Raw genomic sequence first — 57671 nt, 5'->3', positions numbered from 1 at the left:
CGGGACGCCCTGGCCCTGGCGAGCCGCCGGTTCATGGGGCTCTACCTGCCGCGTGGCCGCGACCTCGGCCCGATCCTGACGATCTGGGCGGTCAGCCTCCTCATCCTGGTCTTCGAGAACGACCTCGGTACCTCGCTGCTGTTCTTCGGCATGTTCGTGATCATGCTGTACGTGGCGACCGAGCGGACCAGCTGGATCGTCATGGGTCTGCTGATGTCCGTCGCGGGCGCGGTGGGCGTGGCCTCCTTCGCGAGCCACGTACAGGCCCGTGTGGACGCCTGGGCGGACCCCTTCGCCTGCGCGGACAAGGTCGCCGCCTGCGACCAGATGACCCAGGTGCTGATGTCCTTCGGCTCCGGCGGCATCCTCGGCACCGGCCTCGGCCAGGGCAACTCCGACCTCATCGGCTTCGCCGCCAACTCCGACTTCATCTTCGCCACCGTCGGCGAGGAGCTCGGCCTCACCGGTGTGATGGTCTTCCTGCTCCTCTACGGTCTGATCATCGAGCGCGGTGTCCGCACCTCCCTCGCCGCCCGTGACCCCTTCGGCAAGCTGCTCGCGATGGGCCTCTCCGGTGCCTTCGCGCTCCAGATCTTCGTCGTCGCCGGCGGTGTGATGGGGCTCATCCCGCTCACCGGTATGACCATGCCGTTCCTGGCGTACGGCGGTTCCTCCGTGATCGCCAACTGGGCCCTGATCGGCATCCTGATCCGGATCAGCGACACCGCGCGCCGTCCCGCGCCCGCGCCCGCTCCGTCCCCCGACGCCGAGATGACCCAGGTGGTCCGTCCGTGAACAAGCCGCTGCGGCGGGTCGCGATCTTCTGCGGCCTGCTCGTCCTCGCCCTGCTCCTCCGCGACAACTGGCTCCAGTTCGTCCGCGCCGACGAGCTGAACGCCCACTCGCGCAACAAGCGGGTACAGATCGAGCGGTACGCCAACGTCCGGGGCAACATCATCGTGGACGGCAAGCCCGTCACCGGCTCCGTCGACTCCCAGGACACGTTCTACAAGTACAAGCGCACCTACACCGACGGCCCCATGTGGGCCCCGGTCACCGGCTACGCCTCGCAGGCCTACGACGCCAACCAGATCGAGAAGATCGAGGACGGCATCCTCACCGGCAACGACGACCGGCTCTTCTTCGACCGCACCCTCGCCATGTTCACCGGCACGAAGAAGAAGGGCGGCGACGTCGTCACCACCCTCAGCGGGGCCGCGCAGAAGGCCGCCTTCGAGGGCCTCGGCAGCAAGACCGGCGCCGTCGTCGCGATCGAGCCGAAGACCGGCAAGATCCTCGCGATGGCCTCCACCCCCTCGTACGACCCCTCCACCTTCGCCGGCTACTCCGGCAAGGACGAGAAGGCCTGGGTGGCCCTGGAGAACGACAAGAGCAAGCCGAAGCTGAACCGCGCGATCCGCGAGATCTACCCGCCCGGTTCCGTCTTCAAGGTCGTCACGGCCGCCGCGGCCCTGGAGAGCGGCAAGGTCACCGACATCAACGCGGCGACGGAGACCCCCGAGGGCTGGAAGATCCCGCTCTCCAACAGGCCGATGGTCAACCACGCCAGCGGCTGCGCCGACGCCAGCCTCAACAAGGCGCTGGAAGTCTCCTGCAACTCGGTGTTCGCGAAGCTCGGCGACGACGTCGGCCGCGACAAGATGGTCGAGATGGCCGAGAAGTTCGGTTTCAACGCCGAGCAGTTCACCCCGGTCCGCTCCGCCGCCTCGGTCTACGACAAGAAGGCCGACCGCGGTGGCAACGCGCTCTCCTCGATCGGCCAGTTCAACACCGCGACCACCCCGCTCCAGATGGCGATGGTCACGGCGGCCATCGCCAACGACGGCAAGCTCATGAAGCCGTACATGATCGACGAGCTGCGCGCGCCCAACGTCGACCTGCTCAAGAAGACCGAGCCGGAGGAGATGAGCCGCCCGGTCTCCGAGAAGAACGCCCAGCTCCTCCAGCAGATGATGGAGAACGTCGTCTCCAACGGCACCGGCCGCAACGCCGACGTGAACATGGACGGCGTGAAGGTCGGCGGCAAGACGGGTACCGCCCAGCACGGCGAGAAGAACGCGAAGCGCCCGTACGCCTGGTTCATCTCGTACGCGAAGACCGCCGAGGGCTCCCCGGTCGCGGTCGCCGTCGTCGTGGAGGACTCGGCGGGCACGGACCGTGAGGACATCACCGGTGGCGGTCTCGCCGCCCCGATCGCCAAGGCCGTCATGAAGGCGGTACTGAAGACCCGGGGCTGACCTCGCCCATGTACCGGTCAGGTATCAGGTACCGGTCCCTGGCGGAACGTCTGCCCGGGGCCGGTACCGTATGCGCGAACAGCACACACCGCCGGACCACCCATGGGTGCGGTCGGGACAGACGGAGAGGGCTGGATTAGCTATGGAAGAGCCGCGTCGCCTCGGCGGCCGGTACGAGCTGGGCTCGGTGCTCGGCCGTGGTGGCATGGCCGAGGTGTACCTCGGGCAGGACACCCGGCTCGGCCGCACCGTCGCCGTGAAGACGCTGCGGGTCGACCTGGCCCGCGATCCGTCCTTCCAGGCCCGGTTCCGCCGTGAGGCACAGTCCGCCGCCTCGCTGAACCACCCGGCGATCGTCGCGGTCTACGACACCGGTGAGGACTACGTCGACGGGGTCTCCATCCCGTACATCGTGATGGAGTACGTCGACGGGTCGACCCTGCGCGAGCTGCTGCACTCCGGGCGCAAGCTGCTGCCCGAGCGCACGCTCGAGATGACGGTCGGCATCCTCCAGGCGCTGGAGTACTCGCACCGCGCCGGCATCGTGCACCGTGACATCAAGCCGGCGAACGTCATGCTGACGCGTACCGGCCAGGTCAAGGTCATGGACTTCGGCATCGCCCGCGCCATGGGCGACTCCGGCATGACCATGACGCAGACCGCCGCGGTCATCGGCACGGCCCAGTACCTCTCCCCCGAGCAGGCCAAGGGCGAGCAGGTCGACGCCCGCTCCGACCTGTACTCCACGGGCTGCCTGCTGTACGAGCTGCTGACCGTCCGTCCCCCGTTCGTGGGTGACTCCCCGGTCGCGGTCGCGTACCAGCACGTGCGCGAGGAGCCGCAGCCGCCGAGCAACTTCGACCCCGAGATCACGCCCGAGATGGACGCCATCGTCCTCAAGGCACTGGTCAAGGACCCCGACTACCGCTACCAGTCCGCCGACGAGATGCGCGCGGACATCGAGGCCTGCCTCGACGGCCAGCCGGTCGCGGCCGCCGCCGCGATGGGCATGGGGATGGGCATGGCGGGCGCGCCCGCGTACGGCGGGGGCTACGGCGGTTACCCGCCGGAGGACCAGCCGACGACGGCGCTGCGCCAGGCCGACCCGGCCGGCCAGACCTCGATGCTGCCCCCGATCAACGCGGACGACGGCGGCTACGGCTACGACGACCGCCCGGACCGCCGTCGTGGCGGGGGCCAGAAGAAGTCGAACACCTCGACGATCCTGCTGGTCCTCGCGGGCATCCTGGTGCTCGTCGGCGCGATCTTCATCGGCGTCTCGCTGTTCCAGGACAAGGACGGCCCCCGCAAGGTGCCCGTCCCGAACCTGGTCGGCCAGACCATGCAGGGGGCGACGGGCCTCGCGACCAACGCCGAGGTGAAGGTCCAGGAGTCCGGCACCGAGCGCTGCGACCAGCCCAAGGGCGCCATCTGCCGCCAGATCCCGGTCGCGGACGGCACCGCGACCATGGACCTCAACGGCACCGTCCAGGTCTTCCTCTCCGAGGGCGCGCCCCTCTTCGAGGTCCCGGACGTCGTCGAGCAGTCCCAGGAGCGCGCCGAGGAGTCCCTGAAGAGCAAGGGCTTCAAGGTCAAGGTGGAGCAGGAGGAGTCGAACGAGGACCCGGGTTCGGTCCTGCGCCAGAACCCCGACGGCGGCACCAAGGCGGAGAAGAACTCCGAGGTGACGATCACCGTCGCGAAGCAGAAGCAGAAGACCGTTCCCCCGGTGGTCGGCAACCAGCTGGCGCAGGCCGAGCAGCAGCTCAAGGAACTGGGCTTCGTCGTGGTCACCGAGTACGTCGACAACGACCAGCCCAAGGACCAGGTCCTGGCGCAGACCCCGGACGGCAACGCGACGGCGGCCGAGGGTGCCGAGGTGAAGCTCCGGGTCTCCAAGGGCCCGCAGCAGCCCCAGACGCAGCCGGTCCCGCCGATCACGGGCATGACCCTGGACGTGGCGCGCGCCACGCTCGCGGCGATGGGCTACCAGCTCGGCAACGTGGACGGCCCCGACCGGGGTGACGCGAAGGTGACCGAGCAGGACGTGCCGCCGGGCACGCAGGGCCAGCCGAACCAGGCGATCAACGTGAAGACCGAGAAGCCGGAGGGCGGCGGCTTCTTCGGCTAGCCGAAGGCCGCGGTCCGCCGGGGGTGTGCGCTCGCGGTCGACCCGCTCGGTGCGCTCCAGCTCGCCCCACACGATGTACCGGTAGTCGGAGGTGTACATGGGGGTGCAGGTCGTCAGCGTGATGTACCGGCCCGGCTTGTTCTTGCCGGACTCCTTCGGGACCGGCTGGAGGACGTCCACGTTGTACTTCGTGGTCTCCGGCAGGGTCTTGTAGACCTTGTAGACGTACCAGGTGTCCTTGGTCTCGAAGACGATCGCGTCGCCGTTCTTCAACTTGTGGATGTTGTGGAACTTGGCGCCGTGGCCGTCCCGGTGGGCGGCGAGCGTGAAGTTGCCCTGCTTGTCCTGCGGGAGCGCGGACTTGACCGGGTCGGTGTAGTAGCCGGCGACGCCGTGGTTGAGGACGTCGGTACCGGTGCCCTGCTTCACCAGGACCTCGCCGTTCTTCATGGCCGGCACGTGGAGGAAGCCGATGCCGTCCCTCGTGTCGAGCGCGCCGGGGCTGTCGGCCCAGTTGTCGCGGACCTGGGCGCCGTCCTGGTCGGCGGCGCGGTCGGCGAGCACATTGGTCCACCACAGCGAGTAGACGACGAAGAGACCGAGCACCAGGCCCGCTGTGATGAGGAGTTCGCCGAAGACACTGATGATCCCGGCGATCCGATTGCGCACGCGTGCCACTAGGTCGTCCCGTCGTCCCGTCCGGAGGTGTGGGGTCTCAGCCTACGAGCGCTTTCGGCTTTCCCTTGCTGCGCGGGCGTTCCTCGACGAGCCTGCCCCACACGATCATGCGGTAGGTGCTGGTGAACTCGGGTGTGCAGGTGGTCAGCGTGATGTACCGGCCGGGCCCGTCGAAGCCGGACTGCTTCGGTACGGGGTCGATCACGGAGACGTTCGAGGGCGAGGTCTGCGGCAGGATGCTCGCCATCTCGTAGGTGTAGTACGCGCTCCGCGTCTCGACGACGATCGGGTCGCCGGGCTTCAACTGGTTGATGTACCGGAACGGTTCGCCGTGGGTGTTGCGGTGGCCGGCGACCGCGAAGTTGCCCTGCTCGTCGGCGGGCATGGCGGTCTTGAGCTTGCCCTCGCCGTAGTGGCCGACCATGCCCTTGTCGAGGACCTTGCTCTTGCTGATGCCCTCGGCGACGGGGACGACGACGTCCAGCTTGGGGATGTACATGATGGCGAAGCCCTGGCCGGGTTCGAAGGCGTCCGGTGCCGTGCTGTCGCCCTGGTCGCCCTTGGCCCAGGTGTCCTCGATCTGTTCCTTGGCGCGGTCGGTCTCCTGCCCGGCGAGGACGTTGGTCCACCACAGCTGGTAGGTGACGAAGAGCAGCATGACGACGCCGAAGGTGATGAAGAGTTCACCGACGGCCCGGCTGGCGACGACGCCGACGCTGTCCTTGGCGGCGCGGGCGGCGCGGCGGGCCTCGACGCGGGAGAGCGGGGCGGCGGGCCGGTCGTCGGGGGAGTCGGTGGCGGGGCCTCTACGGCCTTTGGCGCGGCCTCCCTTGGCGGCGCGGCGGCGTTCGGCACGGCCGGGCCCGGGAAGCGGTTCGGGAGTCGGCTCGGGGGTGGGCCCGGGAAGGGGCTCCACGGCCTCCAGGACCATCGTCTCGTCAGGGGAGGGCCGCGGGGACTCCTCCGCCTCGTACGGCGCGTACGGGGCCGCGTAGGGGCTTTCCTGGGCGGCGGTCCCGTAGGAGGGCGCGGGCGTCTCGTACGCGTACGGCTCGGCCGGCGGGTAGGGCTCCGCGGGGGCGTACGACGGTCCTGGCGCGTACGGCCCGGTGGGCGCGTACCGCTGCTCCGCGGGCGCGTACGGCTCACCGGAGGCGTACGCATCCCCCTGCGCGTAGGGCTCCGCGGGTACGTGGGGTTCTACGGGTACGTACGGCTCCGCGGGTATCGGCTCGGGCCCCGGTTCGTTCGCCGGCCGGAACCACGGAGAGCCCGTCGTCACGCGACGGCCTTGCCCACCACCGGCGCGAGCCCCGCCGACCGTCCGACCGCCCCCTTGTCGCCGCACTGCTCCAGCCAGTTGGCGAGCATCAGGTGGCCGTGCTCGGTGAGGACGGACTCGGGGTGGAACTGCACGCCCTCGACGAGGAGTTCGCGGTGACGCAGGCCCATGATGATGCCGTCCTCGGTCCGCGCGGTGACCTCCAGCTCGGCCGGCAGGGCGGCGGGCTCGGCGGCCAGCGAGTGGTAGCGGGTCGCGGTGAACGGCGACGGCAGCCCGGCGAAGACGCCCCGGCCCTCGTGCGTGACGAGGGAGGTCTTGCCGTGCAGCAGCTCGGGCGCGCGGTCGACGACGCCGCCGTACGCGACGGCCATGGACTGCATGCCGAGGCAGACGCCGAAGACGGGCACCCCGGTGTCCGCGCAGTGCCGGACCATGTCGATGCAGACCCCGGCCTGTTCGGGCGCGCCGGGTCCGGGCGAGAGCAGGACGCCGTCGAAGCCGTCCTGGGCGTGGCTCAGCTCGACCTCGTCGTTGCGGAGGACCTCGCACTCGGCACCGAGCTGGTAGAGGTACTGGACGAGGTTGAAGACGAAGCTGTCGTAGTTGTCGACGACGAGAATCCGCGCGCTCACTGGCCGTCCACCGTCACATCGTTGAACGGAAGCAGTGGCTCCGCCCAGGGGAACACGTACTGGAAGAGGACGTAGACGATCGCGAGGACCAGCACGATCGAGAGCAGCGCCCGCACCCACGCGTTGCCCGGCAGATGCCGCCAGATCCAGCCGTACATGACGTCGACCGCCCCTTCCGTTCGTTACGGGGACCAGAGTACGGGGCGAGGGCGCCGTGGGGGGTCAGCTGTCCAAAGCCCGTGGACGGCCGTCGGCGACCGGCCGGGTGGCGTCGAGGTGCGCCCAGACGACGAGCCGGTGGCTGCTGCCCCACTCGGGGTCGCAGGTGGTGAGGGTCAGATAGCGGCCGGGTCCGTCGAAGCCCGACTTCCGGGGCAGCGGGTCGACGACCCCGACGTCGGTGGGGACGGTCCGGTAGGGGCCGCGGTCGATCCGGTACGTGAACCAGGTCGTCCCGTCGGTCAGGACCACCGCGTCGCCGGGGCGCAGCCGGGGGAAGTCCTTGAAGGGGTCCCCGTACGTGCGGCGGTGTCCCGCGACGGAGAAGTTGCCGGTCCCGCCGAGCCGGGCGGTGGCCGCGTAGTGCCCGAGGCCCTTCTTGAGGACGCCCGGTCCGGTGCCTTCGAGGACCGGCCACTTCCAGTCCTTGCCGAGCCGGGGGACGTACATGACGGCGATGCCCTTGCCGGGGGCGTACGGACGCGCGCGCGTGGGGGCGGGTCCGGCGGCCACGGGGACGCTCGTCCACTCCCGCTGGAGGGTGTCGATCTGGCCGGCGCTCGCGCTCTGCGCCTGGACGCCGGTCCAGTAGAGGACGTACACGACGAAGAGGACGATCAGGGCGCCGACGGTGAGGCAGAGTTCGCTGAAGGTCCGTACGACGAGCCTCAAGCGCCCCTCCCGGTGCCCGTTCGCCGGTGGTCAGCTCACCGGCTTCGCCTGGTGGAGGTCCACTGTGCCCGAGTAGCCGGGAAGAGTCACCGTCCTGTGCTCGTCGACTTTCCAGCCGAGCCCGTAGGCCTTCACGTACAGCTGGTAGTTCTGGAGGGCCGGGGAGCCCGCGAGCGCCTTGTTCAGCTTCCCCCGGTCACCGACGGCGGTGATCTTGTAGGGGGGCGAGTAGACGCGGCCCTGGAGGATCAGGGTGTTGCCGACGCAGCGGACGGCGCTGGTGGAGATGAGCCGCTGGTCCATGACGCGGATGCCCTCGGCGCCGCCCTGCCACAGGGCGTTGACGACGGCCTGGAGGTCCTGCTGGTGGATGACCAGGTCGTTGGCCTGCGGTTCGGGGTATCCGGGGGCGGCCTGGGCGTTCGGCGGGGCGTCGTTCAGGGTGACGGTGAGGCCGGATCCGGAGACCTCGCTGGTCCCCGCGGCCGCTTCGAGCGCGTCGAGCCTCGCGTCCTCCGCGCGGGTGGAGCCGTCGTCGCGGGCGGCGAGGGAGTCGACCTGGGAGCGGAGGGCGGCGGTGGTCTCGTCGAGGCCGGCGTTCTTGTGGCTGCGCTCCTCGATCAGGTCGGAGAGGCGCAGGAGCGAGGCGTCCGTGCGGATGTTGGTGCCCTTGGCGGTGTTGAAGCTCGTGACGAAGATCAGTCCGGCGAGGGCGAAAACGGCAAGGGTGAGGACGCGGACGGGGCGCCACCTGGTGGTGCGGCCCGGCCCTTCGGGAGTGCCGGCGGAATTGCTCAACGTACCCTGATCCCCTTCGGTGCCGCGGAACCACTACGCTAACGGACGCCTGGGGGACGCAGACGTCCTCCTTCGTCACATCCCGGCGCCAGCCACAGTTCCCTGCGCGGTCACGCAGCGCATCGACAGGAGAGTCCCTCGTGCCGAAGTCACGGATCCGCAAGAAGGCCGACTTCACGCCCCCGCCCGCGAAGCAGGCGACCAACATCAAGCTGACCAACCGCAGCTGGGTGGCGCCTGTGATGCTGGCGCTGTTCGCCATCGGTCTGGTGTGGATCGTGGTCTTCTACGTCACCGACGGTTCGATGCCGGTCGAGTCGATCCGGAACTGGAACATCGTGGTGGGCTTCGGCTTCATCGCGGCCGGGTTCGGCGTCTCCACGCAGTGGAAGTAGCGGCGGTCTAGCCTCCCCGGAGGCCGCTCGTCAAGTTCTCCCCTGAACTTATCCACAGCGTTGTTCACAGCACTGGATAACTTACGAAGATCTGTGGATAACTCGCACCGAGTTGACACCGGTATGACCGGAATCACCTCCGTACGAACGCCTCGCGCCCCTCGCCTCCCTGGAGAAACACCAGGTCAGAGGCGAGGGGCGCAGTGTTTCCCCACCCAGCGGGGACAACCCGCCACGCACTGTGGATAACTCTGGGGAAAGCTCACAGAAAAGCTCGTCCAGAGCCCTCCGTGCTCAGGTGAGCGCCGCCGTACGGGCGAGCACGATCCCCACGTCCACGAGCAGCAGCAGCCCCACGGCCCCGTACTGCACGAGGTCCCGGCGGGCCCGCGGCGCGTGCACGAGCGCGTACGTCACCACGAGACCCGCGACGAGACCGCCGACGTGGGCCTCCCAGGAGATCCCCGGACGGGTGAATGTCATGAGGAGCGACAGGGCCACGAAGAGGATCACCGGCCGCATGTCGTGACGGCGGCGGCGGGCCAGCACCACCCAGGCCCCGATCAGTCCGTAGACGATGCCGGAGGCACCGAGCGAGGGCTGGTTGGGCGCGGCGACCAGATAGGCGAGCACGGATCCGGAGAGCCCGGAGAGCAGGCAGAGGGCCGCGAACCTGATCCGCCCCAGCTCGGGTTCGACGATCCCGCCGATCACCCACAGGCCCAGCACGTTGAAGAGGATGTGCCAGACCTCCTGGTGGAGGACGGTCGAGGTGAACAGCCGGTACCACTCCCCGTCCGCGACCCCGACGACCTCGCCGAGCGGCGGGCTGAAGGCGTGCCCGATGAGCACCAGCTCGTCGACGAGCCGGTCGCCGACGACCAGGACCGCGAGGTAGACGGCGAGGTTGATCCCGATGAGGATCTTGGTGACGAAGCGGCCGTCCGTCCTCACCCGGCCGCCGGCGAGCGTCCTGGGCGTGTTGGCGTCGGGGGCGTGCCCGGTGCCGGAGCCGTTGCGGACGCAGTCGGGGCACTGGAACCCGACGGAGGCGGAGACCATGCACCGGGTGCAGATCGGCTTGTCGCAGCGGGTGCAGCGGATGCCGGTCTCGGCCTCCGGGTGGCGGTAGCAGCGGGGCGGACCGGCCTGTGGGTCCGTGGAAGGTCGCGGGTCCATGGGAGGTTCCGGTTCCTTCCGCCTCAGCGCTTCTCGATCACCACGGTGTGGACGACCACGGGCTCGACCGGCCGCTCGGTGTGCGGGTCGGTCGCGACGGCCGCGATGGTGTCGACGACCTCGCGGCTCCGCTTGTCCACGACCTCGCCGAAGATGGTGTGCTTGCGGTTCAGCCAGGTCGCGGGGGCGACGGTGACGAAGAACTGCGAGCCGTTGGTGCCGGGCCCCGCGTTGGCCATGGCGAGCAGGTAGGGGCGGTCGAAGAAGAGCTCCGGGTGGAACTCGTCGGCGAACGCGTACCCGGGGTCGCCTGTGCCGTCCCCGAGCGGGTCGCCGCCCTGGATCATGAAGCCCTTGATGACCCGGTGAAAGACCGTGCCGTCGTACAGCGGGTCCGAGGAGACCTTGCCGGTCGCGGGGTGGGTCCACTCGCGCTCGCCGCCGGCGAGTTCCACGAAGTTCCGCACCGTCTTCGGGGCGTGGAACGGCATCAGCCGCACCTCGATGTCACCCAGGCTGGTCTTGAGGATCGCGTACAGCTGCTCGGCCACGGTCGCCTTCCGTCCACGTCATGTCGCGTCATGCCACGTCTGTCCCTGGCGTGTCCGATCCTCGCATGCCCCGGATGCCCGCCCCGCATGCCGGACTTCGCTGCGGCAGGCATGATTCCGAAAAGGATGGAAAGGTGAAAAACCGACATCGCCACCGAGGAGGAGGAATCCCGTGACCCGCTTGGACAGCGTGCGCGCCGCGACAGGTTCGGCGAAGGAGAGCGTCCTGCACGCCGCGGACGTGGTGGCGCCGTACGCCGGCACGGCCAAGGACCAGGCCTCGCACTACGCGCACGAGGCGCGCGTGCTGATCGCGCCGAAGGTCTCGAAGGCCGCGCTGCTGGCCCGGGAGCAGGCTCGTGCGCAGTACGACTCGTATGTCGCACCGCATGTTCCGCCGCGGGTCGACGCGGCCGCACACCGTGCGGCGGTCAAGACCCGCCGGGCCGCCCGTCAGGCGGCCGACTACACCGTTCCCCGGGTCGAGCAGGCGGTCGCCGCGACCGGGCCGGTCATCGAGGAGGCCGGGGCGCGATCCACCGCCGCCTGGGCCGCGCTGCGCGGTCAGGTGACACCGGAGGAGATCCGGAAGATCGTGAAGAAGCACGAGCGTCGGGCCAGGGCCGGACGCCTCGCCAAGGGCCTGCTGGTCCTGGGCGTTCTCGCCGGCGGCGCGTTCGCCGCCTGGAAGTGGTGGGACAGGCAGGCCAATCCCGACTGGCTCGTCGAACCGCCCGCTCCCACCGAGGTGGACGAGGAGACCGTCCCGCCGTCCGTCGACGGCAGTGGGGCTTCGCTCGACCCGGAGGTGGAGGCCAAGGAGACCGAGGCCGAAGCCACGGCCGCAGCCGAAGAGGCCGCCGAACGCGACAAGCGCCGCTGACCGGTCCTACCGGGGTGTTGCCGGGGTTCCACGAGGTTCACGCGGGGTACTGCCCGAGCCTCATCGAGGCTCTGTGAGGTTCTGGTGGGTCCTGCTGGGGTCCTGCTGGGGTCCTGCTGAGGTCCTGCTGGGGTCCTGCTGAGGTCCTACGGGTTCCCTGCCGCAGGGGCGTCCGGTGCGGGGAGGCGCGTGTACGCGTCCGCTCCCCGCACCTACGCCGCCGCGGCGAGCGCCGGCTCGGTCAGCGCGGCCGGCTCGTCGTGGTCGGCCGCGACGGGCACGCCGGCCGTCGAGCGGTTGCGGGAGGCGGGAGAGGAACCGTGGGCCTCGGCGGCGATGCGCTGCTTGATGGTGGGCGGCAGGGAACGGTCCCCGGCCGGCGGCAGGCGGTGCGCCCGCTGTGCGGGTACGGAGGCGGTCGCGCGCTCCCCCGCGGCGGCGGGAGTCGCGGCGGGTCCGGCGGCCGGCTCCTCCGGCTGCTGGACGGCGGGCTGCTGGGCCGCGGCGGCGGTGCCCGCCAGGCCGACGGAGGCGAGCAGGGCGAAGAGGACGGAGATGAAGGCGGTCCAGAACTGCTTGACCTTGGCGGTGGCCATGGCCCCTCACTTTCGTGGCGTTCTCGGATGGTTCATTTCGGTTTGCGCGCTTTACGTACTTTCCTCATGATGAGGATGCGCGCCCGATTTGCCCGGAGCGTCGCCGCTGCCGCGCAGTTCTTCCGATGAACACCACCCGTCCGGCCCCATGAGGACCGGACGGATACCGCGAACGCCTGGGAAAGGCGTGGTGGGGCTTCTCCTGTACGCCTAGGAAAGGCGCTGCTTCAGATACCGGCTCAGCGGCTTCTCGACCACCTTGTGGACCAGGTAGGAGAGGACCAGCATTCCGCCGACGAGCGAGCCGAGAAGCACCCACGGGTCGACGCCGCGGGGCGCGAAGTAGCTGATGAACTCCCAGCCGATGATCTGGTGCAGCAGATACAGCGGGTACGTCAGCGCGCCCGCGATCGGCAGCCAGCGCCACTTGATGCCCGAGAGCTTGCCGGTCGCGATCAGCCCCATGACGCCGAAGAACGCGGCGAGCAGCACGATGACCGGCCAGGCCGCGCGGTCACCGAGGAAGGTGAGGCGCCGGAACTCCTCCATGGTGGGGGCGAGGGAGGCGCAGAAGGAGACGCCGACGATGCCCCACAGCAGCAGGTTCGGGCGGAAGCGGTACATCAGGTAGAACGCCATGCCGGCGATGAAGAACCAGCTGTACTCGGGGATCAGCAGCAGCCGCAGCGGGCCGGGCGGGGCCTTCGCGACGAGGATCGTGGCCGCGCCCCAGACGCAGCAGAACGCGATCACGCGCTGGTAGGTGAGGCCGAACCAGGCCATCGCCGCGAAGAGCAGGTAGAAGCGGAGCTCCGTGAAGAGCGTCCAGTAGACGGGGTCGACGTGGTCGACCCGGAGGGGCTGCTGGAGCATCGTCAGGTTGGTGAGGATGTCGTTCCAGGCGAGGTGGCGACGGCCTCCGGGGATCACCATGACGGTGACGCTGGTCGCGATGACCGCGAACCAGTAGGCCGGATAGAGCCGCACGACACGGGAGACGAAGAACGCCTTCACCGGTCGGCCCCAGGCACTCATGCAGATGACGAAACCGCTGATCACGAAGAACAGCTGGACGCCGAGATAGCCGTACGCCGATATTCGGAATGTCTCGGGGAATATCTCCTTGACCGGCGTCGGCCAGCCGCCGCCGCGGGCCGTGAAGTGGTACATGACCACCATCAGCGCGGCGCCGAGACGCAGTCCGTCGAGCGCGTAGAGGCGCCCGGGCCGCCTGGTGCCGAGGGACGGCGCGAGCGGAGTCCCGGTCCGTATTCGGGTCGAGGGCATCACGGACTGCATCTGGTTCAACACTCGAAGATCCCCACCTAGGTCTGCGGCCGGAGAGCGTCCCCCGGGTCGCACGGGGCGTCAGCTCGGCGCAGTGAGCATAAGTGGCGCACAGATTCCTTACAACTTTCGATTTGCAAGACGTGCCGACCGTCGAGTACGGAACGCGGCGCGGAACAGTCGGTGTGGGGCCGGTCAATCCCTCCCGGCCGTCAGGACCTCCACTCCGCGCGCCGAGAGCTGTTCGACGACCGGGTGGGCGGGGTCCGCGTCGGTGATCAGTCCGCTGGTCTCCTCCCAGGGCAGCACACGGAACCGGGAGGCCGTGCCGATCTTCTCGGACGAGGCGAGGACGTACGTCTCCGCCGCCCGCCCCGCCAGGGCGCGCTTCATCGCGGCCTCCTCGGCGTCGCCGGTGGTCAGCCCCGCCTCGGGGTGGACGCCGGTGACACCGAGGAGGCACAGGTCGGCCGAGACGTTCTGCGCGGCCTCCACCGCGGCGGCGCCGCAGGCGACCGCCGAGTGCTTGAAGAGGCGCCCGCCGAGCAGGAAGACCTCGGCCCGCGGATGGTCGAGCAGCGCGACCGCGACGGTCGGGCTGTGGGTGATCACGGTGCAGTCCAGGTCCGGCGCGAGGGCGCGGGCCACCGCGAGCGCGGTGGTGCCGCCGTCCAGGATCACCGCGCCGCCCGGCCGGACGAGCCCGGCGGCCACCGCGGCGACCCGCTGCTTCCCGTCCGGGGTGACGGCCTTCCGGGCTGCGTAGCCCACGAGCGCGGGGGAGACGGGCAGCGCCCCGCCGTACACCCGCTGACAGAGCCCCTCGGCCGCCAGGTCGCGCAGATCGCGCCGCACGCTGTCCTCGGAGATGCCCAGGTCGGCGGCGACGTCCTTGGCGACGATCTTGCCCTCGCGGGCGAGAAGGTTCAGCAGGTGGTCGCGTCGTTCGGCAGCCAGCATCCGCACTCTCTCCTGTTCTTGCACGTTTCTGCATGTATCGTAGCGCGCCATGACCGACAAGCCGATGCTCATCCTCATCGCCGGGCCCTACCGTTCCGGCACCGAAGGCGACCCGCGGGCCATGGCCGCGAACCTCGCCCGCCTCGAAGAGGCGGCCTGGCCGGTGTTCGCCGCCGGACACCTCCCCGTGATCGGGGAGTGGATCGCCCTGCCCGTCCTGCGCTCGGCCGGTGCCGGCCCCACCGACCCCCTCGCCGACGAGGTCCTCTACCCGACCGCCCACCGCCTGCTCACCCACTGCGACGCCGTGCTCCGGCTCCCCGGCGAATCCGCCGGCGCCGACCAGGACGTCGCCACCGCCCGCCGCCGCGGCCTGCCGGTCTTCCACCACGCGGACGAGATCCCCCGCCGCACCCCGCGGGAGGACGCGTGAGTCCGCGCGGTGACACCGGTACCGGTAACGGCCCCCTCGCCCCCGGCAGCCCCGGAACCCCCGGCGTCGACACCCCCGACCACCGCGGCCGCACCGGCCTCGACCGCGCCGGCCGCGACCTGGACCGCAACCCCGGCGTCGTGGTGCGTGACGTCGAGCTCACCTCGCGGGGCTGGCACGTGCTGCGGCGCACCACCTTCGACTACCGGCGCCGCGACAGGCGCTGGGAGACCCGGCAACGCGAGACCTACGACCGGGGCAACGGCGCCGTCGTCCTGCCGTACGACATCGCGCGCGGCCGCGTCCTGCTGACCCGCCAGTTCCGCTACCCGGCCTACGTCAACGGCCACCCGGACGGCGTCCTCGTCGAGGCCGCCGCAGGACTCCTCGACGGCGAGGACCCGGTCGCCGCCGTCCGCCGCGAGGCCGCCGAGGAACTGGGCGTCACGCTCGGCCCGCTCACCCACGTCCTCGACGCCTATATGAGCCCGGGATCGGTCACCGAACGCCTGCACTTCTACGCGGCCCCCTACACGGCGGCCGACCGCACCGGGGACGGCGGCGGCCTCGAAGAGGAGGGCGAGGACATCGAGGTGCTGGAGCTGCCCTTCGCCGACGCGCTCGCGATGGTCCGCGACGGCCGCGTCACCGACGGCAAGACCGTGCTCCTCCTGCAGTGGGCGGCCCTGGACGGCCCCTTCGCCACCCATGCGAAAACACCCCCTCCGACCGCGTTTACGCAGGTCGAAGGGGGTGTACGGGGTGGAGCCTAGGGGAGTCGAACCCCTGACATCTGCCATGCAAAGACAGCGCTCTACCAACTGAGCTAAGGCCCCGGAACGAGGACAGCGTACCGGGTCACCCCCCATGTCCGGCAAAAGGATTGGGACTCCCGGTCCGCGACCACTCTCCGTAAGATGCTGACCGAGGTTCGCAGTGGCGAACCTAAGGGATGGGGAGAAGTGATGGACGCAGCGCAGCAGGAAGCCACGGCCAGAGCCAGAGAGCTTCAGCGCAGTTGGTACGGGGAGCCGTTGGGGGCGCTCTTCCGTCGGCTGATCGACGATCTCGGGCTCAATCAGGCCAGGCTCGCGGCCGTGCTCGGCCTCTCTGCGCCCATGCTGTCCCAGCTGATGAGCGGCCAGCGGGCCAAGATCGGAAACCCCGCGGTCGTCCAGCGCGTCCAGGCCCTCCAGGAGCTCGCCGTCCAGGTCGCCGACGGCAGCGTCAGCGCCGCCGAGGCCGCCGACCGGATGGACGAGGTCAAGAAGTCGCAGGGCGGCTCCGTCCTCACCGCCACCGGTCAGACGACCACCGGCTCGGGCGCGCCGACCGTCCGCCGGGTGGTCCGCGAGATCCAGTCGCTGCTGCGCTCCGTAGCGGCGGCCGGCGACATCATCGACGCCGCCGACTCCCTCGCCCCGGCCCACCCGGAGCTGGCAGAGTTCCTCCGGGTGTACGGCGCGGGGCGCACGGCGGACGCGGTCGCCCACTACGAGTCGCACCAGAACTGACGCGGGCGGGCAGCCGGCCGGCACCGCCGAGAGACGAAGCAACGGGGAGCGGGCGCAGCACGATGGGTGAGGTCTTCGCCGGGCGGTACGAGCTGGTCGACCCGATCGGACGGGGCGGGGCGGGCGCGGTGTGGCGCGCCTGGGACCACCGCCGCCGGCGCTACGTGGCGGCCAAGGTGCTCCTGCAGAGCGACGCCCACACGCTGCTCCGCTTCGTCCGCGAGCAGGCGCTGCGGATCGACCATCCGCACGTCCTCGCCCCGGCCAGCTGGGCCGCCGACGACGACAAGGTCCTCTTCACCATGGACCTCGTCGCCGGCGGCTCCCTGGCGCACGTCATCGGCGACTACGGCCCGCTGCCGCCCCGCTTCGTCTGCGTCCTGCTCGACCAGCTGCTCTCGGGCCTGGCCACGGTGCACGCCGAGGGGGTCGTCCACCGGGACATCAAGCCCGCGAACATCCTCATGGACGTCACCGGCACCGGCCGGCCGCACCTGCGGCTCTCCGACTTCGGCATCTCGATGCGGAAGGGCGAGCCGCGCCTCACCGAGACCAACTACGTGGTGGGCACGCCCGGTTACTTCGCGCCCGAGCAACTCCTCGGCGCCGAGCCCGACTTCACCGCCGACCTGTTCGCCGTCGGCCTGGTCGCGCTCTATCTCCTCCAGGGCCGCAAGCCGGACTCCCAGGCCCTGGTCGCGCACTTCATCGAGTACGGCACTCCCGGCGCCCCCGAGGGCATCCCCGAGCCCCTGTGGCAGGTGCTGGCGGGGCTGCTCCAGCCCGATCCGCAGGCCCGCTTCCGTACGGCCACGGGGGCGCGGAAGGCGCTCAGCGCGGCCGTGGAGATGCTTCCCGAGCCGGGCGCCGACGCGGAGCGGGTCGAGATCTTCGACCAGCTCGGCCCCCTGCCGGAGGGCTTCGGCCCGGAGGGCCCCACGACCGCGACGACGGCGACGGCGCCCATGACGGCGGCGGTCCCCCCGGCACCGGCGACGCCCCCCACGGACCCGCCCGGCTCCACCGTCCCGATGACCGGGGCCGCCGCGCCCGTCCACCCGCCGACGCCCCACCCCTCCGAGACGGGCAGCTTCCACCTGCCCCCGCCCGTCGCGCACCCGGACCCCGCCTTCGCGCAGACCCCCACCGCGGGGGCGCCGTACGGACAGGGCCCCGCCGCGGGAACGCCGTACGCCCAGAGCCCCGTCGCGGGAACGTCGTACGCCCAGGCCCCCACGCCTCCCTACGCCGCGCCGCCCGCGTCCTTCCCGCCGCACACCCCGCCCGCGCACCCGGCGCCGCGGGCCGCCGCGCCCGTACGCCGACCGGGACCGCCCCCGAAGGTGACGATCCCGGTCCTGCTGCTCGCGCTGGTCTGCTTCGCGGTCGGCTTCTGGGCCCTCTCCCAGACCTGAGCCGGCCGCTGCGGAACGGACCCGCCCCGCAAGGCACGGACCCGCCCCGCGGGCCCTCCTAGACCGCCCGGCGCCGCGCCAGCAGCGTCCACCCGCCGAGCCCGAGGAGCAGGGCCGTACCGCTGCCGATCCCGGCGACGGCGACCACCCGCATCGTGCCGCCGCGCTCCGCGGCCCGCTCCCCCGAGGAGCCGTTCGCGGCCGCCTGCCTGTCGTCGGCGGTCACCGCGAACGGCCCGGGGTCGCCGTCGTACCCGGGGCCGGGCTTCGCGGTCCCCCGTACGGAGACCCGCAGGGTCAGCGGCACGGTCCCGTCCCCGTACTCCTTGGCGAGCGCCGGGCTGAGGGTGGCGGACAGGTAGTACCAGCCGGCGAACCGCATGCCGCTGGTGCCCTCGTCGTACGAGGTGCGGTTCTCGTGGGCCACCGGCCGCTGCGCGTCGAGGACGAGCGTCGACTGCTTCCCGTCGTAGCTGGCGGTCTTCTCGTCGACGTGTCCGAGCGCCGGGTTCTCCAGGGAGAGCACCAGGGCGTTGCCGATGTACTCGTCACCGGCGGCGCTGCTGCCGAGTTCGGCGCTGGCGAAGAGCTGCTGCCCCCAGTCGACGGGCACCCGGTAGAAGAGCGTCTGGCCGGGCCGGATGTCGGACCGCCACTCGCCCTCGGTCAGCGAGGTGGCGTCATGGACGCCGGCGCCTCCCTGACGGGCCTTCGGGCCGCCTGGCGGGGGCCCGGGGGTGGCGGAGGGCCACGCCTCCGGCAGTTCGGTCGGGCCGGCCTTCTTGAGGACCGGCTCGGTCGTGTAGCGGATCTCCAGCTCCCAGTCGTCGGGGCTGGAGGTCGCCTTCGACTGCCGCTCGACGAGCACGTAGTACGCGCCCGCGTTCTGGCAGCTGGAGCTGTCGGCGTCGACGATGCGCCGGGCGTACGCGGCGAGCGGCCGGGTGTACTCGGCCGAGGTGAAGTTCGTCTGCTGGTAGCCGCACTCGGTGCCGGAGCCGTCCTGCAGGCTGATCTTGACGCCGTCCCCGTACTCGACCCTGCCGCCGGTCTTCGGGACGGCGACCACGGAGACATAGGCGTTGCGCCGGTCGTCGAGGTCGACGCGGTAGTAGACCTTGCCGTCCTTCTTGAGCGTGTCGCGGTAGGTCCGACCGGTCTTCAGCGGTGCCGCGTCGGAGCTGGAGGCGGCCCCGGCGACCCGCTCGGTGCCGCTGTCGAAGGCGTACGGCGGAAGGGGAGCCCCGTCGGCCCGGAGTGAAGTCCCCGTGGCCCGGAGCGAGGTCCCCGCGGCCCACACCGGCCCCGGCAGCGCCACCACCGCCCCCAGCGCCGCGACCGCCGTGATCAGGGCCCCCGCCCTCCGGACGAGGCCGGCCTGCGTCTTCACGCGCTTCTCCCCTTCACTTCACTTAAGCAAGTCGACAATTTGCTCAGGCAAAGCAAAGCCCCGGCCCGCTCACGCGCGGCCGGGGCTTCACCCACAGACGATCTTCGTCTCAGACACCCGAACCTGCGGGCACGGAGTCGGTCGCCTCCGTCCACAGATCCTGCTCGGCGCGATCCGCCTGGATCTGGCGGTACACGAGGAGCCCGCCGATGGCGGCCAGTGCGACCAGGAGAAGCTTCTTCACCGCGCGACCTCGTCTTTCGTTGACGTAGGAGACTTCTGACGCCCACTCTACACATCGACCGATACCGATCGGTGACCTGTACGAGGTTCAAACCTCCGTCGGTCCCCGAACAGACGAAACGACCCGGACGGAGGAACCGTCCGGGTCGTTTCGATATGTGGGGCTAACAGGATTTGAACCTGTGGCCTCATCCTTATCAGGGATGCGCTCTAACCAACTGAGCTATAGCCCCGCCGCGCTCTGCGGTGTGTGTCCCGCGCGCTGACTCCTGAAGATTAGCGCACGTGGGGGCCAGTCCCAAAATCGGTTCTCGCCCGGCCCCCCACGCAGGTCACCCGCAGGTCATCCGACCGTCATTCGTCCTCGGCCAGCGTGAGTTCCACGCCGCCCACGAACCCGGCCGACAGGTTGTAGATGAACGCGCCCAGGGTCGCCAGCGCGGTCATCAGGACCACGTCGATCACGGCGATCACCGAGGTGAACATCAGCACCCGCGGCAGCGACAGGAACGACTGCAGATCGAAGCCGTTGGACTCGTTCGAGCCCGTGGCCTCGCTGATCGTCCCGCCGACCGTCGAGAAGACGCCCATGGCGTCCATGACCATCCACAGCACCGCCGCCGCGACGACCGTGCAGATGCCCAGTGCGATGGAGAGCAGGAAGCTCACCTTCATCACCGACCACGGATCGGCCTTGGCCACCCGCAGCCGCGCCTTGCGCGTACGGGGCGTCGTGCGTGCCCCCGTACGCGGCCGGCGCACGGCCCCGGTCTGGCCGCCCGCCGTACCGCCGCCGCCCGGCGCCGCAGCGCCGTACGCCTGCGGCGGGTGGTACGGACCGCCCGGCTGCTGCGCACCCGCGCGTTCGCCGGGCAGCGGCCCGTTGTAGGTCTCGTACGGGGGCTGCTGCCCCCGAGTGTCCGTCACCGCAACCCCCTGGGAGTCCGTGGCGGGGCCACGGGCGCCGTTCGCTCCAGCACCAGCAGAAGCTCCGGCAGCCGCCGATCCGGCGCCCGTGGCTCCACTCACGCTCTTACTCCTCGTGCTCCCCGGCCGAGGGCTCCGTGCCCTCGACTGCCTCGGTCTCGGCCACCACGGCCTCGACCACCGCGCTCCCGGACGCTTCCACGGCGCCCTCGGCGTCGATGACGTCGTCGGTGTCCTCGACGTCGTCCTCGCCACCGGCCTCGGCGTTCCGCGCGATGCCGACGACGGCGTCGCGCTTGCCCAGGTTGATCAGCTGGACGCCCATGGTGTCACGGCCGGTCTCCCTGACTTCGTTGACTCGCGTACGAATCACACCGCCGGACAGCGTGATGGCGAGGATCTCGTCCGTCTCCTCGACCACCAGCGCGCCCACGAGCGAGCCGCGGTCCTCCACGATCTTGGCGGCCTTGATACCCAGGCCGCCACGGCCCTGGACGCGGTACTCGTCGACGGGGGTGCGCTTCGCGTACCCGCCGTCGGTCGCGGTGAAGACGAACGTACCGGGCCGGACGACATTCATCGAGAGCAGCTCGTCGTCCGCGCGGAAACTCATCCCCTTGACGCCCGAGGTGGCACGTCCCATCGGACGCAGCGCGTCGTCCGTGGCGGTGAAGCGGATCGACTGCGCCTTCTTGCTGATGAGCAGCAGGTCGTCCTCGGCGGAGACCAGCTCGGCGCCGATCAGCTCGTCGGCGACGCCTTCGGCGCCGTTGTCCGTCTCCCGGAGGTTGATCGCGATGACACCACCCGAACGCGGCGAGTCGTAGTCCTTCAGCGCGGTCTTCTTGACGAGGCCGGCCTTCGTGGCCAGCACCAGGTACGGCGCGGCCTCGTAGTCGCGGATCGCCAGGATCTGGGCGATCTGCTCGTCCGGCTGGAAGGCCAGCAGGTTCGCGACGTGCTGGCCTCGCGCGTCCCGGCCGGCGTCGGGCAGCTCGTACGCCTTCACGCGGTAGACCCGGCCCTTGTTCGTGAAGAACAGCAGCCAGTGGTGGGTCGTGGAGACGAAGAAGTGGTCGACGATGTCGTCCTGCTTCAGCTTCGTGCCGCGCACGCCCTTGCCGCCGCGCTTCTGCGAGCGGTAGTCCTCGGTCTTCGTCCGCTTCACGTAGCCACCGCGCGAGATGGTGACGACGATGTCCTCCTCGGCGATCAGGTCCTCGATGGACATGTCACCGTCGAAGGGCACGAGCTTGGAGCGGCGGTCGTCGCCGAACTTCTCGACGAGCGCGGCCAGCTCCTCGCTGACGATGCTGCGCTGGCGCTCCGGCGAGGCCAGGATCGCGTTGTACTCGTCGATCTTCGCCTGGAGCTCGTCGTGCTCGGCGACGATCTTCTGGCGCTCCAGGGCGGCGAGCCGGCGGAGCTGCATCTCCAGGATCGCGTTGGCCTGGATCTCGTCGATCGCGAGCAGCTGCATCAGGCCGCCGCGGGCGACGTCGACGGTCTCGCTGCGGCGGATGAGCGCGATGACCTCGTCGATCGCGTCCAGGGCCTTGAGCAGACCGCGCAGGATGTGGGCGCGCTCCTCGGCCTTGCGCAGCCGGAACTTCGTCCGGCGGACGATGACCTCGATCTGGTGCGTCACCCAGTGGCGGATGAACGCGTCGAGCGAGAGGGTGCGCGGCACGCCGTCGACGAGCGCCAGCATGTTCGCGCCGAAGTTCGTCTGCAGGTCGGTGTGCTTGTACAGGTTGTTGAGGACGACCTTGGCGACGGCGTCGCGCTTGAGCACGATGACCAGGCGCTGGCCGGTCCGGGACGAGGTCTCGTCGCGGACGTCGGCGATGCCGCCGATCTTGCCGTCCTTGACCAGGTCGGCGATCTTCTGCGCGAGGTTGTCCGGGTTGGTCTGGTACGGAAGCTCCGTGACCACCAGGCACTGGCGGTTGTGGATCTCCTCGACCTCGACGACCGCGCGCATCGTGATCGAGCCACGGCCGGTGCGGTACGCCTCCTCGATGCCCTTGCGGCCGACGACGAGCGCGCCGGTCGGGAAGTCGGGGCCCTTGATCCGCTCGATCAGCGCGTCGAGGAGTTCCTCGTGGCTGGCCTCCGGGTGCTCCAGCGCCCACTGGGCGCCGGCCGCGACCTCGCGCAGGTTGTGCGGCGGGATGTTGGTGGCCATGCCGACGGCGATGCCGGCGGAGCCGTTGATCAGCAGGTTCGGGAACCGGGCCGGCAGGACCGTCGGCTCCTGGTTGCGGCCGTCGTAGTTGTCCTGGAAGTCGACGGTCTCCTCGTCGATGTCCCGGAGCATCTCCATCGACAGCGTCATGAGCTTGCACTCGGTGTACCGCATGGCGGCGGCCGGGTCGTTGCCCGGGGAGCCGAAGTTGCCGTTGGAGTCGACGAGCGGCATGCGCATCGACCAGGGCTGGGCCAGGCGGACGAGGGCGTCGTAGATCGAGGAGTCGCCGTGCGGGTGGTACGTACCCATGACGTCACCGACGACGCGGGCGCACTTGTAGAAGCCCTTCTCGGGCCGGTAGCCGCCGTCGTACATCGCGTACAGCACGCGACGGTGGACGGGCTTGAGGCCGTCCCGTACGTCGGGCAGCGCGCGGGACACGATGACGGACATCGCGTAGTCGAGGTACGAGCGCTGCATCTCGGTCTCGAGCCCGACGGGCTCGATGCGCAGGACGGGCTCTTCTTCTTCGGTGGTCCCGGTCGGGGTGTTTTCGTCGGCCATTGCTGGTCGTCAGTCCTTTCGTACGGTCAGCTGAGACCGACTCAGATGTCGAGGAAGCGAACGTCCTTGGCGTTCCGCTGGATGAACGAGCGGCGTGCCTCGACGTCCTCGCCCATCAGCACCGAGAACAGGTCGTCGGCCTGCGCGGCGTCGTCCAGGGTGACCTGGCCGAGCACGCGGTGCTCGACGTCCATGGTGGTGACGCGCAGCTCCTCGGCGTTCATCTCGCCGAGACCCTTGAAGCGCTGGATCGAGTCTTCCCTGATCCGCTTGCCGTTCTGCTTGCCCAGCTCGACGAGCGCGTCCCGCTCCCGGTCCGAGTACGCGTACTCGAAGTCGTCCCGGCCCCACTTGATCTTGTAGAGCGGCGGGCGGGAGAGGTAGACGTGACCGGCCTCGACCAGCGGACGCATGAAGCGGAAGAGGAAGGTGAGCAGCAGGGTGTTGATGTGCTGACCGTCGACGTCGGCGTCCGCCATCAGGATGATCTTGTGATAGCGGAGCTTCTCGATGTCGAAGTCCTCGTGCACACCGGTGCCGAAGGCCGAGATCAGGGCCTGGACCTCGGTGTTCTGGAGGATCTTGTCGATCCGGGCCTTCTCGACGTTCAGGATCTTGCCGCGGATCGGCAGGATGGCCTGGTACATCGGGTTGCGGCCGGACTTCGCCGAGCCGCCGGCGGAGTCGCCCTCGACGATGAAGATCTCGCACTTGGCGGGGTCGTTCGACTGGCAGTCCGAGAGCTTGCCCGGCAGCGAGGCCGACTCCAGGAGGCCCTTGCGGCGGGTCAGGTCGCGGGCCTTGCGGGCGGCCACGCGCGCGGTGGCGGCCTGGATGCCCTTGCGGATGATGTCCGCGGCCTCGTTCGGGTTGCGGTCGAACCAGTCCGTCAGGTGCTCGTGGACGACCTTCTGGACGAAGGTCTTCGCCTCGGTGTTGCCGAGCTTCGTCTTCGTCTGGCCCTCGAACTGCGGCTCGCCGAGCTTGATCGAGATGATCGCGGTCAGACCCTCGCGGATGTCGTCGCCCGTGAGGTTGTCGTCCTTCTCGCGGAGCAGCTTCTTGTCGCGCGCGTACTTGTTGACCAGCGTGGTCAGCGCGGCGCGGAAGCCCTCCTCGTGCGTACCGCCCTCGTGGGTGTGGATCGTGTTCGCGAAGGAGTACACGCCCTCGCTGTACGAGGAGTTCCACTGCATCGCGATCTCGACCGAGAGCAGACGCTCCTTGTCCTCGGCCTCGATGTCGATGATGGTGGGGTTGATCAGCTCGCCCTTGCGCGAGTTGAGGTACTTCACGAAGTCGACGATGCCGCCCTCGTAGTGGTACTTCACCGTGCGCGCGGTCGGCTCGGCGGCCGCCTCGGCGTCCGGGTCGTCGGCGCCGACGGTCGCCTTCGCGGACTCGCGCTCGTCGGTGAGGGCGATGGTCAGGCCCTTGTTGAGGAAGGCCATCTCCTGGAAGCGCCGCGAGAGCGTCTCGAAGGAGTACTCGGTGGTCTCGAAGATGTCCGGGTCGGACCAGAACGTCACCGAGGTGCCGGTCTCGTCGGTCGCCTCGTGCTGGGCGAGGGGCGCGGTCGGGACGCCCATCTTGTAGTCCTGCGTCCAGCGGTAGCCGTCGGTCCTGATCTCCACGGAGACCTTGGTCGACAGGGCGTTCACGACGGAGACGCCGACGCCGTGCAGACCGCCGGAGACGGCGTAGCCGCCGCCGCCGAACTTGCCGCCCGCGTGCAGCACGGTCAGCACGACCTCGACGGCCGGCTTGCCCTCGGAGGCCACGATGCCCACCGGGATGCCGCGGCCGTTGTCGACGACGCGGACGCCGCCGTCGGGCAGGATCGTCACGTCGATGGTGTCGGCGTGCCCGGCCAGGGCTTCGTCGACCGAGTTGTCGACGACCTCCTGCACCATGTGGTGCAGGCCGCGCTCACCGGTCGAGCCGATGTACATGCCAGGGCGCTTGCGCACGGCATCCAGGCCTTCGAGGACCTGGATGTTGCTGGCGGTGTACTGGTTGTTCTCGTTGGGGTCGCCGGAATCGGCCACGAAGCGCCCTTTCTGGCACAGCACAGGCCGTTCTCCGGGCATACGGGAGCGGCTGCGTCGTTCGACATGTTCCGCAGGGTGGCGGGATTGTCTCCCAGTCTACCGGTAGCGCCGACAGTCATGGGGGTTTGCCGGTCCCTGAGTCCGCATGTGCCGCCCTGAGCGGGAGCAAGACGACTCCCCATATCCGGACAGGGTCTCCAGAGCCCCCTGACGGCCACCCAGCGCTTCGAGTCGTAGCGCGTTGTGGCAGCGACGCCGCCGCGTTGTGGACGGGCTCGCCGCCACGTCGTCGGCAGCGGCGCCGCCGCGTTGTGGGCAGACGTTCCGCAGGGCGGAACGGGTGGGCACAACGCCACCCGCGCAGCGCCCTCCGCCGGGACCCGCGCCCCCGGCGCCCCCGCCCGGAGCACCGGACCCGCACCCCCGGGACCCGCTCCGAACACCCGGCGCCCTAGCCGTACGTGTCCCCGGGCCCCACGGACCCCGGCGCCCGCAGCGGCCCGTACCCCCGCCGCGGCGCCCCCGGCCCCAGCACCTTGATGACCCGCACGGTCCCGTGCCCGAGATCCTCGTTCAGCCGCGCGACCAGCTTCGGCGCGAGCAGCCGCAACTGCGTCGCCCACGCCGTCGAGTCGCACTGCACCGTCAGCACCCGCGCGTCCGGCTCGTCGTCGAACTTCACCGGCACGCAGTGCTTCGCCAGGTCCTCGCCGACGATCTGCGGCCACCGGCCCATCACCCCGCCGACCGCGGCCGGCGTCTCCCAGCCCCGCTCGGTGATCAGCCGGTTGATCGCCGCGCCGAGCGCCATGGGGTCGCGCCCGTCGGCGCGCGCGCCGGAGCGCAGGCCCCCTCCGCGCCGGGCCTGCTTCTTCTGCTGGGCGGCGGCCCCCTTGGCCTTGGCCTGTTCCTTGGCGGCGCGCAGCGCGACCCGCGCCAGATCGACCCCGGAGGGCTCGGGCGCCGCGGCCCTGTCCACAGGCTGGGGACGGTTCTCCTCGCTCATACCCGCTCCACCGTCCCTCCGGCCACCGCGTACCGCGTCCCCGCGAGGACCCCCGGCACGTCGTCGTCGACCGCGGCCGTGACCAGGACCTGCTCGCCGCCGGCGACCAGCTCGGCGAGCCGCTCGCGCCGCCGGGCGTCCAGCTCGGCGAAGACGTCGTCGAGGACGAGCACGGGCTCGTTGCCCTCGGACCGCAGCAGGTCGTACGAGGCCAGCCGCAGCGCCAGCGCGTACGACCAGGACTCGCCGTGGCTCGCGTAACCCTTGGCCGGCAGCTCCCCGAGCTTCAGCAGCAGCTCGTCGCGGTGCGGTCCGACGAGCGTGACACCCCGCTCGATCTCCTGCTTGCGCACCTCGGCGAGCGCGGCGGTCAGCTGCTCGTACAGCTCCTCGCGGGTGTGCCCGGCACCGGGCGCGGAGGGCCGGTACTCCAGCAGAATCGGTCCGCCACCGGGCGCCAGCTGCTCGTACGCCTTGTCCGCGAGCGGCTGCAGGACGGAGATCAGGTCGAGCCGCTGGGCGAGCAGCTCGGCTCCGGCACGGGCCAGGTGCTGGTCCCAGACGTCGAGGGTGGAGAGGTCCATGCCCCGCCCGCCGTGCCGCCGGGCCATCGCGGCCGACTTCAGGAGCGTGTTGCGCTGCTTGAGCACGCGCTCGTAGTCGGAGCGCACGCCCGCCATGCGCGGCGTGCGCGCCGTGATGAGCTCGTCGAGGAAGCGCCGGCGCTCGCCGGGGTCGCCCTTCACCAGGGCGAGGTCCTCGGGCGCGAACAGCACGGTCCGTACGATTCCCAGCACGTCACGCGGTCTGACCTGCGAGGACCTGTTGATACGGGCACGGTTGGCCCGGCCCGGGTTGAGTTCCAGCTCGATCAGCTGGGAGCGCTCGCCCTGGGTGACGGCGGCGCGGACGACCGCGCGCTCCGCCCCCATCCGGACGAGCGGCGCGTCGGAGGCGACGCGGTGGCTGGAGAGGGTCGCGAGATAGCCGACGGCCTCGACCAGATTGGTCTTGCCCTGGCCGTTGGCGCCCACGAAAGCCGTGACGCCCGGGTCGAGCGGGACCTCGACCCGGGCGTACGAACGGAAGTCGGCCAGCGAGAGATGCGTGACGTGCATGGTGGTGCGCCGACCTTCTTCCCCCGGCTGCTGTGCACCGCTGGGCACACAGCCTGTGGATTACTTCTTCGTCTCGACCGCGTGGCCACCGAACTGGTTGCGCAGCGCGGCGATCATCTTCATCTGCGGGGAGTCGTCCTGCCGCGAGGCGAACCGCGCGAACAGCGACGCGGTGATCGCCGGCAGCGGTACGGCGTTGTCGATGGCGGCCTCGACGGTCCACCGGCCCTCGCCGGAGTCCGAGGCGTAGCCGCGGAGCTTGTCCAGGTGCTCGTCCTCGTCCAGCGCGTTCACCGCGAGGTCGAGCAGCCAGGAGCGGATGACCGTGCCCTCCTGCCAGGAGCGGAAGACCTCGCGCACGTCGGTGACGGAGTCGACCTTCTCCAGGAGCTCCCAGCCCTCGGCGTAGGCCTGCATCATCGCGTACTCGATGCCGTTGTGGACCATCTTCGCGAAGTGGCCGGCGCCGACCTTGCCCGCGTGGACCGAGCCGAACTCGCCCTCGGGCTTGAGCGCGTCGAAGATCGGCTGGACCTTCGCCACGTCCTCGGCGGAGCCGCCGTACATCAGCGCGTAGCCGTTCTCCAGGCCCCAGACACCGCCGGAGACGCCGCAGTCGACGAAGCCGATGCCCTTGGCCGCGAGCTCCTCGGCGTGCTTCTCGTCGTCCGTCCAGCGCGAGTTGCCGCCGTCCACGACGATGTCGCCGGGGGAGAGCAGCTCGGCCAGCTCGTCGATGGTGGACTGGGTCGCGGCACCGGCCGGGACCATCACCCACACGACGCGGGGCCCCTTGAGCTTGCCCACAAGCTCTTCGAGGCTGTGGACGTCGGCGAGGTCCGGATTGCGGTCGTATCCGATGACGGTGTGGCCTGCGCGGCGGATGCGCTCGCGCATGTTGCCGCCCATCTTGCCGAGACCGACGAGACCGAGCTCCATCAGAGATTCCTTAAGCGTCGTGTGCGGTTTACCCGGGTCCGAGCCTACGCCCGGACCCGGGTGCACACCTGTGGGGTCAGCCGCTCAGGCGACGCCCCGGCCGCGTCCTCCCCGGGGGACGGCCCCCGGACTGCCGGACGGGATCAACCGGACAGTCGCACCGGCATGATCAGGTACTTGTAGGCCTCGTCCGCCTCGGCGTCGAGCGCGGGCTTGCCGCTCAGCAGCGCCGGCTTGGTGGAGGTCGTGAAGGAGAGCTGGGCGACCGGGGAGTCGATGGCGCTCAGGCCGTCGAGCAGGAAGGTCGGGTTGAAGGCGATCGAGATGTCGTCGCCCTCCAGCTGCGCGTCGACGCGCTCCACAGCCTGTGCGTCGTCGCTGGAGCCGGCCTCCAGGATCAGCACGCCCTGCTCGAAGCTCAGGCGGACCGGGGTGTTGCGCTCGGCCACCAGGGCCACGCGCTTGACGGCCTCGACGAACGGCGCGGTCTCGATCACCGCGACCGAGTTGAACTCGGTGGGGAAGAGCGTCCGGTACTTCGGGAGGTCGCCCTCCAGGAGGCGGGTGGTGGTGCGGCGGCCCGCGCCCTCGAAGCCGATGAGGCCCTCGCCCTTGCCGGAGCCGGAGAGCGCCAGGGTGACCGTGTCGCCGCTGGTGAGCGCCTTGGCGGTGTCCAGGAGGGTCTTCGCGGGCACCAGGGCGACCGCGGAGGCGTCCGGGGACTCCGGCTTCCACAGGAACTCGCGGACGGCGAAGCGGTAGCGGTCGGTGGAGGCCAGGGTGACGGTGTCGCCCTCGATCTCGATGCGCACACCGGTGAGGACGGGCAGCGTGTCGTCACGGCCGGCGGCGATGGCCACCTGCGCGGCGGCGGAGGCGAAGACCTCACCGGGGACGGTGCCGGTCGCGGTGGGCATCTCCGGCAGCGCCGGGTACTCCTCCACGGGCAGGGTGTGGAGGGTGAAGCGGGAGGAGCCGCAGACCACGGTCGCCCGTACACCGTCTGTGGAGATCTCCACGGGGCGGTTGGGGAGGGCGCGGCAGATGTCGGCGAGCAGCCGGCCGGAGACCAGGACGGTGCCGTCCTCCTCGACCTCGGCCTCGACGGAGACCCTGGCCGAGACCTCGTAGTCGAAGCTCGAGAAGCTCAGCGCGCCGTCCTCGGCCTTCAGCAGGAGGCCTGCGAGGACGGGGGCCGGCGGACGGGCCGGGAGGCTGCGGGCCACCCACGCCACCGCCTCGGCGAGTACGTCGCGCTCCACCCGGATCTTCACCGGAACCGCCTCCTGCTTGTTGCTGGCTCTTCGTCGACTGCGGGAACCAGTCTGACGTACGCCGCCGACACTCGGTGCTGCTCGGGGTCAAGTCGCGACAAGGGCGCGTCGGAGCTCCGGCGCCGAGTTGTGCACAGGCCCCACTTCGAAGCGGATTCCTAGCTAACTCTAAGTGGGAGTAGTAGTAGGGCCTGTGGAAACGGTGGATAACCCCGTTTTCGCAGGTCAGGCCCAGTTTTTTGTCCACCGCGCCTGTGGGTGGAACCGGTGGACAACCCGGGGTCTCTGTGGACACCCGAAAGTTCTGCACACCCCATACACAGGCCATGGGGAGTTCTCCCCAGCGCTGTCCCCAGCTTTCCCCACGTTCCCCACAGCCCAAACGTCTCCCTTGGTGTGACCGCTTTCACTCGGCCCGGTGAGAGGGGGTGTTTTGTTGCCGAACAGTGGACAGGGGTGTGGAGAAGCTGTGGGCAACGTACCCCTCCCTGTGGGTTGCCGGTGGACAACCTTCAGGACCCCCTGTGGACGAAAGTTTCATCCACAGCCTGTGGAGATCTTTTCTCAACAATTCCACAGGGGTCTGACCTGGAGTGATGGCCTGTCAGCAGGCAGCCCTGTGGACACGTTCCGGATAACTCGACAGTCCCCACCCTGTGGACGGGAGATCATCCCCCAATCTGTGGAGAACCCGCCACCGGAACGGAGTAATCGAACAGCCGGTGCTCGTCCCCGGCTCGCGACCGGCTCGTTCCCGGCCCACGACCGGCCCGTCTGCGGCCCGTGACCGGCCCCTCGGCAGCCCACGACGGGCCCTGCGCGCGGCCCGCCGGCGCGCTCTCCGGCCTCTCCGGCGCTCTCCGGGAACGCCGAAGGGCGCCCCGGGAGGTGTCCCGGAGCGCCCTTCGGAGGCCGCTGAGGCGGTCCGTCAGCCGTTCTTGATGCGGTTGGTGAGCTCGGTGACCTGGTTGTAGATGGAGCGCCGCTCCGCCATCAGGGCACGGATCTTCCGGTCCGCGTGCATCACCGTCGTATGGTCACGGCCGCCGAACTGCGCACCGATCTTCGGCAGCGACAGGTCCGTCAGCTCGCGGCACAGGTACATGGCGATCTGCCGGGCCGTCACCAGGACGCGGCTGCGCGAGGATCCGCAGAGGTCCTCCACCGTCAGACCGAAGTAGTCCGCCGTGGCCGCCATGATCGCCGGCGCCGTGATCTCCGGCGAGGAGTCCTCGCCGCCCGGGATCAGGTCCTTGAGGACGATCTCGGTCAGCCCGAGGTCCACCGGCTGCCGGTTGAGGCTCGCGAAGGCCGTCACCCGGATCAGCGCGCCCTCCAGCTCGCGGATGTTCCGCGAGATCCGCGAGGCGATGAACTCCAGCACCTCCGGCGGGGCGTTGAGCTGCTCCTGCACCGCCTTCTTGCGGAGGATCGCGATGCGCGTCTCCAGCTCGGGCGGCTGCACGTCGGTGGTGAGGCCCCACTCGAAGCGGTTGCGGAGCCGGTCCTCCAGGGTCACCAGCTGCTTGGGCGGCCGGTCCGAGGAGAGCACGATCTGCTTGTTCGCGTTGTGGAGGGTGTTGAAGGTGTGGAAGAACTCCTCCTGCGTCGACTCCTTGCTCGCGAGGAACTGGATGTCGTCGACGAGCAGGATGTCCACGTCCCGGTACCGCTTGCGGAAGGCGTCGCCCTTGCCGTCGCGGATCGAGTTGATGAACTCGTTCGTGAACTCCTCCGAGCTCACGTACCGCACCCGCGTCCCCGGGTAGAGGCTCCGCGCGTAGTGGCCGATCGCGTGCAGCAGGTGGGTCTTGCCGAGGCCCGACTCTCCGTAGATGAAGAGCGGGTTGTACGCCTTCGCCGGCGCCTCCGCGACCGCGACGGCGGCCGCGTGCGCGAAGCGGTTCGAGGAACCGATGACGAAGGTGTCGAAGAGGTACTTGGGGTTCAGCCGCGCGTGCTGCTCGCCGGGCGCGCCGGCCCCCTGCCCGGTGGACGAGGAACCGTGACCGCCGCCCGGGGCCCCCACGGGGCCGGGGACGGGACCGCCCGGCCGGGGACCGGGACGGGCGCCGTGGTTCTGCGGGTCGGGCAGCTCGGCGCGCTCGGGCCGCTGCGGCTCGTAGCCCCGGGGCGGCTCGTCGTAGCGCGACTGCCGGGGCTGCTCGGGACCGGTGTACGGGGCCCGCTCCTGGTAGCCGCCGAGCCGCGGCTGCTGCCAGGACAGGTCCTCCTGGGTCCGCGGCCAGGCGCCGGGGTCGGGCCGCTGCTGCGAGTAGTCCGGGTAGGCCGGGCGCGCGGTGGGCAGCCCGTCGTCGGGCATCGGCCGGTGGCCGTAGCCGTCGTACTTCTCGTACTTGTCGTACTGCTCGGACTGTCCGCGGTCGTCGTACCGGGACTGCTGGGGCTGCTGCACCGGGGGCGCGGGCGGCGTCGGCTCGCCGACGGAGTCGTCGACGGTGATCGCGATCCGGATCGGGCGGCCGCACTCACGGCTGAGGGTCTCGCTGATCAGCGGGGCGAGCCGGCCCTCCAGGACGCGCTTGCCCCACTCGTTGGGCACGGCGAGCAGTGCGGTGTCCGCGACCAGCGCGAGCGGCTGGCAGCGCTCGATCCACTGCTTGTCCTTGGGCTCGATCCCCTGCTGGCCCTCTGCGAGGAGTTGCTCCAGGACGCGTGGCCACACTGCGGCAAGATCGGCAGGTACGTCAGCCACAGGGCACGCTTTCTCGCAGGTCCCACGATGGAGTGGTTCTCGGGGACGGTGGGTCGGTGTCCGTGAGGACGGGTCCGTGAGGACAGGAGAGGACAGAACGGAAAAGAATGGAGACCGTCCACGGTAGTCGTGGCGGCTGACGTGGTTCAAGTTGTTGTCCACAGCCTGTGCACAATGGGAGGTGGCGACAGGTCGGTTTGACCGGATGGCGTAGCCGCGCGTACCGTGACCAGGTCGAGTTGTCGATGGCTGCTGCCGCCTGCCTCCGATGGGCAAAGATCACGGTTTGCGAACGTGTAGCGGTGCACTCGGGCGTATTGCGAGCTACTCGTGGGCGCACGGTGACAGCCAGGCGATGTCCCGCCATCTACGAATCATTTCTGGAGCCCCCGAGTGAGCAAGCGCACCTTCCAGCCGAACAACCGTCGTCGCGCCAAGACCCACGGCTTCCGCCTGCGGATGCGTACGCGTGCCGGCCGAGCCATCCTTGCGAACCGTCGTTCCAAGGGCCGCACCGAGCTGTCCGCCTGATCTGCCTTAACAGGTCATGACGTGCTGCCTACCGAGAATCGGCTGAGGCGGCGCGAGGACTTCGCAACCGCGGTACGCCGAGGTCGCCGGGCCGGTCGCCCGCTCCTCGTCGTCCACCTACACAGCGGTGCAACGGACCCGCACGCGCCTGGGGAGAGCGCTTCCCCGACGCGTGCGGGTTTCGTCGTGAGCAAAGCCGTGGGTGTCGCGGTCGTACGCAACCAGGTGAAGCGTCGCCTGCGCCATCTCGTGCGCGACCGCCTCACCGAGCTGCCCCCCGGTAGCCTGGTGGTCGTACGGGCGTTGCCCGGAGCCGGTGACGCCGACCACGCACAGCTGGCCCGAGACCTGGACGCCGCCCTCCAGCGGCTGCTGGGAGGGGGCGCGCGATGAAGTACCCGCTGCTGGCTCTCATCAAGCTGTACCAGTGGACGATCAGCCCTCTCCTGGGGCCCGTCTGCCGGTACTACCCGTCGTGTTCCCACTACGGATTCACGGCCATCGACCGGCATGGCGCGATCAAGGGCACGGCCCTGACCGCCTGGCGCATCCTGCGGTGCAACCCGTGGTCGCCCGGTGGCGTGGACCATGTCCCCGCGCGCAAGCGCCCCCGCTGGCACGAAATGCTGAGGAACGCGCTGCGCGGCGACAAGGGCGGGTCCACCGCCGAGACGATCCCGGCCGCAGAGACCTCGCCCAATGCTCAAGGAGCCTGATTAGTGGACACGATTGCCAGTCTGTTCAGCTTCATCACCTGGCCCGTTTCCTGGGTCATCGTCCAGTTCCACAAGGTGTACGGGGCGATCTTCGGCCCTGACACGGGTTGGGCCTGGGGCTTGTCCATCGTGTCCCTCGTGGTCCTGATCCGCATCTGTCTGATCCCGCTGTTCGTCAAGCAGATCAAGTCGACGCGGAACATGCAGGCGCTCCAGCCGAAGATGAAGGCGATCCAGGAGCGCTACAAGAGCGACAAGCAGCGTCAGTCCGAAGAGATGATGAAGCTGTACAAGGAGACGGGTACCAACCCGCTCTCCTCGTGCCTTCCCATCCTGGCCCAGTCGCCGTTCTTCTTCGCGCTGTACCACGTGCTCTCCGCCATCGCCTCGGGCAAGGAGATCGGCGTCATCGACGGCCCGCTGCTCGCCAGCGCCCGTCAGGCCCACATCTTCGGCGCCCCGCTCGCCTCGAAGTTCACGGACACCGCCGCCGAGGTCGCCGCTCTCGACGCCTCGCTGACCTCGGTCCGCATCGTCACCGCGGTCATGATCGTCATGATGTCGGCCTCGCAGTTCTTCACCCAGCGCCAGCTGATGATGAAGAACGTCGACCTCTCGGTGAAGACCCCGTACATGCAGCAGCAGAAGATGCTCATGTACATCTTCCCGGTGATCTTCGCCGTCATGGGCATCAACTTCCCCGTCGGCGTCCTCGTCTACTGGCTGACCACCAACGTGTGGACCATGGGCCAGCAGATGTACGTGATCAACCAGAACCCGACTCCGGGCAGCAAGGCGCAGGACTCCTACCTGCAGCGTCTGCTGAAGAGCGTCACGGAGCACGGTGAGGTCCGCGGCCGCCGCCGGAAGAACATCGTCAAGGTGATCGTCGCCAAGGGCAGCGACCGCAACGAGAACGAGCGTCGCTTCTTCGTGGGTCTGTCCAAGGCCGGCTTCGCCGCCCAGGCGGACGGCACCGTGATCAAGAGCGACACGATCGAGGCCGAGGCCGAGGGCGGCGCCGCCGCCAAGCGCCAGCAGCCCAAGCGCCAGACCAAGGCCCAGCGTCAGGCCACCGCCGCGCAGCACCTGGTCAAGGACACCGAGGAATCCTCCGAGCCGGCCGCCGAAGAGGCGACCACCTCGCTCGAGAAGAAGCCCCAGGGCCAGGACAAGGCCGCCGCCGAGGACGAGCCGAAGGACGAGGGCCAGGACAAGCCCGCGCGTCCGAGCCGTGCCAACTCCGGAGGCTCCCGCCAGGGCAAGTCCGGTCAGCGCAAGGGCCAGCAGCGGCCCAAGCACCCGTCCTCCAAGAAGTAAGCCGCCCCGAAGCAAGAAGGAGTCCGTCCGTGACGGAAGGCACCACCTCCGCCGCCGCCGAGGGTGGCGACACCCTGACCCGCCTCGAGCAGGAGGGTGAGATCGCGGCCGACTACCTCGAAGGTCTCCTCGACATCGCCGATCTCGACGGCGACATCGACATGGACGTCGAGGCGGACCGGGCCGCGGTCTCGATCATCAGCGACTCGGCCCGCGAGCTGCAGAAGCTCGTCGGCCGCGACGGTGAGGTCCTGGAGGCTCTCCAGGAGCTGACCCGGCTCGCCGTGCACCGGGAGACCGGTGACCGCAGCCGCCTGATGCTGGACATCGCCGGCTTCCGGGCCAAGAAGCGCGCCGAGCTCGCCGAGCTGGGCGCCAAGGCCGCGAACGACGTGAAGACCAGCGGCCAGCCGGTCAAGCTGGACCCGATGACGCCGTTCGAGCGCAAGGTCGTGCACGACGCGATCGCCGCCGCCGGTCTGCGCAGCGAGTCCGAGGGCGAGGAGCCGCAGCGCTTCGTCGTCGTGCTCCCGGCCTGAACCCTCACGTAGTCTCGGCCCCGTCTGTTCGCAGGCGGGGCCGATCTTTGTCAGCCCGATAGTCAGCCACCACAGTGCGCTCGCACGCGATGCGTGCGGTACGGAAGGACGGTTCCCGTGACGGAGGAAGCGGCGGAGCTCCCCGAGGCTCCGGAGCAGGCGCGGACAGTCTTCGGTGAGTACTTCCCGGAGGCCGTGCGGTACGCGGAGCTCCTCGCCGACGCGGGTGTGAAGCGCGGTCTGATCGGCCCGCGTGAGGTGCCGCGGCTGTGGGAGCGCCACCTGCTGAACTGCGCCGTCCTCTCGGAGGTCGTCCCCGAGGGCGTCACGGTCTGCGACGTGGGCTCGGGCGCCGGTCTTCCCGGTATCCCGCTGGCTCTGGTCCGGCCCGATCTGAAGATCACGCTCCTGGAGCCGCTCCTGCGCCGGACGAACTTCCTTCAGGAGGTCGTCGAGCTGCTCGGTCTCGACCATGTGACCGTGGTCCGGGGCCGTGCCGAGGAGATGCTCGGCAAGATCACGCCTGTGCACGTGGTGACGGCTCGCGCGGTGGCTCCGCTGGACCGGCTGGCCGGCTGGGGCGTTCCCCTGCTGCGCCCCTACGGCGAGATGCTGGCGCTCAAGGGCGACACGGCTGAGGAGGAGATCAACGGTGCCCGCGCCGCGCTCTCCCGGCTCGGTGTGGTGGAGACCTCGGTGCTGCAGGTGGGCGAGGGGATCGTCGATCCGCTCTCCACGGTCGTGCGGGTGGAGGTCGGTGAGAGCCCCGGTGGTGTGCGCTTCGCGGCCAAGCGGGCCAAGGCCGCCCGGACGAGCAAGACCCGCCGGCGCCGCTGAGCGTCGCATACGCACCATTTCGGAGTGTCGAACGGTCCCGGCCGGGCAGCGGGGGCATGGTGTTTCACGTGAAACGTCGCTCACTGCTGCAGGGGATCATCAGCCGCGGTCGCGCGGCGGCCGTGCCCCGGGACCGTAGACCCCGCGTGAAACCACCCGCGAGGGTTACGGAGATGTCCACAGAGGTGGATTCACCCACAGAACCACCGACCTCGCTGGTTCACGACCCAGAAAGCATGGCAGGCTCTCCTCATCGCGAGCCCGAAGCCGAGGAGAGTGAATCCTTGCGGTCCGACGCCAACATCGCGGGACCGATGACCGATCCGGTCCCCGGTCCCCGAACCGAATCGGTGGGGGAGGATGTTTCACGTGAAACACCGCCCCCGATGGACGACACCCCCATCGGTCGTGCTGCCCAACTGGCAGTAGAGGCCCTGGGTCGTGCCGGTGAGGGACTTCCCCGCCCGGCCCGGACTCGCGTGATGGTGGTCGCCAATCAGAAGGGCGGCGTGGGCAAGACGACCACGACGGTCAACCTTGCCGCCTCCCTGGCTCTGCACGGTGCCCGGGTGCTGGTCATCGACCTGGACCCGCAGGGCAACGCCTCCACGGCGCTCGGGATCGACCACCATGCCGAGGTCCCGTCGATCTACGACGTTCTCGTGGACAGCAGGCCGCTCTCCGAAGTGGTGCAGCCCGTCAACGACGTCGAGGGCCTCTTCTGCGCTCCCGCCACCATCGATCTCGCCGGTGCGGAGATCGAGCTGGTCTCGCTCGTGGCCCGTGAGAGCCGCCTGCAGCGGGCGATCCAGGCCTACGAGCAGCCGCTCGACTACATCCTGATCGACTGCCCGCCCTCGCTCGGTCTCCTCACGGTCAACGCCATGGTGGCCGGAGCCGAGGTGCTGATCCCGATCCAGTGCGAGTACTACGCACTGGAGGGACTCGGACAGCTCCTGCGGAACGTCGACCTGGTACGCGGGCACCTCAACCCCGCGCTCCACGTTTCGACGATCCTGCTCACCATGTACGACGGCCGGACGAGGCTCGCCTCGCAGGTCGCCGACGAGGTGCGCACCCACTTCGCCGAGGAGGTGCTGCGGACGAGCATCCCGAGGTCCGTCCGCATCTCGGAGGCACCGAGCTACGGGCAGACGGTCCTCACCTACGACCCGGGCTCCAGCGGCGCCCTGTCGTATCTCGAAGCGGCTCGTGAGATCGCTCTGCGGGGTGTCGCCGTGCACTACGACCCGCAGCACGCCCAGGTAGGGCACCAGAACAACCAGCGCAGCATGTCGGAGGGGATTCAGTGAGCGAGCGACGTAGGGGACTGGGGCGTGGGCTCGGTGCGCTGATCCCCGCTGCTCCCCAGGAACGGCAGACGCCGTCGGCCGGTGCGGGGACGGGCCCGGCTTCTCCCGGAGCGGCCTCCGTCCTGACCTCGGGCCGAGGGGTGGCCGCCGCGAAGCTGGCGACGCTGCCGCAGAGCGCGCAGTCCCCGGAGGCCACGCCTTCGTGGAACGAGCCGGAGAATCCGGCGCTGCCGGCGCCTCCGGCGGGGGCCTACTTCACCGACCTTCCGCTCGACGCCATCGTTCCCAACCGGCATCAGCCGCGTGAGATCTTCGACGAGGACGCCCTGGCGGAGCTCGTCGTCTCGATCAAGGAAGTCGGCCTCCTCCAGCCGGTGGTCGTGCGCAAGCTCGACGACGAGCGCTATGAGCTGGTCATGGGTGAGCGTCGGCTGCGCGCCTCCAAGGAGGCGGAGCTCAAGCGGATTCCCGCGATCGTCCGGGACACCGACGACGAGAAGATGCTCCTGGACGCGCTCCTGGAGAACCTCCACCGTGCCCAGCTGAACGCGATCGAAGAGGCGCACGCCTACGAGCAGCTGCTCAAGGACTTCGGCTGCACCCACGACCAGCTGGCCGAGCGGATCGGGCGCTCCCGCCCGCAGATCTCCAACACGCTCCGCCTGCTGCGTCTCTCCGGGGCAGTGCAGCGCCGGGTCGCGGCCGGTGTGCTGTCCGCCGGTCACGCGCGGGCGCTGCTCGGTGTGGAGGACGCGGAGGCCCAGGACAAGCTGGCCTACCGGATCGTCTCCGAGGGTCTGTCGGTCCGTACGGTCGAGGAGATCGTGAGCCTGATGGGTTCCGAGGAGCCCGCCGGTGCGGTCAAGCCGAACAAGCCGCGGGCCGGTGCCCGCGTCTCGCCCGCGCTCACGGATCTCGCCTCCCGGCTCTCGGACCGCTTCGAGACCCGGGTGAAGGTCGACCTCGGGCAGAAGAAGGGCAAGATCGTCGTCGAGTTCGCCTCGATGGACGATCTGGAGCGCATCCTGTCGACCCTGGCTCCCGGAGAGGGGCGGGTCATGGACCAGAAGAACAAGGAAAAGGGCGCGGAGGGCTGATCGCTCTCTCCGCTGTCTGAGGCCGCCCAGGGCGGGTCGTGTCCGGTCTTCACCGGAACGCGGCCCGCCCTTTGCCTGTGAGCGGTGTCCTCCCGATCAGCCGCTCGATACGATTCCGAGAGGCGTATCCGTACTCGCTGGCGAGGGAAACGAGGAGCAGCCGTGGGGCGTCGGCTCGTACCGCTCACGCTGGACAACCTTCCGGACCTGCCCAAGAGGTGTCGCTCCTGTGTGTTCTGGGAGCTCGATCCGGTCAGTGGTGAGGCGGCCGTGAAGGCGGGCCGGTCGGAGCCTGAGAAGGAGGCCTGGATCTCGGGCGTTCTTCTGGAATGGGGATCCTGCGGCCGGGTGGTCTATGTCGACGAGGTGCCGGTCGGCTATGTCCTCTACGCTCCCCCGGCGTATGTGCCGCGGTCGACCGCCTTCCCGACGAGCCCTGTGGCCGCCGATGCGGCGCAGTTGATGACGGCCTGGATCATGCCCGGGTACCAGGGGCAGGGGCTGGGGCGGATGGTCGTGCAGACGGTGGCCAAGGATCTGCTGCGGCGGGGGTTCAAGGCCATCGAGGCGTTCGGTGACGCCCGCTGGAAGGAGCCGGCGTGTGTGCTGCCGGCCGATCATCTGCTGGCCGTGGGCTTCAAGACCGTACGGCCGCACCCGGCCTTCCCGAGGCTGCGGCTGGAGCTCCGGACGACGCTCTCCTGGAAGGAGGACGTCGAGATGGCGCTCGACCGGCTTCTCGGCGCCGTGCAGAAGGAGCCGGCTCTGCGGCCGCTCTGACCCCGGACATGAGAACGGCCCGCCCCCTGTCGGGGGCGGGCCGCTTCTGTTTCACGTGAAACGTCGCTCGCGCGTCATGTTTCACGTGAAACAGCGAGGAAGCATCAGGCCTTGGTCGGCTCGACGAAGGCCTCCAGGTCGCGGAGGATCGCGGCCTTCGGCTTGGCGCCGACGATCGTCTTCACGACCTCGCCGCCCTGGTAGACGTTGAGCGTCGGGATCGACATGACGCCGTACTTGGCAGCCGTGGCCGGGTTCTGGTCGATGTTGAGCTTCACGATCTCGATCTCGCCGTGCTCGGCGGCGATGGCCTCCAGCGACGGGGCGATCTGGCGGCACGGGCCGCACCACTCGGCCCAGAAGTCCACCAGGACGGGCTTGTCGCTCTTGAGGACGTCCTCGTCGAAGGAAGCGTCGGTTACAGACTTGAGGGCCACAGCGGCCTCCTTGATCTCGCGGGGTGTGGGGTGGGGAGAGTCGGGGTCAGACCGCGGGGGTCTCGGCCAGCTTCTCGCTGTCGGCGAGGGCGGCCAGGAAGCGCTCGGCGTCCAGGGCGGCGGAGCAGCCGGTGCCGGCGGCCGTGATCGCCTGGCGGTAGGTGTGGTCGACGACATCGCCGGCGCCGAAGACACCGGTGAGGTTCGTGCGCGTCGACGGGGCGGCGACCTTGAGGTAGCCCTCCTCGTCGAGGTCCAGCTGACCCTTGAACAGCTCGGTCCGCGGGTCGTGGCCCACGGCGATGAAGAGGCCGGTGACGGCCAGCTCGCGGGTCTCGCCGGTCTTCGTGTCGCGCAGGGTCAGACCACTGAGCTTCTGCTCGCCGTGGATCTCGGTGACCTCGCTGTCCCAGGCGAAGGAGATCTTCGGGTCGGCGAAGGCGCGCTCCTGCATGGCCTTGGAGGCACGCAGGGTGTCGCGGCGGTGGACGATCGTGACGGACTTGGCGAAGCGCGAGAGGAAGGTGGCCTCCTCGATCGCGGTGTCGCCGCCGCCGACGACGGCGATGTCCTGGTCCTTGAAGAAGAAGCCGTCGCAGGTGGCGCACCAGGAGACACCGCGGCCGGAGAGCACGTCCTCGTTGGGGAGGCCGAGCTTGCGGTGCTGGGAGCCGGTGGTGACGATGACGGCCTTGGCGCGGTGCACGGTGCCGGCGGTGTCGGTGACGGTCTTGATGTCACCGCTCAGGTCGACGGCGATGACGTCGTCGGGGATCAGCTCGGCGCCGAAGCGCTCGGCCTGGGCCCGCATGTTGTCCATCAGGTCCGGGCCCATGATGCCGTCACGGAAACCGGGGAAGTTCTCGACCTCGGTCGTGTTCATCAGTGCGCCACCGGCGGTGACGGCACCTTCGAAGACCAGGGGGTTCAGCGACGCTCGGGCGGTGTAGAGCGCAGCGGTGTAACCCGCGGGCCCGGAGCCGATAATGATCACGTTACGGACGTCGCTCACGGGTTTCTTCCTCGTCTCTGCAGACTGCCACTGCCTACGGGGGCGGTTGTCTCGGTCACTCTCACCCCACCCAACGGATACTAAGGGGCGTGCATTCCCGAGACCGCCGCGCGGCACCGGGCCGGGCGGGAAGTGGGGTCAGGAGCGGGCGTACGTCTCGCTGAAGAGGACGGTGGCCGCCGGGGTTCCGTTTCCGTCGGTGCGGTCGGCACAGGAGGCGTCGAGCACGTAGGCCTGGACCCGGCCGCTGTCCGAGGGATCGGTCAGAACGAGCAGGTAGGCAGGAGTTCCCCGGTACTCGCCGCGCTCCTGCCCGAGCACCGCGTCGGCGCGGCCCGTACCGGCCAGGACGCAGCGGGGGACGGCGCCGTCCCTGTTCCGCTGAGGGGTCGTGCCGCCGGTTTCGGCGGACATGGACTCGGGCCCGACGCCCTGCGGAGTCCTGGCGGTGGCGTCCTGGTTCAGGAGGGCGTGCACCCGGTCTTCGACCGGTGACCCCGAGAAGGGGGTCAGAGCCGCTCCGGCGGCGGTGTCGGCGTTCCTGACGGCCGGTGCCTGGCCGTCGGCGGTCACGGTGCCGGACTGGCTCAGATAGAGGCTCGTGCCGAGGATCACGGCGCCGAAGGCGGCACCGAGGGTGGAGAGCAGGGCGATCCGACGGCGGCGCGGCCGTCCGGTGCGACCGGGGCCGGTGGCGGCGGACGGACGGCCCGCAGGACGGTCGGCTTGCGGAGACGAAGGAGCGGGGACCCGCTCGGCCGGGGTGCGCGATGTTTCACGTGAAACAGCGGTGTCGTTGTCCGGTGTGGTGGCGCTGAGCAGGGCCTCGGCGGCGAGGGCGGCATCGATCCGGCCGGCGATGTCGGCGGGCATGCGAGCCGGGCCGGGAAGGGTGCCCAGGAGGCCCCGGATCTCCTCCAGGGAGGTCCGGACGTCGGCGCAGAGGGAACAGCCGTCCACGTGCCGGCGGACGGCCGCCGAGCGCGTCGGCGAGAGAAGCCCCTCGGTCAGGTCGGAGATCTCCGAGACGTCCGGGTGCTGTGTGGTGTTGGCCTTGCCGGCCGTGGAAGTCACGTGCGCCCACCTCCGCCCTTCACAGCAGCTGGATCAGTCGGTCCGGTGTCCGTCGGCCCCGGCACCGGTGGGACGGATGCCCCCGGCGTCCGGTTCCTTCCCCCTTCGGAGGGCTCGTTACCCACGGTGTCGGCGCGCAGATGAGTGACCATCGGAAGCAGGCGTGCCCGTCCGCGCGCGCAGCGGCTCTTCACGGTGCCGGTGGGAACGCCGAGGATACGGGCAGCCTCCGCGACCGGGTATCCCTGCATGTCGACCAGGACGAGGGCGGCGCGCTGGTCGGCGGGGATCGTGGCGAGGGCGGCGAACAGCTGGCGGTGGAGGTCCTGGCGTTCCACGGGGGCTTCGGCCGATTCATGGGGGTCGAGGAGCTGCTCGAAGTGGGCGTCGTCGTCGACGGGCGAGGTCCGGCGGGAAGCGGTCTTCCGTATGCGGTCGAGACAGGCGTTCACCGTGATGCGGTGGAGCCACGTCGTGACGGCCGACTGGCCGCGGAAGGTGTGGGCGGCCCGGAAGGCCGAGATCAGGGCGTCCTGGACGGCGTCAGCGGCCTCCTCGCGGTCCCCCAGGGTCCGGAGGGCCACGGCCCAGAGCCGGTCGCGGTGGCGGCGTACGAGCTCACCGAAGGCGTCGGGGTCTCCGGCGACATGACGGGCCAGGAGTTCGTCGTCCGCTGCGGTCCGGGGGTCGTCAGCCGCAGGCGTCACGGTTCCCCTCCTCGCTCGGCAGACGTGCACGCATTCAATCCGGTCCGTGCCCGGAAGTAAATGAGCGCCGAGCTGGGCTCGGCGCTCATCGTGATGCACGGTCGGTGACTAGGGGGCGGTCCCCTGGAACGACACGTTCGTGATGGCCTGCTTGTAGCCCGAGCCGAAGTACTCGTCGCGGTCGGAGTACGGCACGGAGGTCATCCAGAGCAGTACGTAGCGGGTCTTGACCGCCGTCTTGGTCTCCGGCTTCGCGGTCGAGTCCGAGGTCTCGACCGAGGCGATCTTCTTCATGGAGTCCGGGGTACCGGAGGGCGACAGAGAGTCCGCCGCGTACAGCGTGACGGTGGTCTGCGGACCGCCGAAGCGCAGCGCTATGGAGGCGGACGTGACGTTCTGCTCGCTCCCGAGGTCGTAGACGATCCCGACACCCTGCTTGTACGGCGCCAGCACGGGGCCGTCGACGAAGGTCTTGGTACGCCAGTACGAGGAGCTGTCGCTGTCGTAGGTGTCGCCGACGGCGTCCGGGTTCTGCGGGAGGCCGTCGGGGGCGAACTCCTCCGCGGAACGGATCGTCAGCGGCTTGGGCGGCTCCGGCTTCTCGTCGTCGACCGTCGGGGCCGTGTTCGGCGTCTCGGTGACGTTGTCCTGGCCGAGGAGCCGGTCGGCGATCTGCCAGCTGCCGAGGCCCAGGGCGGCGATCAGCAGCGCCGAGACGGCCCACTTCAGCGCCCTGCCGGTCCGGCTCTGCAGCGGGGGCGGCGGGACGACCACCGGCTGGGTGACCGCGGGACGCGGCTGGGGACGCCCGTAGGTGCCCTGCTGGTACGTCGTGCGCTGGTACTCGGGCGGTGCGGTGAACTCCGGCTCCGGCGGCTTCACCCGGGGCATCGCCGCCACGGCCTTCGCCAGCTCGTCCGGGGTGGTGCAGGGCGGTTCCTGGCGCGAGGCGGTGGCCCCGTCGTTGGCCAGGGCGCGCATGGCGATCTCGGAGAGGCCCCGGTGGACGCCGGCCCTGACCTGGTCGGGCGGGAGCAGCCCGACGCCCTTGGGTAGCCCGGAGAGCCCGTACGCGTCGCTGTCGTACGGCCAGCGCTGGGTGAGCGCGGCGTACAGCAGGGCGCCGATGGCCTCGGTGTCGCTGCGCTGCGGACGCTCGGCGGTGATGCCGCGCAGGGCGGCGTTCACGGCCAGGCCGCGGATCCGGTACTGGCCGGTGGAGCTGCGCAGGACCGCGCTCGGGGTGAGCCTGAGGTGGGCGAGGCCCTCGCGGTGCGCGGCGGCCATGGCCTGGGAGACCTGGCTGACGAGTTGGTAGGCGTCGTGGGGTTCCAGCGGTCCGGCCGCGAGCAGCGCGGTCAGTTCGGTGGAGTCGGGCAGCCACTCGTGCACGACGTAGACGAGGTCGTTCTCCTCGACGGCGTCGAGGACCTGGACGAACCGGGGGTCGCCGAGGAGGGCCGAGGAGCGGGCCGCGGCCAGGACCGAGCGGGCCCGGGGGTGGTCGGCGGGCAGCAGGTGGACTCCGACCGCGCGCCGTAGCTTCTCGTCGACGGCGCGCCAGCTGCTGAAGCCGTCCAGACGGGTGACGCACTCCTCCAGCCGGTAGCGCCTGGCCAGTTTGTGGCCGCTGTGCAGCTCGGGAGCCGTGAGGGAGGGCTGTTCGCCGCTCTGTCGTTCGACCGCCTTCTTCTCCGTGGCTTCGGCGGTCTTCTCCGCCGTCTTCTGCTTGTCCGCCACCCCGTCGGTCGCGGCCGTGTCCGCCTTGGCGGTCAGCGGGTCGTCACCGCTGTTGTCGGCCACGTCGACGGCAGCCGTGCTACGTTCCGCCACCGTCGTTCCTGCCTCCCCATCCGTTGCACCGCATCCAACAGCCAAGCCAATTGTGCCCACAGTCGGACGCTATGCACGACACGCGGTTCCCCCCGATGGTTGTGCGGGGCCGCGGGATCAGCGTCCCAGGCGTCCGCGCACCATGCCGACCAGGGTGTTCAGTTCCGTGATCCGCATGCGCTTGGCGGCGACGAAGAAGACCCCGAGGAGTACCACTCCGCCGACGATCAGGGCGACGAGCGAGCCCAGCGCGCCTTCGCCGAGGAGCTTCAGCAGACCGAAGCCGACGCCGCCGGCGACGATCGCGGCGGGCACGGAGGCCATGCAGAGGCGCGCGTACGTCCGCAGCACCTGTGTGCCGTCCAGGTCGCCGCCCAGCCGGTTGCGGAGGCGGCGCCAGGCGATGCCGACGCCGACGGCGTAGGCGAGTCCGTAGGAGGCGGCCATGCCGACGACGGCCCACTGGGCGGGCAGGACGACGTAACAGACGGCCGAGGCGGCCGCGTTGACGGCGGCCACGATGACCGTGTTGTAGAAGGGCGTCCGGGTGTCCTCGTAGGCGTAGAAGCCGCGGAGCACGACGTACTGGACGGAGTAGGGGATCAGGCCGAGGCCGAAGGCCATCAGGATGAAGCCCATGCCCTGGGCGGCCTCGACGCCGCTGGAGGCGTACAGCAGGGTGCACATCGGGACGCCGAGGGCCAGGAAGGCGAAGGAGACCGGAACGATCGCGACGGCCGAGTTCCGCAGGCCCTGCGAGATGTCGTCGCGGACGGCACCGGGGTCGTCGTCGTGGGCGGCGCGGGAGATGCGGGGCAGCAGCGCGGCCATGACGGAGACCGTGATGATGGCCTGCGGCATGCCCCAGATCAGCTGGGCGTTCGAGTAGGCGAGGAAACCGGCACCGTTCTTCCCGGACTCCTCACCGGCGGCCGTGGCGAGCTGGGTGACGACGAGGACGCCCGCCTGGTTGGCGAGGACGAAGAGCACGGTCCACTTGGCGAGCTTGACCGTCTTGCCGAGCCCGTGGCCCTTCCAGTCGAAGCGCGGACGGAAGCGGAAACCGGTCTCACGGAGGTACGGGATCATCGCCAGCGCCTGGACGACGAGTCCGAGGAGGGTGCCGACGCCCAGCAGGCGGATGCCGTCGTCCGGGATGGTCTGCACGCCCATGTGGGACTCGGCGGAGGTGCCGTAGACCCAGATGAACAGGCCGAAGGTGACGATCATGACGATGTTGTTGAGGACCGGGGTCCACATCATCGCGCCGAACTTGCCCCGGGCGTTGAGGATCTGGCCCATCACCACGTGCACACCCATGAAGAAGATCGTGGGCAGGCAGTACCGGGCGAAGGTCACGGCCACGCTGTTGGCCGCGGCGTCGTCGGCGATGGTGTTCGACATCAGCCGGATCAGCAGCGGCGCCGCGAAGACGGCCAGGGCCACGATCAGGCCCAGCGCCACCATGACCAGGGTGAGGAGCCGGTTGGCGTAGGCCTCGCCGCCGTCCTCGTCGTTCTTCATCGAGCGGACGAGCTGCGGCACGAAGACCGAGTTGAGGCCGCCGCCGACGGTGAGGATGTAGATCATCGTCGGCAGCGTGTAGGCGATGGTGAACGTGTCGCCGAGCAGGGCCGCGCCGAGCGCCCCGGTGATCACCAGGCTGCGGACGAAGCCGGTGAGCCGGGAGACCAGCGTGCCGGCCGCCATCACCGCGCTCGACTTCAGCAGCCCGGAGGCCCTTCCGGACTTCTTGGGGGCGGGCGCGGGCATGGGGTCCGGCTCCGGGGCGGGCGGGGGCACCTGACCGGGCGTCTGCTGGTCCCGGTAGAGGTGCGCGAAGGCGTCCGGCTCGGGGCCCTCCTCGCCGGCCCGGGTCACCAGGTCGTCGACGCCGGTGAACTGGACCGTGCGCGCGTCGTCGCCGTACGGCAGGTGACGGGAGGTGCCGTCGGGCTCCGGCGCCGGGGTCTGCGCCCACACCCGGGGGTCGGGCGCGTGCTGGGGGGCGACCGGCTGCTGGTAGAGCGGCTGGGGCTCCTGGTAGGTGCCGGGCGGGGGCGGCGGGTGCGCGGCGCGGTCGTAGAGCGCCTCGGTCACCGGGTCCTGCGCGGACAGGTCCTGGGCCCGGTACGGGTCCTGGGCGAGGGCGTCCTGGACGTAGGGGTCCTGGGGGTACGCGCTCTGGTCGTACTGGTTCTGCGCGTACGGGTTCTGCGCGTAGGCGTCCTGCGCGTAAGGGTTCTGTTCCTGCGGGGCCGGCACCGGAGGGTGGCCGGGACCGGAGGGGGCCGCGGGCGTCCCACCGGACGGCGCGGTGCCGCCCGCGCCCTGGCCGCGGTCACCGTCGTACGGCGCGTTCATGGTTACCCCACCTCATCGTCCCCGGCCGACCGGCCACGACATCGCTCAACGGTCCACTTTCTCACCCGGGCCCGACGGGTCGCGGCTTTCGGACCCGGTGTCCGGCGTCGGGTCACTCGGCTGCTCGGGTTCACCCCCGTCGGCCTCGTCCGTCACCGCCTCGGGATCCGTCCCGGCGTCGGTCTCGACGTCCGCGCCCTCCGAAGAAGCCTCCGCCTCCTCCGAGAGGGCCTCCGCGTCCGGCTCCGTGCCCTCCGAGGGGGATGCGGCCTCTGCCTCGTCCTCCGCGTCGCCCTCCGGGTCCCCTGCCGCCTCCGCCTCCGCCGCCTCGGCGGCGTTGCGGGCGGCCACCCGCTTGCGCTGGCTGTACATCCGTACGCCGGCCAGGACCAGCAGCAGCACTCCACCGGCGATCACGAGCATCACCGTGGCGGTGATCTCGGAGACCTTCACGGTGAACGTCATCGGCTGCCCGTACGGCGTGCCGTCCTCGGTGTAGAGCTGGGCGGTCATCGGCACCTGACCGTTGACGCTGGCGGAGGCGTTGAACTTCACCGACTGGCTGTGGCCACCGTTGATCTTCACGGGCAGCTCCGCGTCCCGGTCACCGTTCACCTGGAGCCGGTTCTTGTTGCCGGAGGTGAGCCGGAGCACGAGATGCACGTCCTGCAGCAGCTTGTTCTGGACGGTCACGGGGATCGTCGCGCTGCGGCCGGAGAGTGTGAGATCGGACTTGTCGACCAACTGGACCCCCTCGGTGAGGGTCTGCAGATACTCCAGGACGTTGATCCGGTAGAGCGCGGCGGCGCGGGCCTGGCCCCGCCACGAGGTCGACATCTCGCGGTTGATCGCGTTGCCGAAGGGCGTCACGACCCGGTCCTGCTGGGACAGGACGACCTTGAAGTCGTTCAGCTCGTCGCGGGTGGTCTTCATGTCGCGGAAGGCCTGGACGGGCAGTTCCCGGTCGCGCAGCTTCTTCGGGTACCGGGAGCTGCTGGGCACCTTGGTGAAGGCGTCCGGGTCGGGCTTGGCCGCAGCGGCGGCGAGGAGGTCGCTCGGCTGGGTCCAGCGCCGCCCGGAGAGGCCCTGCAGGGCCGCCGCCATGGTCTGCGCCTGGGAGACGCTCGGCATCCGCTGCGGGGCGACCACGATGCTGCGCTGGTCCTCCGGCTGCTCCAGGGTGATCGCCAGCGACTGCGCGAGGAACTTCTGGACCGCGAGCGTGGAGTTCTCCGCGCGGACCATGTCCCCTTCGAAGGCGGTGGACAGGAGCGCGTCGCTCACCACGGCCGTGGTGCTTCCGTCGCCGAAGGGGCGGGCCGCCGTCGGGGTGTAGGGGAGGTCGTCGCGGACGCTGTCGCTGCGGGCGATCACCTTGTCGGCGCCGGCGGAGGTCGCCACGGCCACGATGGAGGGGTCGACGGCTCCATCGGCGGGCCAGGCGAAGTCGGTGGAGGCCTGGGTGTGCAGGACGGTCTCGACCGTCACCCCGGCGAGGGCGGTGGCCGACTGGAGGTGTCCCAGCGAACCGGGGACGTCCTTGCCCCGGTGGGCCAGGGAGGCGAGGTCGGGGTCCGCGAAGGGGAGGGCGACGACCTTGTGCCCCTGGACCGCCTTCTCCAGCGCGTCCAGCCACCGCTCGGCCACGGCCTGGTTCCTGCCGGGGACGTGCACGGTGCCGCTGTCCTTGACGCGGTAGCCGTTCGCCATGGCGTCGACGGAGGCCAGCAGGTCCGGGTCGAGCACCCAGGTGACCGGGAGGCCCTGCCCCAGCGAGACCAGCTGGTCGAGGCGCCCGCCCGGCTTCAGCTCGGCCGCCAGGGCGTCGTCCTCGAAGACGGGGGTCTGCTGATCGTCCGTGGCCGTCTCCGCGGAGACATGGGCTGAGGAGATCAGCGGCCAGAGGTAGGTGAGCTGGGTCTTCTTCTCGGTGGCCTCGGGCTGGTACGGCAGGAACGTCCGCTCGATGCCGAGCACCCGGTCGTCGTGCCGGTCCGTGGTCTGCCCGGTGAGGGAGACCCCCAGCTGGTACACACCGGCGTCGTCGAGTCCGAGTTCGGAGACCGGCACCGAGATCGAGAAGTCCGCGCTCAGGCCGGCGCCCAGCCGGGGGATCTCGACGGTGGGGGCGTCCTCCACGGGAGCGGGGTCGCTGTCGCTCCGGTAGCCGGTGCGGGCCGTCACCTGCTCGATCTCACTGCGGCTGGTCAGCCGGGGGCCGACGCGCAGGTCCACGGTGGCGTCGGTGACGGTCTTCTTGCTCCGGTTGGTGACCGTCCCGGTGACGGTGACGGTGTCCCCCTCGGTGGGAGCGGTCGGCGTCAGCGTGTCGAGCGACACATCGACCGTCTTCGAGACGGTGCCGTCCTCGGCGGCGAAGGCCGGGGAGCTGCCCGCCGGGGCCTGGAGCAGACCGGCGAGGAGCGGCGCCCCGACGGCGACCGTGATCGTGCGCCGCAGCCATCGGCGGGCAGGTGAGGGACCGGTTCCCTGGATGTCTGCCGCCTCGGCCACGCGTTCGCCCGTCCTCGTCGTTGTCTCTGGTGCCAGTGGTGTAGGTGGTTCCCGGTTGCTGTGTCCAGGCATGGTAACGAGGCACGCTGGGGGCAAGTGCCGGGGACTGCTCCAGGCGATCTTCCGCGGGGTCCGGGCCGGCCGGTCCGGGCGTCGGTGCCCGCCGGAAAACGAGGACGTCGCCGCGAGCCGGGGCACGTACCCTTTTCTGTTGTGCCGAACGCCAACGAAGACACCCCGACTGCACTGAGCCAGGTGCAACGCCGCGCGGTCAGTGAACTGCTGCGCGTGTCCCCCGTCGCCGACGACCTCGCCCGCCGATTCCAGGAGGCCGGGTTCAGCCTCGCGCTGGTCGGTGGCTCGGTACGCGACGCGCTGCTCGGCCGGCTCGGCAACGACCTGGACTTCACCACCGACGCCCGCCCCGAGGACGTACTGAAGATCGTCCGTCCGTGGGCCGACGCCGTGTGGGAGGTGGGCATCGCCTTCGGGACGGTCGGCTGCCAGAAGGACGCCCGCGTCGGAGACGTCGACCAGCGCTTCCAGGTCGAGGTCACCACGTACCGCTCGGAGGCGTACGACCGCACCTCGCGGAAGCCCGAGGTCTCCTACGGCGACTCCATCGACCAGGACCTCGTCCGGCGTGACTTCACCGTCAACGCGATGGCCGTGGCGCTCCCGGAGAAGGAGTTCGTCGACCCGTACGGCGGCCTGGAGGACCTGGCGGCCCGGGTGCTCCGTACGCCGGGGACGCCCGAGGAGTCCTTCTCCGACGACCCGCTGCGGATGATGAGGGCCGCGCGGTTCGCCGCGCAGCTGGACTTCGAGGTCGCTCCCGAGGTCGTCGCCGCGATGAAGGAGATGTCCGGCCGGATCGAGATCGTCTCCGCCGAGCGGGTCCGTGACGAGCTCAACAAGCTGCTGCTCTCCGCCCACCCGCGCAAGGGCCTCGGGCTGCTCGTCGAGACCGGGCTCGCCGAGCACGTCCTCCCCGAGCTGCCGGCGCTGCGCCTGGAGAGCGACGAGCACCACCGGCACAAGGATGTCTACGAGCACTCGCTGACCGTGCTCGACCAGGCGATCGACCTGGAGGAGGACGGGCCGGACCTGGTGCTGCGCCTTGCCGCGCTGCTCCACGACATCGGCAAGCCGCGGACCCGTCGCTTCGAGAAGGACGGCCGGGTCTCCTTCCACCACCACGAGGTGGTGGGCGCGAAGATGACCAAGAAGCGGATGACCGCGCTCAAGTACTCCAACGAGATGATCAAGGACGTCTCGCACCTCGTGGAGCTGCACCTCCGTTTCCACGGGTACGGGACCGGCGAGTGGACCGACTCGGCCGTACGGCGCTACGTGCGGGACGCCGGTCCGATGCTCTCGCGTCTCCACAAGCTGACCCGGTCGGACTGCACCACCCGCAACAAGCGCAAGGCGACCGCGCTCTCCCGGGCCTATGACGGCCTGGAGGACCGCATCGGCCAGCTCCAGGAGCAGGAGGAGCTGGACGCGATCCGCCCGGACCTCGACGGCAACCAGATCCAGGAGATCCTGGGGATCGGTCCCGGGCCGGCCATCGGCCAGGCGTACAAGTTCCTGCTGGAGCTGCGGCTGGAGAACGGCCCGATGGAGCACGCGCAGGCCGTCGTCGCGCTCAAGGAGTGGTGGGCCGAGCAGAACTGAGCCGGTCGAGCCGCTCCGCGCCGCGTTGCCGTTTCACGTGAAACAGCGGGTTCCACGTGAAACAGCGGCGGAGGCGAGGCGCTCACGAGGGGTGGTGTTTCACGTGAAACATCACCCCTCCGTGCGTTCCCCGCACCTCTCCGTGCGTTCCCCACGGCGCAGCGCCAGGGCGATCCCGGCGTAGATCACGGCCACGAGCACGATCAGCAGCGCGGACCGGCCGTCGGGCGGCAGCATCAGGGCCGCGACGCCCGCCGCGCTCACGAAGGCGACGTTGAACAGCACGTCGTAGAGCGCGAAGACCCGCCCTCGGTAGGCGTCGTCCACCGAGGTCTGCACCACCGTGTCCGTCGCGATCTTCCCGCCCTGGGTGGTGAGCCCGAGGACGAAGGCGGCGACGAGGAACGGCGTGGGGGCGAAGGTCAGGCCGAGCGCCGGTTCCAGCACGGCCGCCGCCGCGGCGCACAGGGTCATCCAGCCGAAGGGGCCGAAGCGCCCCACGGCCCAGGGGGAGAGCACGGCGGCCGCGAAGAATCCGGCGCCCGACGTGGCAACGGCCAGTCCCAGCAGACCGAGCCCTTCGGACTCCGTGGCGCTCCACGCGTAGCGGCAGAGCATGAGCACGGTGACGAACAGGGCGCCGTAACAGAAGCGCATGAGGGTCACGGCGGCGAGAGCGCGGGCCGCGGGGCGTCGCTCGGCGAGGTGCCGCAGTCCGGCGGCGAGTCCCCGGGCCGTCGAGGCCAGGGCCGAGGTGAGGGGCTGCGGCTCGTCGTCCGGGTCGGGGCCGAGGAGCTCCCGGGACATCCGGAGCGAGGCGAGGGCGGCGGCCAGATAGAGCACGGCGCCGGCGGCGACCACGGCCGCGTTGGAGTTGTCGGCGAGCAGCTGGACACCGAAGGCGAGACCGCCGCCCAGGGTCGCGGCGAGGGTGCCGGCGGTGGGGGAGAGCGAGTTCGCCACGACGAGCCGCTCGTCGTCCACGACCCGTGGGAGCGAGGCGGAGAGCCCCGCGAGGACGAAGCGGTTGACGGCCGTGACGGAGAGCGCGGAGGCGTAGAAGAGCCAGTCGGGGACGGAGGCGAGGACGAGCACGGCGGTCCCGCAGGCGAGCAGGGCGCGCAGGAGATTGCCGTACAGGAAGACCTGCCGGCGCTGCCAGCGGTCGAGGAGCACTCCGGCGAAGGGCCCGACGAGCGAGTACGGGAGCAGGAGGATCGCCATCGCGGAGGCGATCGCCGCGGCGGAGGTCTGTTTCTCGGGGGAGAAGACGACGTACGTGGCCAGGGCCACCTGGTAGACGCCGTCGGCGCACTGGGAAAGCAGCCGGACGGCGAGCAGGCGGCGGAAGTTCGTCAGGCGCAGGAGTACGCGCAGATCACGTACGACGGACATGGCAGCAAGACTCACATACGAAGAGGGTCCCCGGGCAGAAGCCCGGGGACCCTCGATCGACAAGCGTGGGGCGCTTTAGCGCTCGACCTCACCCTTGATGAACTTCTCGACGTTGGCCAGGGCCTCGTCGTCGAAGTACTGGACCGGCGGGCTCTTCATGAAGTAGCTCGACGCGGAGAGGATGGGGCCGCCGATGCCGCGGTCCTTGGCGATCTTCGCGGCGCGCAGGGCGTCGATGATGACACCCGCGGAGTTCGGGGAGTCCCACACCTCGAGCTTGTACTCGAGGTTCAGCGGAACATCGCCGAAGGCACGGCCCTCGAGGCGCACGTACGCCCACTTGCGGTCGTCCAGCCAGGCCACGTAGTCCGACGGACCGATGTGGACGTTCTTCTCGCCCAGCTCGCGGTCGGGGATCTGCGAGGTGACGGCCTGCGTCTTGGAGATCTTCTTCGACTCCAGGCGGTCGCGCTCCAGCATGTTCTTGAAGTCCATGTTGCCGCCGACGTTGAGCTGCATGGTGCGCTCAAGACGGACACCGCGGTCCTCGAACAGCTTGGCCATCACGCGGTGCGTGATGGTGGCGCCGACCTGCGACTTGATGTCGTCGCCGACGATCGGGACGCCCGCCTCGGTGAACTTGTCGGCCCACTCCTTGGTGCCGGCGATGAAGACCGGGAGGGCGTTGACGAAGGCGACCTTGGCGTCGATGGCGCACTGCGCGTAGAACTTCGCAGCGGCCTCGGAACCCACCGGCAGGTAGCAGATGAGGACGTCGACCTGGCGGTCCTTGAGGATCTGGACGACGTCGACCGGCGCCTCGGCGGACTCCTCGATGGTCAGGCGGTAGTACTTGCCGAGACCGTCGAGCGTGTGACCGCGCTGGACCGTGACGCCCTTGTTCGGGACGTCGCAGATCTTGATGGTGTTGTTCTCGCTGGCGCCGATGGCGTCGGAGAGGTCGAGGCCGACCTTCTTCGCGTCGACGTCGAACGCGGCCACGAACTCGATGTCACGGACGTGGTAGTCGCCGAACTGGACGTGCATCAGGCCGGGCACCTTGGCCGCCGGGTCGGCGTCCTTGTAGTACTCGACGCCCTGCACCAGCGAGGCGGCGCAGTTGCCCACGCCGACGATGGCTACGCGAACCGAACCCATTCCGGTTGCTCCCTGTTGTGATCGTGGAAGCCCTGCTGTGCGCAGGGTTTCACTTGGCGGTGTCGTCGGACGGATCCGGCCGGGTACTGCCCCCGTGCCGGGGCAGGCCGCCCGTTTCTCCAGAATCGTTGTCGTGCAGAGCGGGGGCGTCGGGGCCGGATCGCTGATCCCGCCCCGCTCGCTCGCTCTCGATGAGCTCGTTCAGCCAGCGCACTTCGCGCTCCACGGACTCCATGCCGTGGCGCTGCAGCTCAAGCGTGTAGTCGTCGAGGCGCTCGCGGGTCCGGGCCAGAGAGGCGCGCATCTTCTCCAGGCGCTCCTCCAGCCGGCTGCGGCGGCCCTCCAGGACGCGCATCCGCACCTCACGCTCGGTCTGCCCGAAGAAGGCGAAGCGTGCGGCGAAGTGCTCGTCCTCCCAGGCGTCCGGGCCGGTGTGGGACAGAAGCTCCTCGAAGTGATCCTTACCTGCCGGCGTCAACCGGTAGACGATCTTCGCTCGGCGTCCCGCGAGTGAGGCGGCGAGGGCTTCCTCGGGGGCACTGCCCGGTTCCTCGATCAACCAGCCGCTGGCGACCAGCGTCTTGAGGCAGGGATACAGCGTCCCGTAGCTGAAGGCCCGGAAGACACCCAGCGAGGTGTTGAGGCGCTTCCGCAGCTCGTACCCGTGCATCGGGGCCTCGCGCAGCAGGCCGAGAACGGCGAATTCGAGAATGCCGGAGCGTCTGCTCATTCGTCGCCTCCTCCTCCGCTTTCGGGGCCCTTATGCCGTGCTGATGTATCGACTCGATACATCAGCACGATAGAACGGGCCGTCAGTCTCGACAAGTGGGACTGCCGTGACCGGCGTCACATCGTCAATTCACAGGGTTCGACTTGCCTGATTTGGGGTGAACTCCGGCCCTAGGCGGGTTTTGGCCGTGCGTAGTCTGTGCGGCATGCAGACCACCGGGAACCGAGAGATGCCGTGGGGCGTCAGTGCTGCGGGTGACCGGCTGCGGTACGGAGGGGCCTCCGATGGGGTTCCGGCCGTGCGCATTTCGGGGGGACCGGAACTCAACTGCCGCTTCCAGGCGTACGCGCCTGCCCGAGGAGTAGTCGTTCGATGAGCGAGCATCGTCGCAAAATGCCGCCGCAGCAGCCGCCGACGGGCGGTCGCGCGGCGGCACGGCGCGCTGCCCAACAGCCGATGGGCCGCAGGCCGGCCCAGGCCCATGACGTCGGTACGGAGGCCCCTTCGGCCTCGTACGGACCTCCCTCCCCAGCGGGGGAGGAACCGCGCCCTTACGGGGGTCGTGCGGAGGCCCGTAGGGCCGCTCAGCGCGGCAGCCGCCGAAAGGGGGCCGAAGCGGGCCCTGGTGGCCCCGGAGGCCCCGGAGGCCCCGGAGGCGGACGTAGAGGGGGCGGCGGCGGTGGCGGCCGCGGCAGTGGTCCGGGGCGGGGCTCCGGCGGTCGCCCGCCGGGCAAGAAGCGGATGATCGACTACCCGCGCCACGGCAAGCACGGCTGGCGTCGCTGGATGCCGTCGTGGAAGCTCGTGACGGGCACGTTCCTGGTCTTCGTCGGGACCCTGATGGGTGGCGCGGTCTTCGCGTACTCCAAGGTGGAGGTCCCGAAGGAGGACGCGACCGCGGTCTCGCAGAACAACATCTACTACTGGGCCGACGGCTCGCGCATGGTCGCGACCGGCAGCGGTACCAACCGCCAGATCGTCGGCATCGAGCAGATCCCGAAGGTCATGCAGGAGGCCGTCGTCTCGGCCGAGAACAAGACGTTCTGGGACGACTCGGGCATCGACCCCATGGGTATCGGCCGCGCCGTGTGGAACATGGCCAAGGGCGGCGAGACCCAGGGTGGTTCGACCATCACCCAGCAGTACGTGAAGAACAACCGGCTCAACGACCAGTCGCAGACCGTCACCCGGAAGGTGAAGGAACTCTTCATCGCGATGAAGGTCGGCAACACGTACGACAAGAAGCCGATCATGGCGGGCTACCTGAACACCGCGTACTACGGTCGCGGTGCCTACGGGATCCAGGCCGCCGCGCGCGCGTACTTCGACAAGGACGCCCGGGAGCTCAACGCCAGTGAGTCGGCGCTGCTCGCCGCGGTGCTGAAGGGCGCGACGTACTACGACCCGGGCGGCTACCCGGAGATCGACCCCGAGGCCACGCCCGAGAAGAACCTCGACCGCGCCACCAAGCGGTGGAAGTGGATCCTCGACGAGATGGTCAACGACAAGAAGATCACCGCCGAGGAGCGCGCCAAGTACACGGCCTTCCCGAAGGTCCAGAAGCGCAAGCAGGACGCCCAGCTGACCGGCCAGATCGGCTACCTCGTCAGCACGGCCAAGGCCAACTTCATCAACAACAACACCGAGGGCATCGGCGCCAAGGAACTCGAGCGCGGTGGCTTCGAGATCCACACCACCTTCGAGAAGCCGAAGGTACAGGCGCTGGAGAAGTCGGTCGACAAGATCCTCAAGGAGTACATCGACCCGAAGAAGCGGCCGAAGGAGGACACCAACGTCCAGTTCGGCGGCGCCTCGGTGAACGCCCAGACGGGCGCGATCGTCGCGATCTACGGCGGTGTCGACGCCACCAAGCACTTCACCAACAACGCCGACCCGACCGGTGCCCAGGTCGGCTCGACCTTCAAGCCCTTCGTCCTGGCCGCCGCCATGAAGTACGGCGTGCGGGACAAGGAACTGGGGCCCGAGCAGGGCGAGTCCTCCCGCACGATCGTCGACCCGGACAAGAGCCGCTACTCCGGCAAGGACGGGCTGAAGATCCGCAGGTACGACGGCGAGATCTGGAAGAACGAGAAGGGCGAGGAGTGGCGCCAGACCAATGACGACGGCGCCAGCTACGGGAACATGACCCTCCGCGAGGCCATGATCCGCTCGGCCAACTCCCCCTTCGTGCAGCTCGGCATGGACATCGGCATCGACAAGGTCCGCGAGGCCGCCGTCTCCGCCGGACTGCGCAAGGAGTCGCTCGTCCAGGGCGAGGTGCCCTCGTTCTCGCTCGGTATCTCCAGCCCGAGCGCGATCCGGATGGCGGGCGCGTACGCGACCTTCGCCAACAACGGTGAGCAGAACGAGCCGTTCTCGGTGACCAAGGTGCTCAAGGGCGGCAAGACGATCTACAAGCACGAGGGATCGGGCAAGCAGGTCTTCACGCCGGCCATCGCCAGCAACGTCACCGACGTCCTCCGCGACGTCGTGGAGAACCCCAAGGGAACCGGTCGCAAGGCCGCCATCGAGGGCCGTGACGTGGCCGGCAAGACCGGTACGACCGACGGCAACAAGTCGGCCTGGTTCGTGGGTTACACCGCGCAGCTGTCGACCGCCATCGACATGTACCGCTTCGACGACGACGAGACGAAGAAGAACCGCGAGTTCCAGGAGATGTACGGAACGGGTGCCCAGCCGCGCATCCACGGTTCCTCCTTCCCGTCGCGGATCTGGAAGGACTACATGACGACTGCCGTGGAAGGCATGCCGCTCGTGGAGTTCCCCAAGCCGCTCGACCTGGAGAACGCGGAGCCGGTCTTCGGCGGCGGCGCCACCAGCCCGACCCCGAGCCCGACGCCCACGCCGACCCCCACCGCGACCACGACGCCGCCGACGACTCCCCCGGCCACCGCGACGACCACTCCCCCGGTCTCGCGGACGCCGAAGCCGGGCAAGACGACCTGCGACATCTGGGACTGGAACTGCAACAACACCGGTAACCCCGGTGGCAACACGGGTCAGCCCACCACCACGCCACCCGCGACCGACTCACCGACGCCGACCGACTCACCGACGGACGGCAACAACGGCGGGAACGGCAAGCCAGGGGGCGGGGCCTGGATTCCCTGATCCAGCCCGCCGGCGCACTCCCGTGAGGGCCGCCGCGGCCGCTCCGTACCTTCCGTACGGAGCCGGCAGCGGCGGCCCTCGCCGTTTTCCCGGAGACGTACGGCAGGATGTCCCCCATGCCGAGCCTCCAGAAGACGAGCGCGCCGCAGGACCGGCCACAGGGCCGCTCGCAGACGGTCATCCCCACCCACCGGGAC

Annotated in this window: 51 protein-coding genes, 2 tRNA genes and 1 pseudogene (2 of these 54 running past the window's edge); 21 read left to right on the top strand and 33 right to left on the bottom strand. The window is 69.9% G+C overall.

Annotation, left to right across the window (positions count from 1 at the left end):
* From ASD33_RS25950 to pknB, 3 genes are all read left to right on the top strand, one after another.
* Positions 1 to 795: the 3' portion of an FtsW/RodA/SpoVE family cell cycle protein gene (locus tag ASD33_RS25950; protein WP_056565242.1), read on the top strand. 627 nt of this gene lie to the left of the window's left edge; 795 of the gene's 1422 nt are visible here — the last part of the coding sequence; its start codon lies beyond the left edge, outside the window; the stop codon is at positions 793 to 795.
* On the top strand, positions 792 to 2258 hold the full coding sequence (locus ASD33_RS25945) for a penicillin-binding transpeptidase domain-containing protein (protein ID WP_056565239.1): 1467 nt from the start codon (positions 792 to 794) through the stop codon (positions 2256 to 2258). The genes ASD33_RS25950 and ASD33_RS25945 overlap by 4 nt, the downstream gene beginning before the upstream one ends.
* A gap of 142 nt (positions 2259 to 2400) precedes the next feature.
* Entirely contained in the window at positions 2401 to 4389 is a 1989-nt protein-coding gene (pknB, locus tag ASD33_RS25940) for a Stk1 family PASTA domain-containing Ser/Thr kinase (RefSeq protein WP_056565236.1), read from the top strand.
* Here the strand turns inward: pknB and ASD33_RS34540 are convergent.
* The 6 genes and pseudogenes from ASD33_RS34540 to ASD33_RS25915 all read right to left on the bottom strand — a co-directional run.
* Positions 4390 to 5067, bottom strand: a pseudogene (locus tag ASD33_RS34540) (class E sortase); the annotation flags it as partial.
* A gap of 37 nt (positions 5068 to 5104) precedes the next feature.
* On the bottom strand, positions 5105 to 6349 hold the full coding sequence (locus ASD33_RS25930; protein WP_056565228.1) for a class E sortase: 1245 nt from the start codon (positions 6347 to 6349) through the stop codon (positions 5105 to 5107).
* The gene (locus ASD33_RS25925; RefSeq protein WP_056565225.1) at positions 6346 to 6984 is read right to left on the bottom strand and encodes an aminodeoxychorismate/anthranilate synthase component II; all 639 of its coding nucleotides are present in this window, start codon (positions 6982 to 6984) and stop codon (positions 6346 to 6348) included. The genes ASD33_RS25930 and ASD33_RS25925 overlap by 4 nt, the downstream gene beginning before the upstream one ends.
* Positions 6981 to 7142, bottom strand: coding sequence for a hypothetical protein (locus ASD33_RS35185; protein WP_107103837.1), 162 nt, complete (start codon positions 7140 to 7142; stop codon positions 6981 to 6983). The genes ASD33_RS25925 and ASD33_RS35185 overlap by 4 nt, the downstream gene beginning before the upstream one ends.
* 64 nt (positions 7143 to 7206) lie before the next feature.
* Positions 7207 to 7875, bottom strand: coding sequence for a class E sortase (locus tag ASD33_RS25920; protein WP_056565222.1), 669 nt, complete (start codon positions 7873 to 7875; stop codon positions 7207 to 7209).
* A 30-nt stretch (positions 7876 to 7905) separates the two neighbouring features.
* On the bottom strand, positions 7906 to 8673 hold the full coding sequence (locus ASD33_RS25915) for a DUF881 domain-containing protein (protein ID WP_056565218.1): 768 nt from the start codon (positions 8671 to 8673) through the stop codon (positions 7906 to 7908).
* Between the two features lie 140 nt (positions 8674 to 8813).
* On the opposite strand from ASD33_RS25915, the gene crgA reads away from it, so the two are divergent.
* Complete coding sequence (gene crgA, locus ASD33_RS25910; protein ID WP_056565215.1) at positions 8814 to 9068, top strand: cell division protein CrgA; 255 nt, start codon at positions 8814 to 8816, stop codon at positions 9066 to 9068.
* Positions 9069 to 9362: 294 nt separating this feature from the next.
* Here the strand turns inward: crgA and ASD33_RS25905 are convergent, their stop codons facing one another.
* Both ASD33_RS25905 and ASD33_RS25900 read right to left on the bottom strand, forming a co-directional pair.
* The gene (locus tag ASD33_RS25905) at positions 9363 to 10247 is read right to left on the bottom strand and encodes a rhomboid family intramembrane serine protease (protein WP_056565212.1); all 885 of its coding nucleotides are present in this window, start codon (positions 10245 to 10247) and stop codon (positions 9363 to 9365) included.
* 23 nt (positions 10248 to 10270) lie between these two features.
* Entirely contained in the window at positions 10271 to 10798 is a 528-nt protein-coding gene (locus ASD33_RS25900) for a peptidylprolyl isomerase (protein ID WP_056565209.1), read from the bottom strand.
* A 172-nt stretch (positions 10799 to 10970) separates the two neighbouring features.
* Here ASD33_RS25900 and ASD33_RS25895 point away from each other — a divergent pair, with 172 nt between their 5' ends.
* Positions 10971 to 11681 carry a DUF5324 family protein gene (locus ASD33_RS25895; protein WP_056565206.1) on the top strand — a complete coding sequence of 237 codons (711 nt, stop codon included), beginning with the start codon at positions 10971 to 10973 and terminating at the stop codon, positions 11679 to 11681.
* Positions 11682 to 11893: 212 nt separating this feature from the next.
* On the opposite strand, the gene ASD33_RS25890 is transcribed toward ASD33_RS25895, so the two are convergent.
* The 3 genes from ASD33_RS25890 to ASD33_RS25880 form a co-directional block, all read right to left on the bottom strand.
* Positions 11894 to 12277, bottom strand: a complete 384-nt coding sequence (locus tag ASD33_RS25890) for a DUF6344 domain-containing protein (RefSeq protein ID WP_056565204.1) — start codon at positions 12275 to 12277, stop codon at positions 11894 to 11896.
* 210 nt (positions 12278 to 12487) lie between these two features.
* Positions 12488 to 13576, bottom strand: a complete 1089-nt coding sequence (locus ASD33_RS25885; protein ID WP_079045024.1) for an acyltransferase — start codon at positions 13574 to 13576, stop codon at positions 12488 to 12490.
* A 183-nt stretch (positions 13577 to 13759) separates the two neighbouring features.
* The gene (locus tag ASD33_RS25880) at positions 13760 to 14524 is read right to left on the bottom strand and encodes a DeoR/GlpR family DNA-binding transcription regulator (RefSeq protein WP_056565202.1); all 765 of its coding nucleotides are present in this window, start codon (positions 14522 to 14524) and stop codon (positions 13760 to 13762) included.
* A 49-nt stretch (positions 14525 to 14573) separates the two neighbouring features.
* Between ASD33_RS25880 and ASD33_RS25875 the strand changes: the two genes are divergently transcribed.
* Positions 14574 to 14957, top strand: a complete 384-nt coding sequence (locus tag ASD33_RS25875; protein WP_056565199.1) for a hypothetical protein — start codon at positions 14574 to 14576, stop codon at positions 14955 to 14957.
* Complete coding sequence (locus tag ASD33_RS25870) at positions 14954 to 15730, top strand: NUDIX domain-containing protein (RefSeq protein ID WP_056565705.1); 777 nt, start codon at positions 14954 to 14956, stop codon at positions 15728 to 15730. Before ASD33_RS25875 ends, ASD33_RS25870 begins: the two co-directional genes overlap by 4 nt.
* Here the strand turns inward: ASD33_RS25870 and ASD33_RS25865 are convergent.
* A tRNA-Ala gene (locus ASD33_RS25865) sits at positions 15721 to 15793 on the bottom strand. The genes ASD33_RS25870 and ASD33_RS25865 overlap by 10 nt on opposite strands.
* A 129-nt stretch (positions 15794 to 15922) precedes the next feature.
* On the opposite strand from ASD33_RS25865, the gene ASD33_RS25860 reads away from it, so the two are divergent.
* Positions 15923 to 16471, top strand: coding sequence for a DNA-binding protein (locus ASD33_RS25860; protein WP_056565197.1), 549 nt, complete (start codon positions 15923 to 15925; stop codon positions 16469 to 16471).
* A 62-nt stretch (positions 16472 to 16533) separates the two neighbouring features.
* Positions 16534 to 17886: a serine/threonine-protein kinase gene (locus ASD33_RS25855; RefSeq protein WP_056565193.1), complete on the top strand. Its 1353-nt coding sequence runs from the start codon at positions 16534 to 16536 to the stop codon at positions 17884 to 17886.
* Positions 17887 to 17944: 58 nt separating this feature from the next.
* Here the strand turns inward: ASD33_RS25855 and ASD33_RS25850 are convergent, their stop codons facing one another.
* From ASD33_RS25850 to dnaA, 11 genes are all read right to left on the bottom strand, one after another.
* Positions 17945 to 19276, bottom strand: coding sequence for a hypothetical protein (locus tag ASD33_RS25850; protein WP_056565191.1), 1332 nt, complete (start codon positions 19274 to 19276; stop codon positions 17945 to 17947).
* Positions 19277 to 19385: 109 nt separating this feature from the next.
* Positions 19386 to 19520, bottom strand: coding sequence for a DLW-39 family protein (locus ASD33_RS34535; RefSeq protein ID WP_003958712.1), 135 nt, complete (start codon positions 19518 to 19520; stop codon positions 19386 to 19388).
* Positions 19521 to 19678: 158 nt separating this feature from the next.
* Positions 19679 to 19752: transfer RNA gene (locus ASD33_RS25845), tRNA-Ile, on the bottom strand.
* Between the two features lie 121 nt (positions 19753 to 19873).
* On the bottom strand, positions 19874 to 20446 hold the full coding sequence (locus ASD33_RS25840; RefSeq protein ID WP_056565188.1) for a DUF3566 domain-containing protein: 573 nt from the start codon (positions 20444 to 20446) through the stop codon (positions 19874 to 19876).
* A gap of 106 nt (positions 20447 to 20552) precedes the next feature.
* Positions 20553 to 23201: a DNA gyrase subunit A gene (gene gyrA / locus ASD33_RS25835; protein WP_056565185.1), complete on the bottom strand. Its 2649-nt coding sequence runs from the start codon at positions 23199 to 23201 to the stop codon at positions 20553 to 20555.
* A gap of 41 nt (positions 23202 to 23242) precedes the next feature.
* Positions 23243 to 25273 carry a DNA topoisomerase (ATP-hydrolyzing) subunit B gene (gene gyrB, locus ASD33_RS25830; protein ID WP_056565182.1) on the bottom strand — a complete coding sequence of 677 codons (2031 nt, stop codon included), beginning with the start codon at positions 25271 to 25273 and terminating at the stop codon, positions 23243 to 23245.
* A 430-nt stretch (positions 25274 to 25703) separates the two neighbouring features.
* Positions 25704 to 26258, bottom strand: a complete 555-nt coding sequence (locus ASD33_RS25825; protein WP_056565179.1) for a DciA family protein — start codon at positions 26256 to 26258, stop codon at positions 25704 to 25706.
* The gene (gene recF / locus ASD33_RS25820) at positions 26255 to 27376 is read right to left on the bottom strand and encodes a DNA replication/repair protein RecF (protein WP_056565176.1); all 1122 of its coding nucleotides are present in this window, start codon (positions 27374 to 27376) and stop codon (positions 26255 to 26257) included. The genes ASD33_RS25825 and recF overlap by 4 nt, the downstream gene beginning before the upstream one ends.
* Before the next feature lie 60 nt (positions 27377 to 27436).
* Complete coding sequence (gene gnd / locus ASD33_RS25815; RefSeq protein ID WP_056565173.1) at positions 27437 to 28315, bottom strand: phosphogluconate dehydrogenase (NAD(+)-dependent, decarboxylating); 879 nt, start codon at positions 28313 to 28315, stop codon at positions 27437 to 27439.
* Positions 28316 to 28458: 143 nt separating this feature from the next.
* A complete protein-coding gene (gene dnaN, locus ASD33_RS25810) occupies positions 28459 to 29589 on the bottom strand; it encodes a DNA polymerase III subunit beta (RefSeq protein ID WP_015034855.1) in 1131 nt (376 codons plus the stop codon).
* Between the two features lie 928 nt (positions 29590 to 30517).
* Positions 30518 to 32305: a chromosomal replication initiator protein DnaA gene (gene dnaA, locus ASD33_RS25805; protein ID WP_056565170.1), complete on the bottom strand. Its 1788-nt coding sequence runs from the start codon at positions 32303 to 32305 to the stop codon at positions 30518 to 30520.
* A gap of 393 nt (positions 32306 to 32698) precedes the next feature.
* Between dnaA and rpmH the strand changes: the two genes are divergently transcribed.
* The 9 genes from rpmH to ASD33_RS25765 all read left to right on the top strand — a co-directional run bounded on the left by rpmH (position 32699) and on the right by ASD33_RS25765 (position 39438).
* Positions 32699 to 32836: a 50S ribosomal protein L34 gene (gene rpmH, locus ASD33_RS34525; RefSeq protein WP_079045023.1), complete on the top strand. Its 138-nt coding sequence runs from the start codon at positions 32699 to 32701 to the stop codon at positions 32834 to 32836.
* 21 nt (positions 32837 to 32857) lie between these two features.
* Positions 32858 to 33229: a ribonuclease P protein component gene (gene rnpA, locus ASD33_RS34520; protein ID WP_079045022.1), complete on the top strand. Its 372-nt coding sequence runs from the start codon at positions 32858 to 32860 to the stop codon at positions 33227 to 33229.
* A complete protein-coding gene (gene yidD / locus ASD33_RS25795; RefSeq protein WP_056565163.1) occupies positions 33226 to 33552 on the top strand; it encodes a membrane protein insertion efficiency factor YidD in 327 nt (108 codons plus the stop codon). The genes rnpA and yidD overlap by 4 nt, the downstream gene beginning before the upstream one ends.
* Before the next feature lie 3 nt (positions 33553 to 33555).
* Positions 33556 to 34872 carry a membrane protein insertase YidC gene (gene yidC, locus ASD33_RS25790; protein WP_056565160.1) on the top strand — a complete coding sequence of 439 codons (1317 nt, stop codon included), beginning with the start codon at positions 33556 to 33558 and terminating at the stop codon, positions 34870 to 34872.
* A 29-nt stretch (positions 34873 to 34901) separates the two neighbouring features.
* The gene (locus tag ASD33_RS25785) at positions 34902 to 35411 is read left to right on the top strand and encodes a R3H domain-containing nucleic acid-binding protein (RefSeq protein WP_056565157.1); all 510 of its coding nucleotides are present in this window, start codon (positions 34902 to 34904) and stop codon (positions 35409 to 35411) included.
* 117 nt (positions 35412 to 35528) lie between these two features.
* The gene (rsmG, locus tag ASD33_RS25780; protein WP_056565154.1) at positions 35529 to 36248 is read left to right on the top strand and encodes a 16S rRNA (guanine(527)-N(7))-methyltransferase RsmG; all 720 of its coding nucleotides are present in this window, start codon (positions 35529 to 35531) and stop codon (positions 36246 to 36248) included.
* A gap of 236 nt (positions 36249 to 36484) precedes the next feature.
* Positions 36485 to 37561: a ParA family protein gene (locus ASD33_RS25775; protein ID WP_079045021.1), complete on the top strand. Its 1077-nt coding sequence runs from the start codon at positions 36485 to 36487 to the stop codon at positions 37559 to 37561.
* Positions 37558 to 38658: a ParB/RepB/Spo0J family partition protein gene (locus ASD33_RS25770; RefSeq protein WP_079045020.1), complete on the top strand. Its 1101-nt coding sequence runs from the start codon at positions 37558 to 37560 to the stop codon at positions 38656 to 38658. Before ASD33_RS25775 ends, ASD33_RS25770 begins: the two co-directional genes overlap by 4 nt.
* A gap of 162 nt (positions 38659 to 38820) precedes the next feature.
* Entirely contained in the window at positions 38821 to 39438 is a 618-nt protein-coding gene (locus ASD33_RS25765) for a GNAT family N-acetyltransferase (protein WP_056565145.1), read from the top strand.
* 104 nt (positions 39439 to 39542) lie between these two features.
* Here ASD33_RS25765 and trxA read toward each other — a convergent pair whose 3' ends face one another.
* The 7 genes from trxA to ASD33_RS25730 all read right to left on the bottom strand — a co-directional run bounded on the left by trxA (position 39543) and on the right by ASD33_RS25730 (position 49379).
* Positions 39543 to 39875 carry a thioredoxin gene (gene trxA, locus ASD33_RS25760; protein ID WP_056565142.1) on the bottom strand — a complete coding sequence of 111 codons (333 nt, stop codon included), beginning with the start codon at positions 39873 to 39875 and terminating at the stop codon, positions 39543 to 39545.
* 46 nt (positions 39876 to 39921) lie between these two features.
* The gene (gene trxB, locus ASD33_RS25755; protein WP_056565139.1) at positions 39922 to 40887 is read right to left on the bottom strand and encodes a thioredoxin-disulfide reductase; all 966 of its coding nucleotides are present in this window, start codon (positions 40885 to 40887) and stop codon (positions 39922 to 39924) included.
* Between the two features lie 138 nt (positions 40888 to 41025).
* Positions 41026 to 41961: a hypothetical protein gene (locus ASD33_RS25750; protein ID WP_056565135.1), complete on the bottom strand. Its 936-nt coding sequence runs from the start codon at positions 41959 to 41961 to the stop codon at positions 41026 to 41028.
* The gene (gene sigM / locus ASD33_RS25745; RefSeq protein ID WP_056565132.1) at positions 41958 to 42668 is read right to left on the bottom strand and encodes an RNA polymerase sigma factor SigM; all 711 of its coding nucleotides are present in this window, start codon (positions 42666 to 42668) and stop codon (positions 41958 to 41960) included. Before sigM ends, ASD33_RS25750 begins: the two co-directional genes overlap by 4 nt.
* A gap of 108 nt (positions 42669 to 42776) precedes the next feature.
* Positions 42777 to 44501, bottom strand: coding sequence for a protein kinase family protein (locus ASD33_RS25740; RefSeq protein ID WP_056565129.1), 1725 nt, complete (start codon positions 44499 to 44501; stop codon positions 42777 to 42779).
* A gap of 117 nt (positions 44502 to 44618) precedes the next feature.
* Entirely contained in the window at positions 44619 to 46865 is a 2247-nt protein-coding gene (gene murJ, locus ASD33_RS25735) for a murein biosynthesis integral membrane protein MurJ (protein WP_056565126.1), read from the bottom strand.
* A 45-nt stretch (positions 46866 to 46910) separates the two neighbouring features.
* Positions 46911 to 49379, bottom strand: coding sequence for a DUF6049 family protein (locus ASD33_RS25730; RefSeq protein WP_056565123.1), 2469 nt, complete (start codon positions 49377 to 49379; stop codon positions 46911 to 46913).
* A 213-nt stretch (positions 49380 to 49592) separates the two neighbouring features.
* Here ASD33_RS25730 and ASD33_RS25725 point away from each other — a divergent pair, with 213 nt between their 5' ends.
* Positions 49593 to 51059, top strand: a complete 1467-nt coding sequence (locus ASD33_RS25725; protein ID WP_199863591.1) for a CCA tRNA nucleotidyltransferase — start codon at positions 49593 to 49595, stop codon at positions 51057 to 51059.
* 111 nt (positions 51060 to 51170) lie between these two features.
* On the opposite strand, the gene ASD33_RS25720 is transcribed toward ASD33_RS25725, so the two are convergent.
* The 3 genes from ASD33_RS25720 to ASD33_RS25710 all read right to left on the bottom strand — a co-directional run bounded on the left by ASD33_RS25720 (position 51171) and on the right by ASD33_RS25710 (position 54342).
* Positions 51171 to 52454 carry an MFS transporter gene (locus tag ASD33_RS25720; protein WP_056565118.1) on the bottom strand — a complete coding sequence of 428 codons (1284 nt, stop codon included), beginning with the start codon at positions 52452 to 52454 and terminating at the stop codon, positions 51171 to 51173.
* A gap of 75 nt (positions 52455 to 52529) precedes the next feature.
* Positions 52530 to 53612, bottom strand: a complete 1083-nt coding sequence (locus ASD33_RS25715) for an inositol-3-phosphate synthase (protein ID WP_056565115.1) — start codon at positions 53610 to 53612, stop codon at positions 52530 to 52532.
* Positions 53613 to 53661: 49 nt separating this feature from the next.
* Entirely contained in the window at positions 53662 to 54342 is a 681-nt protein-coding gene (locus ASD33_RS25710; protein ID WP_056565112.1) for a PadR family transcriptional regulator, read from the bottom strand.
* A 372-nt stretch (positions 54343 to 54714) separates the two neighbouring features.
* Here ASD33_RS25710 and ASD33_RS25705 point away from each other — a divergent pair, with 372 nt between their 5' ends.
* Together ASD33_RS25705 and ASD33_RS25700 are read left to right on the top strand one after the other, a co-directional pair.
* Positions 54715 to 57474 (top strand): transglycosylase domain-containing protein, encoded by a 2760-nt coding sequence (locus ASD33_RS25705; protein ID WP_079045019.1) that lies wholly within the window; start codon positions 54715 to 54717, stop codon positions 57472 to 57474.
* Positions 57475 to 57590: 116 nt separating this feature from the next.
* Positions 57591 to 57671 carry the 5' portion of a glycosyltransferase 87 family protein gene (locus ASD33_RS25700; RefSeq protein WP_056565109.1) on the top strand. The gene runs 1437 nt beyond the window's last position, so only the first 81 of its 1518 coding nucleotides appear in the window; the start codon lies at positions 57591 to 57593; its stop codon lies beyond the right edge, outside the window.

Source organism: Streptomyces sp. Root1304 (assembly GCF_001426405.1).
GTDB lineage: Bacteria > Actinomycetota > Actinomycetes > Streptomycetales > Streptomycetaceae > Streptomyces.
Note: the sequence above shows the minus strand (reverse complement) of the source record. Positions and strands in the feature narration are given on the sequence as shown.

What these genes read in the sequence shown, in the direction of transcription:
- ASD33_RS25880 (WP_056565202.1), bottom strand. Translation starts at nt 14,524, where the DNA reads ATGCTGGCTGCCGAACGACGCGACCACCTGCTGAACCTTCTCGCCCGC.
- yidD (WP_056565163.1), top strand. Translation starts at nt 33,226, where the DNA reads ATGAAGTACCCGCTGCTGGCTCTCATCAAGCTGTACCAGTGGACGATC.
- ASD33_RS25825 (WP_056565179.1), bottom strand. Translation starts at nt 26,258, where the DNA reads ATGAGCGAGGAGAACCGTCCCCAGCCTGTGGACAGGGCCGCGGCGCCC.
- ASD33_RS25905 (WP_056565212.1), bottom strand. Translation starts at nt 10,247, where the DNA reads ATGGACCCGCGACCTTCCACGGACCCACAGGCCGGTCCGCCCCGCTGC.
- recF (WP_056565176.1), bottom strand. Translation starts at nt 27,376, where the DNA reads ATGCACGTCACGCATCTCTCGCTGGCCGACTTCCGTTCGTACGCCCGG.
- ASD33_RS25710 (WP_056565112.1), bottom strand. Translation starts at nt 54,342, where the DNA reads ATGAGCAGACGCTCCGGCATTCTCGAATTCGCCGTTCTCGGCCTGCTG.
- ASD33_RS25855 (WP_056565193.1), top strand. Translation starts at nt 16,534, where the DNA reads ATGGGTGAGGTCTTCGCCGGGCGGTACGAGCTGGTCGACCCGATCGGA.
- pknB (WP_056565236.1), top strand. Translation starts at nt 2,401, where the DNA reads ATGGAAGAGCCGCGTCGCCTCGGCGGCCGGTACGAGCTGGGCTCGGTG.
- ASD33_RS25720 (WP_056565118.1), bottom strand. Translation starts at nt 52,454, where the DNA reads ATGTCCGTCGTACGTGATCTGCGCGTACTCCTGCGCCTGACGAACTTC.
- ASD33_RS25875 (WP_056565199.1), top strand. Translation starts at nt 14,574, where the DNA reads ATGACCGACAAGCCGATGCTCATCCTCATCGCCGGGCCCTACCGTTCC.
- ASD33_RS25885 (WP_079045024.1), bottom strand. Translation starts at nt 13,576, where the DNA reads ATGCAGTCCGTGATGCCCTCGACCCGAATACGGACCGGGACTCCGCTC.
- gyrA (WP_056565185.1), bottom strand. Translation starts at nt 23,201, where the DNA reads ATGGCCGACGAAAACACCCCGACCGGGACCACCGAAGAAGAAGAGCCC.
- ASD33_RS25890 (WP_056565204.1), bottom strand. Translation starts at nt 12,277, where the DNA reads ATGGCCACCGCCAAGGTCAAGCAGTTCTGGACCGCCTTCATCTCCGTC.
- ASD33_RS25860 (WP_056565197.1), top strand. Translation starts at nt 15,923, where the DNA reads ATGGACGCAGCGCAGCAGGAAGCCACGGCCAGAGCCAGAGAGCTTCAG.
- ASD33_RS35185 (WP_107103837.1), bottom strand. Translation starts at nt 7,142, where the DNA reads ATGTACGGCTGGATCTGGCGGCATCTGCCGGGCAACGCGTGGGTGCGG.
- ASD33_RS25775 (WP_079045021.1), top strand. Translation starts at nt 36,485, where the DNA reads ATGGCAGGCTCTCCTCATCGCGAGCCCGAAGCCGAGGAGAGTGAATCC.
- gnd (WP_056565173.1), bottom strand. Translation starts at nt 28,315, where the DNA reads ATGGAGCTCGGTCTCGTCGGTCTCGGCAAGATGGGCGGCAACATGCGC.
- murJ (WP_056565126.1), bottom strand. Translation starts at nt 46,865, where the DNA reads ATGAACGCGCCGTACGACGGTGACCGCGGCCAGGGCGCGGGCGGCACC.
- ASD33_RS25705 (WP_079045019.1), top strand. Translation starts at nt 54,715, where the DNA reads ATGAGCGAGCATCGTCGCAAAATGCCGCCGCAGCAGCCGCCGACGGGC.
- ASD33_RS25715 (WP_056565115.1), bottom strand. Translation starts at nt 53,612, where the DNA reads ATGGGTTCGGTTCGCGTAGCCATCGTCGGCGTGGGCAACTGCGCCGCC.